The organism is Guyparkeria halopsychrophila (genome assembly GCF_044582135.1).
Classification (GTDB): domain Bacteria; phylum Pseudomonadota; class Gammaproteobacteria; order Halothiobacillales; family Halothiobacillaceae; genus Guyparkeria.
The window spans coordinates 1-57,671 of record NZ_JBDODP010000008.1 but is presented as its reverse complement, the minus strand read 5'-3'; the positions used below and the strand labels follow the sequence as shown (position 1 = coordinate 57,671).

Sequence of the window (57,671 nt, the reverse complement as noted above, 5' to 3'; positions counted from 1 at the left end):
GGCCAGCATCGCCACCGAGAGCGCGGCCGCGGTTGCCGGCGGCATCACCACCGTGGTGATGCCGCCCGACACCGTTCCGGTACTCGATACCGTCGCGGTGGCGCGCTACATCAAGCGCCGCGCCCAGCTGGCCGGCCGCGCCCGGGTGGTCGCCATCGGCGCGATGACCCAGCACCTCGATGGCGAGTTGCTCGCCGAAATGGCGGCACTCGACGCCGGCGGTTGTGTCGCCATCTCGAATGCGCACTACCCGTTCCACGACCTGCGCCTGATGCGGCGGGCACTGGAGTACGCCGCGACCTTCGATCTACAGGTGCTGCTCCAGCCACTCGACCCGTCATTGTCCGAACGGGGCTGCGCCCACGATGGCGCCGTGGCCACCCGCCTCGGCCTGCCGGGGCTGCCGGTTTCCGCCGAGACCGCACCACTCGCGCAACTGATCGCCATGATCAGCGAGACCGGCGCCCGTGTGCACGTGCCGCAGCTCTCCTCGGCCGCGGCACTCAAGCTGATCGAGCGGGCCAAGGCCGATGGGCTGCCGATCACCGCGGGTGTGTCCGCGCATCACCTCTGGCTCACCGAGATGGACACCGACGCGCTTGACCCCAATGCCCACGTCATCCCGCCGCTGCGGTCCATTCGGGATCGCGACGCGCTGCGCCGCGGGCTCGCCGAGGGCCTGATCGACACGGTCGTCTCCGATCACCAGCCACACGAACCCGATGCCAAGCTCGCCCCCTTCCCGGAGACCGAGCCCGGCATCTCCGGCCTCGAGACCCTGCTGCCACTGGTACTCAAGCTGGTCGAGGAAGACGTGCTCGACTTCGAACGCGCCATCGATGCACTGACCACGCGCCCCGCCGCCCTGTTCGGCCTGTCCGATGCCGGCTCGATCGCCGTGGGCCAGCGCGCCGATCTGGCGCTGATCGACCCGGATGCCATGTGGAGCCTCGGCTCGATCGGCATGGCGAGCGCCGGCGAGAACACCCCGTTTGTCGGCTGGGACTTTGCCCACCGGGTCGAGACCACCTGGGTCAACGGTCGGCGGGTATTCCTGCGCGAGCCGTGATCGCCCGGGAGGCGCTCAGCCTTCTCCTTCCAGCAGCCGACGGATGATCTCGCCGGCCACCATGTGGCCGAACAGGTTGGGCAGGTAGCTGATGGTGCCGTTGACCGCACGCGGCTGGCTGCCGTCGTCGGTGGGTTCGTGGGGCGCGGGCTTGCGCGGGGTTTCGGTCGAATAGACCACCGGGAAATCCACCGGCGCGCCCGCCTTTCTCAGTTTGCGACGCAGCACCGACCCCAATCCACAGCCATGTACCTGATCGAGTCGCCCAACCTGCATCTGGCGCGGATCGAGGCGGTTGCCGGCCCCCAGAGCGGTGAACGTGCCCCGCCCCTGCTCTCGACAAACGGCCAACAGGCGTGCCTTGACCGCGATCGAGTCGATACAGTCCGCGACGAAATCCGGTTGATGCGTCTCGAGGAATGCTTCCACCCCCGAGACGTCGAGAAAATCCGGACTGGGGACGAGTTCGATATCGTCCCGAATCGAGGCCAGCCGCTCGACCGCCACCGCGGCCTTGCCCCGCCCGATCACCTCGCCGGTGGCCAACAATTGGCGGTTGAGATTGGAGGCGGCGAACTGGTCGTGGTCCAACAGGATCAACCGCCCCACCCCGGCGCGCGCCAGGGACTCGGCGGCGGCTCCACCTACGCCGCCCAATCCGGCGACCAGCACGGTCGCGGCACGCAAGCGTTGGAGACCCTCCTCTCCGATGAGCAGTTCGGTACGTTCGTCGACGGGATTAATGGCAGTCACCTTGGCTCGGTCGAATTGTTTGAGGCGGCATTGTAGCCAAGCCGGCCCTTGAACAATTGCCGGGTGTTGCGATTGATGGATTCGAGCAATTGATCCGGCTCCATCCCGCGCAAGTGGGCCAGGCTCGCCAAGTTCTCGGGCAGATACCCGGGCAGATTGCGCTCGCCACGATGATCGTGCCCGGGCTGGTTGGGGGCATCCGTTTCCAGCACCAGCGCATCGAGCGGCAACTCGCTTATCATCCGGTGCATGCGATGGGCACCAGGATGCGTGATCGCCCCGCCCACGCCGATGTGAAATCCCTGCTCGATGAAAACTTCCGCCTGCTGAGTCGAGCCGGTGAACCCGTGAACCACGCCACCGGCATGGCGATGACGTCGCAGCCAATAGAGCAATCGATCGGCGGACTTGCGCTCATGCAGGATCACCGGCAGGTCCCGCTCGGCGGCCCAGTCGAGCTGCGCGGTGAACAGCGCGTTCTGCACGTCGGACTCAAGGCCCGACTGCGCGAAGTCCAGACCGATCTCGCCCACCGCGATGGGCCGCTCGTCCGATTGCCACTGACGATCCAGGCCCGCCAGGGCCTCATCGACACCCACCCGATCACTCCACCACGGGTGCGTGCCAAACGCCCCCCACGCAGACAGCCCGACGGCGCGGGCCTTGGCCATGGCCTGACACTGATCGGCAAAGTCGGCGGGAGACACCCCCACTGCCACCATCCCGGCGACCCCGTTGGCAAGCGCGTGACTGAGCACCTCGTCGAGATCATCGACGAACGCGGCCGCCTCCAAATGGCAATGGGTATCAATCAGCTCCACATTGGATCTCCTTTGTGCCATTGACGTGACGTCAGGGCTCAAGAATATGCCCCATCGGTCGATGATAAAGATAACCGCCCCATACGAGTGAACCAGACCGCCGTCGGCATCAGGCAATCGCCCCGGCCGATCATCCGGCCGATCATCCGGGCGATTACCTGACGATCACCTGACGATCACCTGGCCCGCGCAAGCCGGCTCGGAGACCCCCGACGAGAATGCTATCGTTCGGCCTGACGCCGTTGCTCGTGGCCTTTGTCGTTTCCGTCTGTTTGCCTCCGACGACCTGGTTTCCGGCATCATCAATCCTCGAGGATCGAGACTTTTGAATCCCAGCACGCTACTCGGCATGTTCTCCGGCCTGGCCATCGTGGTTGCCGCCATTGGCCTCTCCGCCGAGGATCCCTCCAACTTCCTCAACCTGCCGGGCCTGTTGCTGGTGGTCGGCGGCACGGTGGCGGCCACCCTGGTGAGCTATCCGCTGCACGAAGTGCTGCGCGTCTTCCGCGTATTCGCCATCGTGCTCAAGAACGAGCGTCTCTACGCCGAGCGCGACATCAACGAACTGGTCGAGGTTTCCAAGCTCAAGCTTCAGGGCCAGATCACCCGGGCCGACGAAAAGCTCGACCACATCAAAAATCCCTTCCTGCGTTCGGGCATGCAGATGGTGCTCGACGGGGCGTCCTCCGAGGATCTGATCACCCTGATGCAGTGGCGCATCTCCCGCATGCGGGCCCGCGAACGGGCTGAGGCCCAGATCTTCCGCACCATGGCAACCTTTGCGCCGGCCTTCGGCATGCTCGGCACCCTGCTCGGGCTGATCAACATGCTGTCGGCCATGGATGCCGACCAGTTTGCCGCCATCGGTACCAACATGGCGCTGGCGCTGATCACGACGCTCTACGGCATCCTCTTGTCGAACATGCTGTTCAAGCCGATCGCACTCAAGCTCGAGCGGCGTACCGAGCAACGCGTGATGCTGATGAACATGATGGTCGAAGGCGTGCTGCTGATGCAGGAACAACGCTCGCCGGCCTTCATCCGCGAGACGCTGGGCTCGTTCCTCGCGCAGAGCGAGGACGAACTGCGCGACGGCGATCGCCAAAAACGTGCCCAAAGCAATCGTGCCAAGGGTCGAACCAGTGGCCGGAGCGAGAGTCCGCGCCGCCGACCGAGGCAAGCAAGCGAGTGAACAGCGTGAGCGCCGACCCCAGCGCCCAGGAACTCGAGCTTCAGGAAGCGCGCGTGGCCGCGGCCGCCCGTGACGGGGGCCGGCCATGGAGCGAGGGCTGGGAGCCGGACGTTAGCCAAGTCGAGGACGATCAGAACTACTGGCTGCTGACAATGGTCGACCTGATGACCCTGCTACTGACCCTGTTCGTCTTGCTCGCCGCGTATGCCTACCAGCACAAGGCACAGAACCCGATCGAGCCGGGCAGCGGCGCGCAGGCCGACCAGCCGGCGAACACCGATCGGCCGGCAGCCAGTGACGCCACCGGCGACACCGACCCGCCCGAGATAATCCTCGGCGGTGACAGGCCGAACCCGGACGCCCGCACCGCCAGCGGCGATGCCCTGATCGGTCAACGTCACGAGAAATTGTTCGCCGAACCCGGTGATGCCGAGTCCCACCGGGACGTACCTGATACAACGGCCGGCGCGACCATGGTTTCGGATGTTAGCGACCCGGCTGCCCAGCCGGGTGACCAAGCGGATGACTGGGCCGGCGACCAGGCCCGGGCCTTGGCCGGACAATTCGAGGACATGGGCGACGACGTCGAGGTTTCGACGATCGCCGACCGGGTGCAATTGCGGGTCAAGGACAACATCCTCTTTCCCACCGGCGAGGCCGGCCTCTCGGGGGCGGGCGGCGACCTGCTGTCGCGGCTGGCCGAACGCCTTGCCGACAGTGACTACCAAATCACCGTCGAAGGCCATACCGACAACCGGCCCATCCAGACCTGGCGCTACCCCTCGAACTGGGAATTGTCCGCGGCCCGGGCCGCGGCCGTGGTCCGCGAATTGATCGAGGCGGGCATCCGCCCGCGCCGTCTACACGCCGTGGGCCTGGCCGACACCCAGCCGATCGCCACCAATGACACCGACACCGGCCGCGCCGAGAACCGCCGCGTCGATCTGGTGTTGGAACTGCCGGCCAACCCGGGAGACACGCGATGACCGACTCCCCCCGGACCGACTCGGACTGGCACCTGCACCCACGCCTCATGGCCGACAGTGTCCCGCTGCTCAATCACGGCCGGCTGCAGTACCGACTGATCAACGACCGGCGATTCATCTGGACCCTGATCGTGCCGATGTGTCCTAACGCCGAGCAACTGCATCACCTCCCGCCCGACTGGCGCGAGGAGGCGCTTCGCGGTCTCCAGGCATTGAGCGAGACCCTCGAGCGCCTCTATCACCCGGATCGGCTCAACGTCGGTGCGATCGGCAACCTGGTCGATCAGCTCCACCTGCATTGCGTGGTCCGATTCGCCGACGACCCGGCCTGGCCGGGGGTGGTCTGGGGCGCTGGTGAACGCGAACCGATGACACCGATCGAACTGCTGGCCCGGGTTCAGCCGATCGCCGCTGGACTCGGCGAGGGCCTTGGGCGAAACTTTGCGCACGCCGTTTGACTGGAACCTAGACGGTAAATCCACTCGGAATCAGGACGACCCGAATGCGACTGCTCCCCCTGCCGCTACAATTTCTGCTGTTCATCCTCGCCCAGCTCGCCCTGAGTGTCGGCCTGGTCTTCTACCTCGGCAGTCTGGCCCAATCGAACGTCGAGACCTTCGCCGATGCCAGCCACGGCTTTGTCGAGACGCACAAGTCGATCGAGCAGATCCGTAACGAGTACGCGAGCATCGCGGCCAAGGTCGAACGCGAGGTCTCCGGATTCGCGCCGGGGGCTCGCCGCGATGTCTCGGATCTGCGCACCGAACTTACCCAGATCGCCTCCGCCATACGCGGCAGCGTGGCACTCGCTCCACTGCGGGAAAACCATCCCGGGGCGATTAACCGGCTCGCCGATTCGATCGAAGCCCAGGCGCGCAGCCTGGTCGAAGCGAACGAGACCGTCGCCTCGGCCCAGCGCGACGAGGTAGCACGCATCCAGACGCGGCTGGCCGAACAACGGGCCGCCATCATGACCACCGGGTTCGGCGGGCTGATCGACGGGGCCAATGATGAACTCGAAGAGACCATGCGCGCCATCCGGGGCGCCAACGCCGCGGTCACCGAGAATTACCAGCTGGTACTGATCGTCTTCGTTGCGCTGCAGGCCCTGCTCCTGGTGCTGGTGCTCTGGCTGACCAACCGCCAAATCCGCCAATTGGCCGAGATCACCGAGCGCATCGTCGCCGGCCAGCAGGCCAGCGCCGGGCCCCACCAAAAACGCCGCGATCAGCTGGGGCGGATCGCCCGCGCCGTCCAGCAGTTCCGAAGCTCGCTGGTCAGCCTGTCGAATTCCCGCGAGCAACTCCAGGCGATGCTCAAGAAACACGACAAGGAATCGCTGAGTCGCCGGCGTGCCGAGGAGTCGCTCACCCTGACCGCCTCGGTCTTCGACGAGGTACAGGAGGCGGTACTCGTCACCGACATTCAGGGATTCGTCCGCCGCGCCAACCCGGCGGCCGAGTCGTTGCTGTCCTTGACCACCACGCAACTGGCCGAACGACCGCTGCTCGAGATCCTGCTCGACCAGCCCAGCCACGTGATTGCACCGATCTGGAAACACGTCCTCGAACAAGGCGAATGGCGCAGCGAGGTCGATTTCACCCGTCCGGAAGACGGCAAAACGCTGATCGCGCTGGTTTCCATCCGTCTGGTCGGCGAGCCACGGGAGAAACGCGGTCATGTGATCGTGGTGATCAATGATCACACCGAAATCCGTGCCCGAGAGAACGAGGTCCTCGCACTGGCCCGCCAGGATGCGGTCACCGACCGGCTCAACCGAGGCTACTTCGTACAGCAGGTCGATACCCAGATCCAGACCGACCCGGATCAGCCCTTCGCCCTGGTTGCCCTCGGCCTGGACGGCTTCACGGCATTCAACGAGGCGCTGGGACGGCGGTTCGGTGACCGCATCCTGCGGGTCATGGGCGATCGCCTGGCCGAGATCACCGAGCCTCGGTCCTTGCTCGCGCGCATCGACGGTGACGAGTTCGCCTTCCTGGTGTTCGCGGACAATGTCGCCGAGCTCGAAACGGCAGTCGAGGAGATCATGCGCCAGGCCCATGCCCACATCACCCGGCGCGTGGAACTGGCCGGTTACCGCCTGGACATCCGCGCCAGCGTCACCTCCGCCCAGTTCCCGGCCGAGGGCCAGACCGCCGAGGAATTACTGCGCATTACCGACAACGGGCTCTCCCAGGCCAAGGCCGAGGGCGGCAATCGCATCATCGGCCACGCCGAAGGCCATACGCACGCGGCACAACGGCGCTTCGAACTGACCCAGGCGCTGGGCAAGGCACTCGGCAATCGCGAAATGCGGGTGCATTACCAGCCGCAGGTTTCGCTTTCCAGCGGCACGCTGATGGGCTTCGAGGCGCTGATGCGCTGGCGCTATCGCGGCGACTGGATCTCTCCAGCCGAGTTCATCCCGCTGGCCGAGGAACACAACCTGATCGGCGAGTTCACTGAATGGGCGCTCAACAACGCCTGTCGGCGCGTGGCGGACTGGCAGCGTCAGGCAGGCCAGGAGCTCACTATCTCCATCAACGTGCCACCGCAGCTGTTGCTGCTCGACAAGGTCGAGGAACGACTGATCCATCTGGCCAAGGTCGCCAGTCTGCCCACCTCATCGATCGTGCTCGAGATCACCGAGAGCGACTTCGGTTCCGATCCGACCCTGCTGGCCGAACGGCTGCACCAGCTGGCGATGCATGGCTTTGCCATCGCCATCGACGACTTCGGCACCGGGCATTCCTCGCTGGCCTATCTCAACAACCTGCCGATCTCGAAACTCAAGATCGACAAGCAGTTCGTCGACGAAATCGAACACAGCGAGGATGCCCGCAAGCTGCTCGGATCCATCCTTGCCATGGCCGAGAAGCTCGAGTTCGAGGTGGTCGTCGAAGGGGTCGAAACCCAGCAACAACTGATCGAACTGCGCAAGTTCGGCAGTCGCCTGCAGATCCAGGGCTTCGTCTTCTCCCGTCCCTTCGACGAGGACTACTGGGACGGCGAATTCATGCACGGGAAGATCCCCCCCTACCCGATTCCCGAACTCAAGCCCGACCGCCAGGGCGACTGACGTTTCAGGACACAGGCGAGAACGAGAAAGCCCGCTGGCGCGCAATGCGACAGCGGGCTTTTTGCATTGATCCCCAACTCCCGGGCAAGTCGGACAGCGCCTCTCTAAACCACCGGCCCGGTGTTGCCAACGAGAAGGGACTTAGGCCTCGACATCAATGCGCCTCGTCCCAACTCTCACCGATGCCGATGCCCACTTCCAGCGGCACCCGCAGCTCACCCGCGGCGATCATGGTTTGCTCGATCTCGTCGGCCACTGACTGGGCCACATCGGTCGGCGCCTCGAAGATCAGTTCGTCGTGCACCTGGATGATCATCCGGGCGCGGCCGGGCACCACGACGCTCTCGTACAGGGCCAGCATGGCCCGCTTGATGATGTCGGCGGCCGTGCCCTGCATCGGGGCGTTGATCGCCGTGCGCTCGGCGTACTGCCGGCGCTGGCCGTTGCGGCTCTTGAGTTCGGGCAGATACAACCGCCGACCGAAGACCGTCTCGACAAAACCGCGTTCGTGGGCCTGCCGGCGGGTCTCGTCCATGTAGCGCGCCACGCCGGGATAACGGGCGAAGTAGCGATCGATGTAAGCCTGCGCCTCGGTCCGCCCCACCCCAATCTGGCGCGCCAGCCCGAAGGCCGACATGCCGTAGATCAGGCCGAAGTTGATCGCCTTGGCCGCGCGGCGCTGGTCGTCGTTTACCTCGCCACCGTCGGCGAACACCTCACGGGCGGTGGCCCGGTGGATGTCCTCGCCATGCTCGAAGGCCGACAGCAATCCCTCGTCACCCGACAGGTGCGCCATGATGCGCAGCTCGATCTGCGAGTAGTCCGCCGAAATCAGCTTGTGACCGGGCGTGGCGACAAACGCCTTGCGGATGCGCCGCCCCTCCTCGGTACGCACCGGGATGTTCTGCAGGTTGGGATTCGATGACGATAGGCGCCCGGTGGCGGTTACCGCCTGGTGGAACATGCTGTGAACCCGACCCGTCGTGGGGTCGATGCGCTCGGGCAGCCGGTCAATGTAGGTGCTCTTGAGCTTGGTCAGGCCACGATAGTCGAGGATCAATTGCGCCAACGGATGCTCGTCGACCAGCGCAGACAAGGCCTCTTCGTTGGTGGACGGCTCGCCCTTGGGCGTCTTGACCTTCACCGGCAGGCCCATGCGCTCGTAGAGGATCGCCTTGAGCTGCTTGGTCGAGCCGAGGTTGAAGGCCTCGCCGGCGACCTCCTGGGCCTCACTCTCGATCGTGGCGATCCGTTCGGCGATGGCCTTCCCCTGGCGCGCCAGCTGCTCGCTGTCGATCGCCACGCCGGCACGCTCCATGGTGAACAGGACCGGCACCAGCGGGCGCTCGATCTCCTCGTAGACCATCATCAGGCTGGGCACCTCGGCCAACTGCGCCCGTAGGCGGTCGGCCAGTTGCAGCGTGATGTCGGCGTCCTCGGCGGCGTACGGGCCGGCCACGTCAATCGCGACCTGATCGAAGGTCAGTTGCTTGGCGCCCTTGCCCGCCACCTGCTCGAAGGTGGTCGTCTGGTGCGCCAACTCCCGGGAGGCCAGCGTGTCCATGTCGTGGCGCGAGGCGGTCGGATCGAGCACATAGGACTCGAGCATGCTGTCGTCCACCAGCCCGCGCAGGGCGATGCCGTGATTGGCGAGCGCGTGCATGTCGAACTTGGCGTTCTGCAGGATCTTGGTGGGACGCTCGTCTTCCAGCCAGTGTTTGAGTCGGGCGAGCACCGTGTCGCGATCCAACTGCGGCTCGATCCGTTCCCCGTGGGCATCCACATGCACCAATGGCACGTAGATCGCCTCGTGGGGATCGATCGCGAACGACAGCCCGACCACCGCCATCTGCATCGGCTCGAGCGAATTGGTCTCGGTATCGAAGGCCACGCGCGGGGACGCCTCAATCCGCGTGATCCAGGCGTCCAGCGTGTCGAGATCGGTCACCGTGTGGTACCTGGCTTCGGGACGTTCGGCCGTCTCGGTGACCGACTCGCCTTCCTCGAGTCCCTGTTCGCCGAACCAACGGCGCAACGAGTTGAGCCCGTAGCGGTCGGCCAGCGCCAACCCGATCTGCACATCGGCCGGCTCGATCACCAGCTCGTTTAGCGTGACCGAAAGTTCGCAATCGGTGCGGATGGTCACCAGTTCGCGGCTGGTCGGCAGGAACTCGAGTGAGTCACGCAGCGACTGACCCACCTTGCCTTTGAGCTCCTCGGCATGGGCGATGATCTCGTCGAGCGAGCCGTACTGGTTGATCCACTTGGTGGCCGTCTTGGGGCCGCACCCCGGTACGCCGGGGATGTTGTCGACCTTGTCCCCCACCAGTGCGAGAAAGTCGATGAATTGTGCCGGGGTGATGCCGTACTTCTCCTCGACGGCCGCGACGTCGGTGGTCTTGTTGCTCATCGTGTTGACCAGCGTCACGCTGGGCGCCACCAACTGGGCGAAATCCTTGTCGGCCGTGGCGACGATCACCTCCTCGTCGTTCTCGCGCGCCTCGTGCATCAGCGTGCCGATAACGTCATCCGCCTCCACCCCCTCGATGCACAGGAGCGGAAAACCCAACGCCCGGACGAGGGTGTGCACCGGCTCGATCTGCACCCGCAGGTCGTCGGGTAGCGGTGGCCGGTGGGCCTTGTAGTCGGGATAGATATCGTCGCGAAAGGTCTTGCCCGGCGCGTCGAACACCACCGCCATGTGGCTGGGATCGGCCTCGCGACGCATCTTGAGGAGCATGTTGACCACGCCGTGAATCGCCCCGGTGGGCGTGCCGTCGGGCGCGGTGAGCGGCGGGAGGGCGTGGAAGGCGCGAAAGAGAAAGGAACTGCCGTCGACGAGAATCACGGGTCCGTTGCGGTCGGACATGGTAGGATTTGCCCCTTTGAATTCCGTGGATATCAGGCCGGTACTATGCCACAGGCAGCCCCGTCACCGACGGGTCCAAAGCCACTGACCACCCACTGAATACCTTAGGGGACCACCCCGGGGACACCTCGTCTTGCGCGGTTTTGCATGAGCAGAAAACTACCCAACCATCCGACCCGGCTAGATCAGAACCAACGGCTCTCGCAGGAGTCGTGGAAGGTCTTCCAGATCATGGCCGAGTTCGTCCACGGCTACGAGACGCTCGCCAGCATCGAGCCGGCGGTGAGCATCTTCGGCTCGGCGCGCTACGACGAGGACAATCCTTGGTACCAGTTGACCGTCGAGGTCGCGGAGAAGCTCTCCAACGCCGGTTTCTCGGTGATCTCCGGCGGCGGGCCGGGCCTCATGGAGGCGGCCAACAAGGGCGCGCAGGCTGGGGGCGCCCCTAGTGTGGGTCTGAACATCGCCCTGCCCCACGAGCAGAACGACAACGCCTTCCAGGACGTGTCGCTGCATTTCCAGCACTTCTTCGCCCGCAAGGTGATGTTCGTCAAACATGCGTCGGCCTACGTGGTGATGCCGGGCGGCTTCGGCACTCTCGACGAGCTCGCCGAGATCCTCACCCTGGTGCAGACGGGCAAGTCGCGCCGTATTCCGATCGTCATGCTGGGCACAACCTTCTGGCAGGGACTGATTGACTGGTTCGGCGACCAGCTTCTGGGCGAAAAGACCATCGGGGCGGACGACATGCACCTGTTCAGCTTGTGCGACACGGCCGACGAGGCGGTGGACGCCATCTTCGATTTCTACCGCAACCGCGGTGTCACGGCGACCGAGGAAGAGCAGCAAAAGCTGCTCGACCTCTGAGCCACGCCACACTTCAGCAACGAACGAGACCGTCATGTCGGTTTTTACCAAGGTCGATACCCAACAGCTCGACACCTTCCTGACCCAATTCGATTGCGGTGAGTTGGTCGAGCACCGTGGCATTGCCGCCGGGATCGAGAACACCAACTACTTCGTCACCACGAGCCAAGGGCGCTTTGTGCTGACCCTGTTCGAGAATCACAGCCCCGACGAGCTGCCGTTCTTTCTCGACCTGATGGCCTATCTTGCCGAGCACGACATCCCCACGGCCCACCCGGTGCCCACCCGTGAAGGGGCCTACCTGACCGAACTCAACGGCAAGCCGGCCGCCCTGGTCCAGCGACTGACCGGGGCCTCGCTTGACCACCCGGACACGGCCGCCTGCGCGGAGATCGGGCGGACGCTGGCGCGCTTTCACCGCGTTTCCGCCCATTTCCCGGAGTACCGTGCCCCAGATCGCGATCTCGCCTGGGCCGAGGGCGTTGTCCAGCAACTACACAGCAAGGCCAGCGACGACGAGCTCGCACTACTCGACGACGAGATCGTCTTTCAACAGGGCCAATCGCGCGCCGGGCTGCCCAGCGGGGCGATCCACGCCGATCTGTTTCGTGACAATGCCCTGTTCGATAGCGGCGAACTGACCGGCATCATCGATCTCTACTACGCCTGCACCGACGTCTTCGCCTACGACCTGGCGGTAACGCTGAACGACTGGTGCGTGGACGAGCGCGGCCAATCACGGGCCGCCGAGCGTGACGCGCTGTTGGCCGGGTATCTCGCCGAACGTCCATTCACTGCAGCCGAGCGGGCGGCCTGGCCGGGCCTGCTGCGCGCCGCGGCCCTGCGGTTCTGGGTCTCGCGCATGCAGGATCAATACTTCCCGCGCGACGCCGAGATGACCTACATCAAGGACCCGACACCGTTTCGTCGCATCCTTGAGGCGCACCGCGCCGCCGGCAGCGACACCCGCGAATGGATCGCGTCGTACCAGCCCGCGGAGACGCGCTGATGAGTCAACCAGCATCACCCTGCCGGCTGAGCCGACTGGTTGACCGGCTGGACCAGCTCAATGAATGGATCGGGCGACTGGTTGCCTGGCTGGGCCTGGTCCTGACGCTGACCGTCTTCGGCGTGGTGGCGCTGCGCTACGGCTTGTCCGAAAGCGACCAGTGGCTTTCCGAATCGATCACCTACTGGTTCGCGCTGATGTTCATGCTCGGCATGGGCTACACCTACCGCCACGACGGTCACGTCCGCGTCGACGTGCTCTCGCGCAGCGCCTCGCTGAAGACCCGCGCCTGGATCGAGATCATCGGTGTCGTGCTGCTGCTCTGGCCGGTCTGCCTGTTTATCGCGTTCTCCAGTTTCGAGTACGTCGGCAATAGCTGGGCCCTGCGCGAGGGCTCACCCGAGCCCGGCGGCATCCCACTGCTGTATCTGTTGAAGACCCTGCTGATCGCGATGCCTGCCCTGCTGTTCTGGCAGGGGCTGGTCGAACTGTTGCGCCACGTGGCCGTGTTGCGCAACCAGCGGCCCACCGAACCGGAACACGGCTCGATCAAGGAAGGCATGTAAGGCATGGAATGGCTGCTGCTCCTGATGGTGTTGACCATCTTCGCCGCGCTGATGAGCGGCTTTCCGGTCGCCTTCGTGCTCGCCGGAGTGTCATTGCTGTTCGCCGGACTCGGCACCCTGCTCGGGCTGTTCGATCACGGCCTGATGGGCGCTATGCCCAACCGCCTGTTCGGCATCATGCTCAACCAGACGCTGGTGGCCGTACCGCTGTTCGTGCTGATGGGCGTGCTCTTGGAAAAGGCGCGCGTCGCCGATGACCTGCTCGAGAACATGAGCGCCCTGTTCGGCCGCCGTCCGGGCGGGCTGGGACTATCCATGATGCTGGTCGGCGCCATCCTTGCCGCCAGCACCGGCATCGTCGGTGCGACGGTGGTAACCCTGGGGTTGATCGCCCTGCCGGTCATGCTACGGCGCGGTTACGACCCGCGCCTGGCCAGCGGATCGGTCGCCGCCGCCGGCACCCTGGGGCAGATCATCCCACCCTCGATCATTCTCGTGCTGCTGGGCGACCAGCTTTCCAACGCCTACACCCAGGCGCAACTCGAGCAGGGTATCTTCGCGCCCGAGACGGTGGCGGTAAGCGATCTTTTCAGTGGGGCGCTGATCCCCGGGCTGATCCTGGTGGGTGCCTACGCGGCCTACATCCTGTTCGTCGCCTGGCGACAGCCCGAGCGGGTGCCGGGCTTGTCCGAGGCGGAGTTGGCCGATCGCGCGCCGATCAGCCGGTTGCTGCTCGCCCTGGCCCCACCGATCGCACTCATCGTGCTGGTACTCGGCTCGATCATGAGCGGGATCGCCACGCCGACCGAAGCGGCTGGCGTCGGTGCCGTCGGCGCCCTGCTGCTGGCCCTGGTCAAGCGACGCCTGACCTTCCCGGTGCTCCACGACAGCCTGACCGCCACCCTGCGCGTGACGGCGATGGTGTTCATGATCTTTATCGGCGCCTCGATCTTCTCGCTGGTCTTCCGCGGCTTTGGCGGTGACGAGATGGTCCACGACCTGCTCTCGGACCTACCGGGCGGCGCGATGACCGCCCTGCTGATCGTCATGGTGATCGTGTTCCTGCTCGGCTTCATGCTCGATTTCATCGAGATCACCTTCGTGGTGGTGCCGATCGTCGCGCCCGTGCTGCTCATGATGGGCATCGACCCGATCTGGCTGGGCATCCTGCTCGCGGTCAACCTGCAGACGAGTTTCCTGACCCCGCCGTTCGGCTTTTCGCTGTTCTATCTGCGCGGCGCGGCCCCGGCGAGCATTCGCACCGCCCAGATCTATCGTGGGGTTCTGCCGTTCATCGCGATCCAGATCGCCGTGCTGGCCCTGCTGGTGATCTTCCCGGACATCGTCACCTGGTTGCCCGAACGCCTTGACGTCCGCACACCCTGACAAGCGATCGGCGTTCACGCCCGGACAGCGGCTCGCGCCGATCGAGCTGGTCGGCCGTGACGAGCGCCTGCGGATCGACTTTCCCCTGGCGCTCGCGCCCATGGCCGGCATCTCCGACCGACCCTTTCGCCAACTCTGCTTCGATCAGGGCGCCGGACTGGTCATCAACGAAATGGTCAGCAGCAAGCCGGCGCTGCGGCACACCCGCAAGAGCGAGCAACGCCGCATCCGCCCGGACGATCCCGAGCCACGCGCGGTCCAGCTACTGGGCAACGAGCCCGAGGATCTCGCCCAGGCCGCGCAACAGGCCTACCGCGACGGGGCGCAACTGATCGACCTCAACCTCGGCTGCCCGGCAAAAAAGGTCTGCCGCAAGGCGGCTGGCTCGGCGCTGATGGCCGAGCCCGACACGGTCGCCCGGCTGCTGGAGGCGACGGTCAATGCCGTGCCCTGCCCGGTCACGCTAAAGATGCGCACCGGGCCGGACGACACCTGGCGCAATGCCCCCGAGATCGCGCGGATTGCCGAGGAGAGCGGCATCGCGATGCTCTCGATTCACGGTCGCACCCGGACGCAGAAATACCTCGGCGAGGCGGAATACGACACCATCGCGCAGGTGGTCGCCGATCGGCATATCCCGGTGCTGGCCAACGGCGATATCGACTCGGTGGCCAGGGCCTTCGAGGTGCTGGCGACGACCGGTGCCGCCGGCCTGATGATCGGTCGCGCCGCTTTCGGTCGTCCCTGGCTGTTTGCTCAGCTTCGCGCCGCGCTGGAAAGCCGTACCGTACCGCCCGACCCTGAACCGCTCGAGGTCATGGGCCTTGTGCGCGAGCAATTCGAGAATATTTATCGCCATTACGGAAATGTGATGGGCGTGCGCATCGCGAGGAAGCACTGGGGGTGGTATTCTTCGCAGCTACCGATTGACGAAGGGACGCGCAAGGAGTTCAACCGACTGGAGACCCTCGAGTCCCAGCGCCGGTGGCTTGACCAGCGGGAGGCCGAGCTTCGCAGCGTAACGAGTCCGTCCGCCAACGTAAGCACCTGACCGGCCGGCGGAACGCTCGATCTAGAGAACACGGGACGACCACGGAGTGATCCGTTCGTCCCGGTGTCTCGTGGTCCCGTCCGCCCCCCCATGCCGCGTTGTTGAAAAGACTAATGACCGACTCATCCAGCACCGCCACCTCTCATCCCGCCGAGTCCTCTCTGAACGGCAGCGCTCGTCGTGCGGCCGATTGCCACCACGACATGCACAAGACCGTCATCGACGCCTTGGACATCCTCTGGGATGCCTTCGAGGAGGATCAGCCCAGCAACCTCTATCAGCTGGTCATGGGGCAGGTGGAGAGCCCCCTGCTCGCCCGCGTGCTGGAGCGCTGTGATCACAACCAGAGCCGGGCCGCCGCCTGCCTGGGCATCAACCGCAGCACGCTGCGCAAAAAACTGCGCGACCACGACCTGATCTGACGCCCCGCTTCGCCCGCCCCCTTTCCCACCATCCTCCGAACGCCCTCGCCAAACCCGTTTTCGGGTCTTTCCGAGAGCGACTGTTGTGTCCCTGCAAAGCCTGCCCCAGGCGCGCCTCGACGCGATGAACAATTTGCTTTGACCGACCGAAAAAACGCGGTATAACGCGCCGGAAATCGGCTGGTCATCCCCGCGGACGGGGGCGCCGGCTCGGGAACGCACCCGGGACCCATGATGGCCTGCAGGACTTGGCCATGACCGTCGATCGATACCAACGCGACCTCGCTCGCAGGTTGCCTTGAACGTGTTGATCAGGCAGGTACATCATGAGCAAAGAAAACGACTACCAGGATATCGACGATTGGGACGATAGCGACGCCGAAGACGACGAGCAGAACACTCACACCCTGCTCGACCGCATCAAGGGCACCAAGGATGCCCGGCGCCGACTCGACGACCTCCTCGAGGAACGCCGACTCCGTGCGCAGATGATCGACGAGTTCTGACCCCCGCCATACCCGGAGCCAACGCATGCCAGAGCCCGCCAGCCAACAAGCCACCCTCGCGGACACGCGAATACTGGCGGTCGGCCTGGTCAGTGGACTGGCCGCGGTCGTGCTGGCCGCCCTCGCCGCGCACGGCCCGATGGCACCCACCGAATGGGACGCCCAACGCCAGGTGGACACCGCCATCCTGCTGCACTTCGTGCACACCCTGGCGTTGATGCTGCTGGCCTGCTGGCCCGCCCCCGTCCGCTGGCGACTGACCATCGCGGCATTTTGGGTGACGGGCATCATCCTGTTCAGTGGCAGCCTTTATGCCCTGACCTTGTTCGCCGACGCCTGGCCCGGGCCGGTCACGCCCCTCGGCGGGCTCTTTCTGATGCTCGGATGGATCGGTTGGCTGATCGCCCTGTTCGTGGCCAAAAGGCGCGTGTAGGCAACCAAAAAGGTCACCCGTCTCCACCGCGCTCGCGGGGAGACCAGACGACCTTTTGCATCCACAGGGGTCAGGCAAGGCCGCGCCGGACGCCCGGTGCCGTAACCCTCTCCCACGCACTCCCTGTCGTGCGTGGGATGGAACCGACTTTTCCCTACTTGCCCACGTAGAAATGCTGGCGGAAGTCGTCACGGAAACTCGCGTGACAATCGAGGCAGCTGGCCTGCATGTCCGCGAACGCCCGAATGACCTCGCGACCGTCTTCGGTATCCGCCACCTCGGCGAGTGTCGCGGCCGACTCGTGAACCGCGTGATCGACTTCCTGGAACTCGGCACGACGATCCCCGGCAAATGCCATGATGCGCTTGCGCTCCTCGGCCGGCGGGCTCGGGTGCTCCGCGATGGCACGCGCTTCCTTGGCCACCCACTGCCAGTCTTCATGGTTAATCGCCTTGACGATCTGCTCGGTGTGCTCGCCGAGTTTCTCCATGGTTTCGTGGAATTCGTGCACGCCGCTGTGATCGCGTTCGTCCTCACTGGCCTGCGCCGTACCCCATACCAGCCCGGGGGCCAGCAACAAGGCCATCACGCCCGCGGCCGCTTTCTCGACACACCCTTTCAACATGTGCACCTCCATTCTTTGTCTTCAACCAGGACACCGATGATCATAGGCCAAACCCGGTTACCTGCGCGCCATGTGACTTGCCACAGGCTGCGTACCAAAGCGGATTGCGGTACCATTCGCGTTTTTGCGCCAGGAATACCATGTCCCAATCGACCTTCGAATACGACGACCTGATTCGCTGCGCCAAGGGCGAGATGTTCGGACCCGGCAACGCGCAACTGCCGCTGCCGCCGATGCTGATGTTCGATCGGATCGACCTGATCACCGACGAGGGTGGCGAATACGGCAAGGGCGAAATGCGGGCCGAACTGAAGATCCATCCGGATCTGTGGTTCTTCGCCTGCCATTTCGAGGGCGACCCGGTGATGCCGGGCTGCCTGGGCCTGGATGCCATGTGGCAACTGGTCGGCTTCTTCCTCGGCTGGAGTGGCGGCAAGGGCCACGGGCGCGCTTTGGGCGTTGGTGATGTAAAATTTTCGGGACAGGTCTTGCCGAGAAACAAGAAAGTTGAATATCGTGTGCAGATGAAGCGCGTCATTATGCGCCGGCTCACGATGGGCATCGCCGATGCGCAAATGCTTTGCGACGGCGTCGTCATCTATGAAGCCAAAGATCTGCGGGTAGGACTGTTCACCAGCACAGAAGCACTTTCGGAGTAACCACTCAATGCGCCGAGTCGTCATCACCGGCATGGGCATCGTGTCCAGCCTGGGTAATAACTGCAAAGAGGTGCTCGCCTCGCTTCAAGAGGGCCGTTCGGGCATCGAACGCAACCCCGAGCAGGTCGAGCACGGTTTCCGGTCCCACGTGGCCGGCACACTCAAGATCGACCCCGCCGAGCACATCGATCGCAAGCTCTTGCGTTTCATGGGTTCAGCGGCCGCCTACAACTACCTGGCGATGAAAGAGGCGATCGAGCAGGCCGGGCTGAGCGAGGAGCAGGTCTCCAACCCGCGCGCCGGCCTGATCACCGGTTCCGGCGGCTCATCCTGCGAGAACATCGTCGCCACCGCCGACATTGCCCGCGAGCGCGGCATCAAGCGCGTGGGTCCCTACATGGTCACCCGCACCATGGGCTCGACCACCTCGGCCTGCCTGGCCACGCCGTTCAAGATCAAGGGCATCAACTACTCGATCAGCTCCGCCTGTTCGACCTCCGCGCACTGCATCGGTGCCGGCGTCGAGCAGATCCAGTTCGGCAAGCAGGACGTGATCTTTGCCGGCGGCGGCGAGGAGCTCCACTGGTCGCTCTCGGCGATGTTCGACGCCATGGGCGCCCTGTCGTCGAACTTCAACGACACGCCGGACAAGGCCTCGCGGCCCTACGACGTCGATCGCGATGGGTTCGTGATTGCCGGCGGTGGCGGCATGGTGGTACTCGAGTCGCTGGAACACGCCCAGGCTCGCGGCGCGAACATCATTGCCGAGGTCACCGGTTACGGTGCCACCTCCGACGGCTACGACATGGTCCAGCCGTCCGGCGAAGGGGCGGTACGCTGCATGCAGCAAGCCCTGGCAACCGTCGATGCCCCCATCGACTACGTCAACGCCCACGGCACCTCCACCAAGGTCGGTGACCTGCGCGAGCTGCAAGCGATGACCGAGGTGTTCGGCGACCACCAGCCGATCGTCACCTCGACCAAGTCGCTTTCCGGCCACGCGCTGGGCGCCGCTGGCGTACACGAGGCGATCTACTCGCTGTTGATGATGCAGAACGACTTCATCGCGGCCTCGGCCAACGTCGAGCAGCTCGAGCCGGAGGCCGAAAACGCCAATATCGCCACGCAGAAGCTCGAGGATCAGCGGATCAACACGGTCCTCTCCAACAGCTTCGGCTTCGGCGGCACCAACGCCTCGTTGGTGATGCAGCGCTTCAACGACTGATCCACGCTCGGCCCTGGACCTCGGCCCTGGACGTCGTGGACGGCCCCGATTCCGACGGAGGCCCATGCGCAGCCAGCAATACCGGCCAACGAAGGCGAACGACTGGAAGCCCTGGCCGGGAACTGCGCGTTCGAGCCGACACCGACAAGCTCTCGAGACTGGGGAATCGATCAGCCTTTGACGCGCGTCTGGAGGAAGACCTGGCGCTGGTCTCACGGCCCACCGACTTTATCGCCTGCTATGGCGGCGACGAATTTGCGATCATCCTGCCGTTGGCGGATCGCCGAGCAGCCGCGAACGTGGCAGGCTGGGTACTCGACACGGTCGAACGGGCCAACTTCGCGCCCTGCGATACGCGGGCCAGCATCGGGGTCGCGAGCCTCGAGCCGCCCCGCGGGGATGACAATGGCGAAGAGCTCTTACGGCTGGCCGACCAGGCGCCCTATGCCGCCAAGGCAGCCGGCCGGGGCCGCATCGCCGTCAACGGGGTAGACGACGCAATCGCGGTCATCGAACCATCGAAAACCCGACCCTCCTGACGACCGATCGCAACCGGCCACGCCCGGGTGGTATGCATTCAGGCCATTAGCGCACTGTCGATCAACTGACGGGTGTACTCATGGCTGGGAGAATCAAGCACTTCCCCGGTGGCGCCCGACTCGATCACCTCCCCCTCAAGCATCACGATCACCCGGTGGGCCAAGGCCCGCACCACCGCCAGGTCATGGGTGATCAACAGATAGGTGAGACCGTGCTCGGCCTGCAGATCCCGCAACAGGCTCAATACCTGCAATTGCACAGCCGCATCGAGCGCGCTGGTCGGCTCATCGAGGATCAGCACCTTCGGCTTGAGAATCAGGGCCCTAGCGATGGCAATCCGCTGTCGCTGCCCGCCGGAGAACTCGTGCGGGTAACGCGACATCACCGCTGGGTCGAGACCCACTTCCTCGAGCACCCGCTCGATGCGCCGATGCCGCTCGCCGCGTTTGAGACTGGCCTCGTGGACATCCAGCCCCTCACCGACGATCTGGGCGATGTTCATGCGCGGTGACAGCGCCCCGTAGGGATCCTGGAACACCACCTGCAAATCACGCCGGAACGGACGGAACTGCTTTTCCCGCAGGCCGTCCACCCGGCGGCCGGCCAGCCACACGGCCCCGTCGGCGCCATCCATCAACTGCAGTAGTGACAGCGCCAACGTCGTCTTGCCGGAACCGGACTCGCCCACCACGCCCAGCGTCTGACCGGCATGCAGGGCAAGATCGACCCCCTTGAGTATCTCGCTGCGCGTATCAGCGCCGAACCAGCCTCGCTTGCCGACCGTCACGCCCAGTCCCTCGCAGCGCAACCGCTCCACGGCGCCCTCCTCGACCGGTCCGATCATCGGGGCGACCTGGCGTGCCTCCAGCAGGGTCTGGGTGTAACCGTCCTTCGGCCGGGTAAAGATCGCGTCGGTGGGACCGGCCTCGACGATGCGCCCGTGGCGCATCACCATCACCCGGTCGGCGTAGCGTCGCACCACCGGCAGGTCGTGGGTAATCAGCAACAAGCTCATGCCCAGTCGCTGCTGCAACTCGACCAGCAGGTCCATGATGGTCTTGCGCAGGCCGGCATCCAGTGCCGTGGTCGGCTCGTCGGCGATCACGAGACTGGGATTGCAGGCGATGGCCATGGCGATCATGGCACGTTGGCGCTGCCCGCCGGAGAGCTGGTGCGGCAAGGCCCGCATCACCCGCTCCGGTTCAGGCAACCGCACCTGATCGAGCAATTCGCGCACCCGCCGACGCAACGCCTCCCCGCCCAGGCCCAAATGGCGCACCAGCACCTCGGCGATCTGCGCGCCGATCGTCTTGAGCGGATTCAACGCGGTCATCGGCTCCTGAAAGATCATCCCGACTCGCCCCCCTCGCAGACGCCGCACTTGCGGCATGCTCATGGTCAGGACATCCTCGTCCTCGAAGCGGATCTCTCCCTGCGTGGTGGCATCGGCGGCGTCGAAAAGCCGCAGGATCGAGAGCGCGGTGACCGTCTTCCCCGAACCCGACTCACCCACCAGGGCCAGGCGTTCGCCACGATCGAGATGCAGGGAGACGTCTCGCACGATCGCTGCCTGCCCCACGCTGATGTTGAGATCTCGAATCTCCAGCAGGGCCGACTCAGCGGCGCGACGTGCTCTGGACCCGTGGGCGCGGTCGGCGTGGTCGCTCGTTGCCGGTGGTTCGTTGGCGATCGGTGCAGCGGGCATGCGCTCTCCATGGTTGGTTTGCCGGTTAAACACGCCTCGGCATCAAGACCAAGCGTGCAGCGGCAACAATAATCCATCTCGGGTGGTGACGGCGAGCCGGTTGCCGGGATGCCCCGAAATGGCCGGATCCATTCCGGAGATCGTAGCGCTTCGAAACGAAAAACCCCGGCAGGTCATCCTGTCGGGGCGGTCGATTGGCCGAAGAACATGTCGGCCCAAATAGAGAAGGATCCCGCTCAACGAGTGGATCACAGACGGATCACGCGCCCAATGGCCAACTCAGTTCCGTCCGCCCAGGACAATGGTCACAATCCCGTGCTTTGTCACGTGCACCGCCACGATGTTTGTGGTCTATTTTTGTGGCCGAGGCGAGGCAAAACGCGACCCAAGGCGCGCCCCAGGAGAGCACCCATGTCGCTCACACCCAGTTTGATCCAAACATTCAAACAACGTCGTCCGTCTGGATTTCGACTGCCGCGGTTGTTGGCGATCCAGGTCATGACGTTCGCGGCCGTCACCAGCCTCGCCCTTGCCAACCTAACCCTGGGCGCCACGCCCACGATCGCCGCCGACTCGGGAGCGTCGGATGAAGAAGCCGAATGGGAGGCTGCCTGGGAAGCCGCCGAGGAACGCGAGCGCCAAATGGAACGTGCCCGCGAGGTCAACGAGGGGGAACTCGTCTTCCTGCCACAAGCGCCCGCCGTCGACTCCGCACGCATGGAAAAACGGATTGAGCTGGACTGGGAAAGCCTTGCCACTGGCTGGGCCCGAATGCACCAGTGCCACCACCACCTCGACCCGGCCGCAGCCGTACAGATCGTCTACAACGGTGAGCGCACGCGCGACATCCGCATCACCCGTCGCGACGGCGTCGGCCAGGCCGAGGTCGATGGACCCAGTGTTCAAATGTCGGGCATCGAGCGTGGCGCGAGCCTCTGCGTCGCGGCCGAGGTGCTCGCGATCCTGCCGCACCCCGACAAGGCGGGTTACGTGGTCGACAACGGACCCTTCATGCGGCGTTTTCTCGACGGCTACTACCCCATGCAGGTGCGCCTGGAGGTGCGCTGGCCCGAGGGGATGCTGGCCCTGCGGGAAAGCGAGCCGCCCGCACAACCCGGCTTGACGATCAAGGAAAACCCGCAGGGTGTGACGCTCGAGGCCCACTTCGAGGGTCGACTCGAATCCCGCCTGCACCTGGTTCGCGGTCCGGCCACCCCGTGACGACCGGCGCCGAAAACGATCGGAATGCATCGGCCATTCCGGTAGACTCACTTGTTTTGCCATGACTGATTCCGACGCGCCTACCCCAATCTCGTCCGCCCCCGGCAGCGACCCGTCCCCTGAACGGGACCAGGCCGCGCTCTGGTCGGTAGAGGTCATCGCCCCGCCCGGTCTGGAGACCGCGCTGGCCGAAGAACTGCGCCACCTGACCGGCGAGCCGTTCAGCGATCGGCCGTTCGGGGCGAGCGCCGACCTACCCGTCGAGGCGGTCTATCGCGTACTCGCCGACAGCCTGATCGCCGGGCGCGTCTATCTGCCGATCGCACGGGGGGCCGCTACCCAGGCCGACGAACTCTACGACTTGGCCAACTCGGTCGACTGGTCGGTTCATCTCGCCGCCACCGACAGCCTCTCCATCACGGCCACCGGCGGCAACGACGCCCTTCGGCATACCGGTTTCATCGCCACCCGGGTCAAGGATGCGATCGTCGACCAGTTCCGCGACGCCACCGGCCAACGTCCCGACATCGACAGTGAGACCCCCGGTCTGCGTCTGCATTGCCATGTCTCCGGCAACGGTCAGGCCAGTCTCGCCATCGAGTTATCCAACGGCTCGCTGCATCGTCGCGGCTATCGCGTCGACGGCGGCGACGCCCCCCTGCGCGAGAACCTCGCTGCGGGACTGTTGTGGCGGGCGCGCTGGCCGCAGGTCGCGAGCCTCGGCGGCGGCCTGTTCGACCCGATGTGCGGCTCGGGCACCTTCCTGGTCGAGGCCGCCCTGTCGCTCTGGGGCATGCCGGCCGCCCTGCGTCGTCGACGGCTGGGCTCGCCCGCCTGGAAAGGTCATGTACCGAACACCCGCGACGCGATCCTCGATGACGCCGCCCGGGGCTGGCTCGACAACCCGCCGGCGCGCGGCACACTCACCATCGTCGGTCAGGACCGCGACCCACTGCAGCTTGCCGCCGCCCACGCCAATATCGAGTCTGCCGGCCTCGGCGAGGCGATCGAGTTGATGCACGCCGACAGTTTCCGCGCCCCCTGCCCCACCGAGCTTCAATCCGCCGAGACCGGCCTGCTGATCAGCAACGTGCCGTTCGGCCAGCGCATCGATGCCTCGCTGGACCAGTCCGAGTGGACCGCCTTGTGCTCGCGCTGGGTGGAGGGCCTGCCCGGTTGGTACTGGGGCATCCTGCGCGCCGCGGAAAGCGAGCTGACCTGGCCATTGCGTTTCGAAAAGCGCCTCATGGTGCTCCACGGTGGCGTCGAGGTGGAATTCCTGCGCGGGCAGTTCTCGGAGAAAAGCGTGCGCCGCGCCGCCGGACCGCATGCATTGGCCGGTCGGTTGATCGAGCAGGGCCGGCGCGGCGAGTACGATGCCGCCGACTTCGCCAATCGCCTGGGCAAGAACTGGAAACAGCGCAAGTCGTTGATCAAGCAGGGCGACAATGCCCTGCGGATCTACGACGCCGACCTGCCCGACTTCAAGCTGGCCGTCGACTGGTACCGCACCGAGGATGACCAGACCTGGCTGGACATCCAGGAATACCAGGCGCCCAAGCAGATCGATCCGCAGAAGGCGCGAGGACGCCTGGCGGCCGCCACGGCCGCGGCGGTCGACACGCTGGGCATCGACCCCGACTGTGTTGTGGTGCGCCAACGCGCCCGCCAGTCCGGTCGGCAGCAGTACGGTCGGTTGGGCGGGGAGCATATCGAGCGCGTCCTGCGCGAACGCGACAGCCGGCTGCTGATCAACTTCACCGACTACCTCGATGTCGGCCTGTTCATCGATCACCGGCTGGTACGTGACCGCATCGCCGAGCTGGCGCGCGGCAAGCGCCTGCTCAACCTGTTTTGCTATACCGGCAGCGCGTCGGTGCGTGCCGCCATGGCCGGGGCCGCGGCCACCACCTCGGTGGATCTTTCCAATACCTATCTCGACTGGGCCGAGCGCAACTTCGAGCTCAACGGCATCGCCGTGGATGGGCGTCACCAATTGCTCCGGGCAGATGTACTGCGCTGGCTCGATCACCAGCCGCGGGCCGCGGAACGCTTCGACGTGATCTTTCTCGACCCGCCTTCGTTCTCCAATTCCAAGTCGATGGACGACACGCTCGACGTCCAGCGAGATCACCCCGATCTGATCGAGGCCTGCATGCCCCATCTCGCCCCCGGTGGCGTACTTGTCTTTTCAAACAACCGCAAAGGGTTTACATTGCAACCTTCTATCGTGAAGCGGTTCCAAATCGATGATATGTCGAGAAAAACATTGCCCAAGGATTTCGCACGCACACCGGAGCGACGTTTTGTCTGTGAAATCCGACGGCCCTGAACGCCTTGGAACCGCCACCGGGCGGGGCCTCCGGGCCGCTGGCCCGGGTAAAACTGCGGGTAAAAACGCGGTGGAGACCCCGGGGCGAAAACCGGCTCGGCGATGGTTTCCGTCCACCCTGTTGATGTGGGCCAGCCTGGGGCTGGTCGTCTCGCTGGGCAGTGGTTGCGCCACCAGTCAGCTCGATCACGGGCCGAACGGCGGCAGCGATCAGGCCAGCAAGGCCCAGACAGGGGCCGAACTGCTCGACCAGGCACATCGACGCAGGAACGCATTGCCCTACGATCCACTCGAAACCATCGACACCCTTTCCGGCACGCACCCCCGTAGCATCGAGGCGGTCGTCCAGGCAGTCGCCCAACTGGGCACGCCCTACCGTTGGGGCGGCGAATCGGCCGAACAGGGCTTCGATTGCAGCGGCTTGACCCAACATGCCTTCAAGGCCGCCAGCATCGATTTGCCGCGCACCTCCTCCCAGCAATACCGCGCGACCAAACGCATCGAGCGCCAGGCGCTGCGTCCGGGTGATCTGGTGTTCTTCCGGCTGAGCGGCAAGCGAATCGATCATGTCGGCATCTATGTCGGCGGTGACCGCTTCATCCACGCCCCCTCCAGCGGCAAGACGGTCTCGTTCGCCAGCCTCGACAACGTCTTTTGGGGGCGCAAGTATGTCGGCGGTGGACGTGCCGCGGCGGCCAATGAACTACAGTTGGCAGAAAACCGGCGCTAGAATTTCCGATCCGGGATTCTTGATCCGGGATTTCTGAGCTAGCCTGGCAACCTGGTCTGGCAACGTGGCGGAGTCCATCGTCACCCGGCAACCAGAAACGAATGACCACGGGACGTCTGGCCAACGCCCAAGCCCGACTCGGAAGGATAACGACGCCCCACAGGGAGGGCTTCTTCTGCCATGGAACGAAGGCAGTTTCTCGTCACCGGCGCACTGGCGCCGCTCATCTCCCTGCTCGGCTGTGAGGCACGGGAACCGCTATTGCGTGTTTCCGGCATCACCTGGATCGGCTACGAACCCCTGTTCCTCGCCCGCGAACTCGGTCTTCTGCCCCCCGAGCGGATCCGCCTGATCGAATCTCCCTCCAATACCAACAGCCTGATGCAGCTGGCCTCGGGTGAAGTCGAGGCGGCCACACTCACCCTCGATGAATTCATCCTCGCCCGGGATGGCGGCATCCCCGTACGCATCGCGCTGGTCTTCGACACGTCCCAGGGGGCCGACGTGGTCATGGCTCGCCCGGGCATCGAGCGACTCGAGGATCTGGTCGGCCGACGCATCGGGGTGGAAGAGACCGCTGCCGGTGCCCTGATGCTGCGAAAGTCGCTCGAGGCCGCCAATCTCACATCCGCTGACGTGACTCATGTGCCGGTGATCGGTGGGGAACAGTTGGCCGCCTATCAAGCCAACGAAATCGACGCGGTCATCAGTTACGAGCCCTTCGCCACCCGCCTTGCCGCCCTGGGCGCGACCCGCCTTTACGACAGCAGCGCCTTTCCCGGCCTGATCGTCGACGTGCTCGCCGTCAGTGAAACGGCCATCTCCCGCCAGCCCAGGGCGCTTGCCGATCTGTTGACCGCCTATTTCCAAGCCCTGGCCGTGGTGAAATCCAGCCCGGGTCGTGCCCACCGCCTGATGGCACCACGGCTGGGGCTCTCCGTCGAGGAGACGGCAAGCGCCTACAAGGGCCTTGCCCTGTTCGGCTTGGGCGACAATCGCGAATGGCTTGGATCACCGACAAGTCCCCTGCACGAGTCCGCCACGACGGTCGCCGAAATCCTGCGGGCGAATGCACTGATCGAACAGACTCCCGATCTGTCAGCCATCGTCACAGCGCGCTTTTTGCCGGAGGGTCCATGACTCTGCCGCGCCTGTCGCTGCGACTGATGGCCCCGCTGGGACTGGCCCTGCTGTTCCTGCTGATTATCGGCGCCTCGCTGATCAGCGCCATCCATAACCGTTCCGCTGCCCTCCTCACTGACGCCCGCCAGCAACTGCTCGGCTACACCACCGAGATCGCTCGCACCATCGAACAGGGCGGCCTGGAAAACATCGGCATACTCGAAGCACGCGTAAGCAGCATTCTGACCGATCCGCGCGTCGACATGCTGGTCGCCATCGGTCCCGACCGCACGGTGCTGGTCTCCCCCAATCGAACCTGGCGGGGAGAGCCGATCGGCGATCGGCTCGTGGACTTCGATCCCGATTTCTTTGCCGCGCGACAGAAAGCGCGCCTGCCCCACTTCGAGCGCGTGGATGGCGATCACACGCTTCGGGCCCAGAAATCCTTCGCGCTCCCCAGCCTGTCCGACCGCCCAGGCTCGACGAGCCGGGGCGTGGTCTACATCGGCATGGACCTCACCGCCTCGATGACCCGCATTCACAACGAGGCGATCCTCGCGCGCCTGCCCGAAGCCGGCATGATGCTCCTGATCATCCTGCTCACCGCATGGGTACTCGATGCCCAGGTCACCCGCCCCTTGTCTCGGCTGAGTCACGCGGCAAGGCGCCTGCGCCAAGGAGATCACGACGTGCGCCTGCCCGTTCGGGGTAGCCGCGAGGTGGCCGAGGTCGCGCAAGGCTTCAACGCAATGACGCGCGCAATCGCCGAGGCACGCGACCGATTACTCGAAAGCGAACAGCGCCTCGCCGTCACCCTGGACTCAATCGGCGATGGCCTGATCGCAACCGATCTCGATGGCCACATCACGCTGATGAACCCGGTGGCCGAACGTCTGACCGGGTGGTCACGCGAGGAGGCCACAGGCAAACCCATCGAGGCGGTATTCGTGATCTGTCATGCCGGTGACGACCGCCCGGTCGCGATCCCGATCCGGCAGGTACTGGCCGAAGGCACCCTGGTCGGACTGGCAAACCACACCGTACTCACCGATCGTGATGGCAATCGACACCACATCGCCGACAGCGCCGCGCCGATCCAGCATGACGACGGCTCGCTGGTCGGCGTCGTGCTCATCTTCCATGACGTGAGCCAGGAATATCGGTTGCGCGAGGCGCTTGCCGAGAGCGAACAACACTTCCGCACGCTGGCCGACAACGGCCAGGCGTTGATCTGGACCACTAACCTCAAGGGCGACTGCGACTACGTCAACCGTCCTTGGCTGACCTTTACCGGACTGTCGAAGGACGACTCCCTGAACGATGGTTGGCAACGCGCCGTACACCCTGACGACCTGTCCGGCTTACTCGACTCACTCACCTCGGCCTACGAGCGGCGCACCCCCTTCACTCGGGAATACCGGGTGCGCCACCACAGTGGTGAGTACCGCTGGTTGCTCGTCAAGAGCACGCCGCGCATCAACAGCCGCGGGGAGTTCGTGGGGCTTATGGGGCAATGCATCGACATCACGGCCGACAAGGAGACCGCCGCGCAGCTCGAGCGGGTTGCCTACTATGACGGACTGACCGACCTGCCCAATCGAGCCCTCATGCTCGATCGAGTCGATCAGGCCATCCGCCATCGAAAGCGACACGGCGGCATCGGAGCGCTGTTCTTCGTCGATCTGGACGAGTTCAAACAAATCAACGACCTGTATGGCCATTCGCTGGGTGACGAGGTCTTGCGGGAAGTCGCGCAGCGCTTGTGCGTCCTGGTCCGCGATACCGATACGGTGGCCCGGCTGGGGGGAGACGAATTCCTCGTCCTGGTCCCCGAGATTGCCACTGATGTTGATAACGCCCGCCGCGGGGCGTTGGCGCTGGCAGACAAGTTGCGCCATGCCATGGAACAACCCTTCGAATTCGAGGACTTCCGCCACTTGGCGACGGCGAGCGTCGGCCTGACCCTGTTCGCGGGCAAGGTGAGCAACGCGGAGGAGTTGGTTCGCGAGGCCGACATCGCGATGTATCAGGCCAAGCGAGCGGGACGAAACAACCTGGTCAACTTCGAATCCGGCATGGTCGAGTCGGTGACCCGACGTTACCGCCTGGAACAGGAGCTCAAGCAGGCCCTGGAGCGCGGCGAGTTCGAACTGCACCTGCAATCCCAGGTCGATCGCGACGAGCAGGTCATCGGCGCCGAAGTGTTGCTGCGCTGGCGCCATCCGGTGCGCGGACTGGTCTCGCCGGCGGAGTTCATTCCCCTGGCCGAGGAATCCGGTCAGATTATCGCCATCGGCGAATGGGTGCTGCGCGAGGCCTGCCAACTGCTTCATGGCCTGGAGCAATCCACGCCGCCCGGGCAACGCTGCCTCAACATCTCGGTGAACGTCAGCCCACGCCAGTTCCGCACCCCCGATTTCGTCGACCAGGTCCGGCGGACCATCAAGCAGACCGACATCGATCCATCGCACCTGATGATCGAGATCACCGAAAACATGCTGGTCAGCCGTGCCTCGGAGGCCATCGACCGCATTCGCGAGTTGGCCGCACTGGGGCTGGCCTTTTCCATCGACGACTTCGGTACCGGCTATTCCTCGTTCGCCTACCTCAAGCGCCTACCCTTGAGCGAGATCAAGCTCGACAAGAGCTTTGTCGATGACGTCCCCGGCAGTCCGGGCGACACCGCGATGGTGGAGGCGATCCTCGCCATGGCCACGCACCTGGGTATCGATGTGGTCGCCGAAGGTGTGGAGACCCGCGAGCAGTTTGACTACCTCAAGGCAAACGACTGCACGCGCTTCCAGGGCTTCTGTTTTGCCCACCCCGTGCCGGCGCGCGAATGGATCGAACAACAGCTCGAGGCCATGGAGAGCGGCTCACCGCCCTGATCGATCCGCTCGCTTGTTCCTGTGATGTCTCCTCACGATCTCACGATGACGGCGACAAGGGCTCGCCCGTTGTCGCTGCCGTCCACTCGACGGCCACGTCGCCATCAACGAAGCGAAGCGTCAATCCCAATCGCCCGGTCTCGTCAGCGAGCCGCCCGATCTGCGCCGCCCGCTTGATCAGCACCCCGGGGCTCTCATCCCGGGTCTCGACCAGCGCATAGCCCCGCTTCTGGACCTGACGAGGCCCGAGCGCCTCGAGTTGACGGCCAAGGCCGGCAAGCCGAGCACGTTCTTCACGCAGATGCTGCTCGACGGCCCGGCGATCGGGTCGAGCCGCATCCAGGCGGGCGCGCCAACGTGGCACCAGTCGCTCTCGGCTCACCAGCAGGTGCCGGGAAAGGGTCGCGACACGCTCGCGCTCCACGACGGTGATCGCGTTAATGCCCCGCCGCAAGCGGCTGGCCGGTTCGACCAGTTGCTCCCGGAGCGCCTCGAGTCGCCGGCGGGGATGCGCGCCCTCCAGGCGGCGGCGTAACCCATGGGCACGCTCACGCCCCTGGGCGACGCGTCGTTCTATACCGTGTCGCAGCGGCGCGCTCAGGCCGGCCAGTCGATAACGGCCGAACCGAAGTTGCTCGACCGGTCCGGCCCGCTCGAGTCGCCGCGTCAGCCCGTCCAGGCGCTGCGAGTCGGTCTGTTGCCGCCCCTCCCAACGCATCCGGGCTAGATCGGCCAACCGACCGATGCGTTGGCGCATGTCACTGGCCGTGATCGGCGTGGCCAATTCTGCGGCCCCGGTGGGGGTCGCCGCCCGCCGATCGGCAACCAGATCACAGAGCGTGGTATCGGTCTCATGGCCGACACCACTGATCACGGGCACGGGGCAGTCGTACAGGGCACGGACCAGCGTCTCGTCGTTGAAGGACCACAGATCCGACAGCGACCCACCTCCGCGCACGATCAACGCGACATCGAAGCCATCACTCGTGAGCTGGGACACGGCCTGACGCAATTCACCGGCCGACTCGCTGCCCTGCACGCGCACCGGGAACAACGTGACCCGGGCCAGCGGCAGGCGACGGGCCAAGGTCACACGCACGTCGTGGATGGCCGCGCCGGTGTCCGAGGAGATCACGGCAATGTGACGCGGCAACACGGGCGTCTCCTGCTTGTGCTCAGCGGCAAACAGCCCCTCGACCAGCAGACGTTGCTTGAGCCGCTCGAATTCGGCGGCCAACCGCCCTTCTCCCGCCGGCGCAATCGACTGGACGATCAGTTGATAGGCACCACGCTCGGTGTAGATACCCAACCGCCCCGTGACGACCACCTCCTCGCCCTCGCGCAATGGGTGAGTATTGCGCATGGCATTGCCGCGAAAGAAGGCGCAGCGCAACTGGGAACGCTCGTCTTTAAGCGCGAAATAATGGTGGCCAGACGCCGCCCGCTTGTGCTCGCTGATCTCGCCGATCACCTCGACCAGCCCGAACACCTCGCCGAGCAGATTGCCGGCCTGCTTGTTGATCTGGGTGACCGACAACGCGGTCGATCCGGTGGGAGATGACATGGGCACGATCCGTGAAGGGGAAAACGACGGCTACCAGGGTTGCCCGGCGGTACGGCACGAAAAAGGCCGCGAACAACGCTCGCGGCCCGGGGTATCTTGCTGTTTCTAGCGGTCGGCCAGCCCGTCAGGGCTGGACCGGAACCTTCAAGCCCTTACCAGGCCTGGTACGGACCGGCGTCCTGCTCGGTCCACTGCTTCTCGGCCTTGGCCTGCAGTTCCTCGATCCACTCGGCCTTTTCGACGGCCTTCTCGTAGTCGCCTTTCTCGGCCGCCTTGTCGGCATCGCCGAACAGGGCGCTCTTCGGATGCGGGCTCCACGGGGCGATGCCCTGTTCCTGGAGCTTATCGACGGCGGCCTGTGCTTCTTGCTTGGCCTTTTCGTAGTCTGCTTCGCTGGCGGCGTTGGCCATGCCAACCGAACCGATCAGGGCAAAGCCCGCTGCTGCGGCAACAACGCGTGCTGTTTTAATCATTATTTACTGCCTCCTAGGTGGATTGCTCTTGTAGCACATCCGACTTTAGCGCAATCAAAGTCGGGATGCCAACAACCCCCTCTTATCCAGCCAAAACCGCATCCGGATAGCGCCTGAACGGTGGATCGGGTCATCCGGACGTTTACCCGCCGCGCGCAGGCCATTATAATTGCGCCGATACTTTCTATCATCCGCAAGAGTCCCCCAACCATGCGAATCCTCGAGGAAGGTCTCACCTTCGACGACGTGTTGCTCATCCCGGCCCGCTCCTCGGTGCTGCCCCGGGACGTGTCACTCGTCACGCGCCTGACCCGCAATATCGAAATCAATATCCCGCTGATCTCCTCGGCGATGGACACGGTCACCGAGGCGCGCCTCGCGATTGCGCTTGCCCAGGAAGGGGGCATGGGGATCATCCACAAGAACATGACGGTCGCACAACAAGCCGAGCATGTCCGTCGGGTGAAGAAACACGAATCCGGTGTGATCAAGGACCCGATCACGGTCACCCCGGAGACCAGCATCCGCGACGTGCTCAAGGTCACGCGCGATCATTCGATCAGTGGCGTGCCGGTGGTCAGCGGGGGACTCCTCGTGGGCATCGTCACCAGCCGCGACCTGCGCTTCGAGCAGAATCTCGACCAGACGGTGGCCAACATCATGACCGCCAAAGAGCAGTTGGTCACCGTGAAGGAAGGCGCCAACCGCAAGGAAGTCGAGGCCCTCCTGCACAAGCACCGCATCGAGAAGGTGCTGGTGATCAACGACGACTTCGAACTGCGCGGCATGATCACCGTCAAGGACATCCAGAAGTCCACCGATTACCCCAACGCCTGCAAGGATGCCTCCGGGCAACTACGCGTCGGCGCGGCCGTCGGCACCGGCGGTGACACCGAAGAGCGGATCGAGTCACTCGCCGCCGCGGGCGTCGACGTCATCGTGGTCGATACCGCACACGGTCATAGCAAGGGCGTGATCGACCGGGTCGCGTGGATCAAGGGCCGCTATCCGCAGGTCGACGTGATCGGCGGCAACATCGCCACGGGTCAGGCCGCGCTCGACCTGGTCGAGGCGGGTGCGGATGCCGTCAAGGTCGGCATCGGCCCGGGCTCGATCTGCACCACCCGCATCGTCGCCGGCGTCGGCGTACCGCAGGTTACCGCCATTTCCAATGTCGCCGAAGCGCTCAAGGGCTCGGACGTGCCGCTGATCGCCGACGGCGGCGTGCGCTTCTCGGGTGACTTCGCCAAGGCCATGGCCGCCGGCGCCCACTCGGTGATGGTCGGCTCGATGCTGGCCGGTACGGAAGAATCCCCCGGCGAGGTTGAACTGTTCCAGGGTCGTTCCTACAAGTCCTATCGCGGCATGGGCTCGCTGGGTGCGATGCAGCAGGGTTCTTCCGACCGGTACTTCCAGGCCGAGACATCCGCCGAGAAGCTGGTGCCGGAAGGCATCGAGGGCCGGGTGCCCTACAAGGGCTCACTGGTTGCCATCGTGCACCAGATGATCGGCGGCCTGCGTGCCTCGATGGGCTACGTCGGCGCCAAGGACATCGACACCATGCGCAAGCTGCCGCAGTTCGTGCGCATCACGAACGCCGGGATGCTCGAATCGCACGTTCACAACGTGTCGATCACCAAGGAAAGCCCGAACTACCGGACCTGATCCACGACCCCGCCCGCCGCGGGGTGCCGAACACCCATCGACCCGGCCTTGCCTGCCGGGTCGACTTGTTACAGGGCCAAGTCGCCCTTGCCTGCACAACACGGACCTCACGATGACCGCTTCCTCGACCATCCCGCATCCCGACATCCACGCCGAGCGCATCCTGATCCTGGATTTCGGCTCGCAGTACACGCAACTGATCGCTCGGCGGGTGCGCGAGTCGCGGGTCTACTGTGAAATCCACTCCTGGGATGTCGACAACGCCTTCGTCCGGGATTTCGCCCCCACCGGGGTCATCCTCTCCGGCGGCCCCGAGTCGGTCATCGATCCGCAGAACGCCCCTTGCGCCCCCGAGATGGTCTTCACCCTGGGCGTGCCGGTACTGGGCATCTGTTACGGCATGCAGACCATGGCCGCCCAGCTCGGTGGCAAGGTCGAGAACGCCAGCCACCAGGAGTTCGGCTTTGCCAAGGTGCGCGCCCGCGGCCACACGGCACTGCTCAAGGACATCGAGGACGAGGTCACCGAGGAAGGCTTCGGGCTTTTGGACGTCTGGATGAGCCACGGCGATCACGTGGTCGGCCTGCCCGAGGGCTTCAAGCTGATGGCCTCCTCGGACAACGCGCCGATCGCGGGCATGGCCGACGAGTCGCGGGATTTCTACGGGGTGCAGTTCCATCCCGAGGTCACGCATACCCGTCAGGGCGCGCGCATCATCCATCGCTTCATCCGCGAGATCTGTGCGACCCGGGGGCTGTGGCGCTCGGAGGCCATCATCGACTCGATGATCGAGAAGGTCCGCGAACAGGTGGGTGACGAAGAGGTGATCCTGGGGCTTTCCGGCGGCGTCGACTCCTCGGTAGTCGCCGCCCTGCTCCATCGTGCCATCGGCGACCAGCTCACCTGCATCTTCGTCGACAACGGTCTGCTCCGTGAAGGCGAAGGCGACCAGGTGATGCGCACCTTCGGCGAGCATCTGGGCGTGCGCGTAATCCGCGTCGATGCCGAGGACCAGTTCCTGTCCCGGCTGGCCGGCGAGGCCGACCCGGAGAAAAAGCGCAAGATCATCGGCAACACCTTCATCGACATCTTCGACGAACAGGCCGGCCGGCGCGAGAACGCCCAGTGGCTCGCCCAGGGCACCATCTACCCCGACGTGATCGAGTCGGCCGGCTCGAAGACCGGCAAGGCCCACGTGATCAAGTCGCACCACAACGTCGGCGGCCTGCCCGAGCACATGAAACTCGGCCTGGTCGAGCCACTGCGTGAGCTGTTCAAGGACGAGGTCCGCCAGATCGGCCTGGAACTGGGCCTGCCCAGCGAGATGATCATGCGCCACCCCTTCCCCGGCCCGGGCCTGGGCGTGCGCATCCTCGGCGAGGTCAAGCACGAATACGCCGAACTGCTGCGTCGCGCCGACGCGATCTTCATCCACGAACTGCGCGAGGCGGGCCTCTACGACCAGGTGTCCCAGGCCTTCGCCGTGTTCCTGCCGGTCCGCTCGGTGGGCGTGATGGGCGACGGCCGACGCTACGACTACGTCGTCGCCCTGCGCGCGGTGGAGACCATCGACTTCATGACCGCCCGCTGGGCCCGCCTGCCCTACGAATTCCTGGAAAAGGTCTCGCTACGCATCGTCAACGAAGTCCGCGGCATCTCGCGGGTCGTCTACGACGTCACCGGCAAGCCTCCCGGGACTATCGAGTGGGAATGACGCCCGCTTGCCGGCTCTGAATCCATGAGCGGCCACGACCGCGAGCACATGCAGGCTTGCCTTGCCCTGGCTCGACACTCGATCGAGTTGGGCGAGGTGCCAGTCGGCGCCGTCGTAGTCGATCCCGAGGGCACGATCGTCGGCCGCGGCCACAACCGCCCGGTCGCCCTGCACGACCCCAGCGCCCACGCCGAAATACTGGCCATGCGCGAGGCCGGCCGGCACCTGGCCAACTACCGCCTCGACGACTGCACCCTCTACGTCACCCTTGAGCCCTGCCCGATGTGCCTGGCCGCCGCCTCGCACGCCCGCATCGCCCGGATCGTCTACGCCGCCCCCGACCCGCGCGCCGGCGCCTGCGGCTCTGCCATCGACCTCAACCGAGCCGACTGGCACCATTTCCGTCCCGTGATCGACACCGGCCCCTGTGAAACCGAGGCGGCCGAACTCCTCACGCGGTTCTTCCGCGAACGGCGCTGAGGACGAGAATCCGCCCGCCCTGACGCGAAGCAACCGCGTACAATGCCCACCCCTTTCAGCCTTCAGCTACAAGCACCGATCTTATGCCCCTTCTGACCGTCGAAAACCTGCAATTCGCCATTGGCGACCGCAAACTCCTGGATCACGCCAACCTGACCATCGAGCGCGGCGACAAGCTGGCCCTGATCGGTCGTAACGGCGAAGGCAAGTCCACCTTCCTCAAGATGCTGGCCGGGATTCAGCGGCCCGACGACGGCCAGATCCGCCTCGAACCCGGCTCGCAGGTCGCCTACCTGCCGCAGGATCCGCACCTCGATACCGACGAGACGGTCTATTCCGTGGTCGCCTCGGGCCTGGGTGACCTGCACGACGTGCTCACCGAGTACCACGAGTTGGCGCAGAACGCGGACAGCGATGCCGCACTCGATCGCCTGTCGGTGCTCCAGCACGAACTGGAAACCCGCGACGGCTGGATGGCCGGCCAGAAGGTCGACGAGGTCATGACGCGCCTGGGGCTGGATGCCGACGCCTCGGTGCGCGGCCTGTCCGGGGGTGAGCGGCGCCGCGTCCTGCTCGGCCAGGCACTGGTGCTCGATCCCGAGCTGTTGCTGCTCGACGAACCCACCAACCACCTCGACATCGCGGGGATCGAATGGCTGGAGGATCTGGTGCGCAATTTCACCGGCGCCGTGGTCTTCATCACCCACGATCGCGCCTTCCTCAAGCGGTTGGCCAACGGCATCATCGAGCTCGACCGGGGTAACCTGACCAGCTGGCCGGGGGACTACGACAACTACCTGCGCCGGGTCGAGGAACGCGCCAATGCCGAGGCGCAGGAGAACGCGCGCTTCGACAAGACGCTCGCCCAGGAAGAAGTCTGGATCCGCCAGGGGGTCAAGGCACGCCGCACCCGCAACGAGGGGCGTGTCCGCAACCTGGAAAAACTGCGGGCCGAGCGCGCCGCCCGACGCGACAAGGCCGGACGCGTGGCCCTGTCGACCGACTCCGGCCGCACCTCCGGCAAGATCATCGCCGAGATAAAGGACGCCAGCGTGTCCTTCGGCGACAAGACCGTCATCCGCGATCTGTCCACCACGATCCTGCGGGGCGACCGGGTGGGGCTGGTCGGCCCCAACGGCGCCGGCAAATCCACCCTGATCAAGCTGATCCTCGGCCAGATCGAGCCGACCTCGGGCAGCATCAAGCGCGGCACGCAGTTGGAGATTGCCTACTTCGACCAGCACCGTGCCCAGTTGCGCGACAACTGGACTGCCATCGAGAACCTCTGCGACGGGGGCGACCGCCTTGACGTGGGGGGCAGCAACGTCCACGGCATCGGCTATCTGCAACAGTTCCTGTTCACGCCGGAACGGGCCCGCACCCGGGTGGAACTGCTTTCCGGCGGTGAGCGCAACCGCCTGCTGCTGGCCAAGCTGTTCGCCAAGCCGGCCAACCTGCTGGTGCTCGACGAACCCACCAACGATCTCGACCTCGAGACCCTCGAGGTGCTCGAGCAGGCACTGGCCGACTACGAGGGCACCCTGCTGCTGGTCAGCCACGACCGGGCGTTCCTCGACAACGTCGTCACCGGCCTGCTGGTCTTCAAGGGTGATGGCGAGATCGAGGACGTCATCGGCGGCTACGAGGACTACCTCGATCAGGTCGCGCAAGACTCGGCACGATCAAACGCTGCCGCCACGACGGCCCAGAAAGGCACACCGAAGGCCGGAGCGAACGGGAAACCGGGCGCAGACAAGCCGAAAAAGGCGAAAAAGCGCTCCTACAAGGTCCAGCGCGAGCTCGACGCCCTGCCCGCCCGCATCGAGGCGCTCGAGTCCGAACAGGCCGAGCTGCAGACCACCATCAACGACCCCGGCTTCTACCAGCGCGATCCGACCGAGATCGAGCGCACGCTCGCCCGTGTCACCGAGCTCGAATCCGAACTGGAAACCGTCCTCAATCGCTGGATGGAGCTGGAAGGCGACTGATCCGCCGGGAAACCCGGCACGCCTCACCTGCACCGCTGTTCCCGCCGCTTGCTGCCGACACGCCGGCACGTTCCGGCGGGACAGGCTCGCGCCAACGACCACCGCAAGCGCGCGAGCTCGACTGGACGCCATACCCGCCTTCCGATAGCCTCCCCGACCTTTTGGGATACTCCAGCCATGCCGGTCGCCCCATGCATGGGTACCGCCCTGTCTTGTGGCCGGCCCATTACCCCGTAAATCGGTAAGGCTAAAGATTCCGGTCGGCCGGCCGATGTCATGAATCCCGATTCATTTGCCTTCCCAGAACCAGCACACGCGGAGCCAACGCATGCCAGCCCTGTTCAAGAACCTGACCATCGGTGCCCGACTCGCCCTCGGATTTGCCCTGGTCATTGTTTTCATCGCGGCCCTGATCATTCCCCTGGTGATCACCGAGTTCTCTGCCACGATCAAGCAGGCGCAGCAACGCGAACTTAGAGAGCTGTTCGAGAGCGCGCAGGCGGAAATCGGTGCCGAGGGCCGACTGGCCGAGGCGCTGAGCGTGGCCATTTCCCGCATCCCGGACGTCGGGCAGGCCATGGCCGAGCGCGATCGCGAGCGACTCGCCGCAATGACCCAGCCGATCTTCCCGCCGCTCAAGGAAAACTTTGGCGCACGCCAGTTTCACTTCCACCTGGCACCCGCCGTGTCGTTCTTCCGCGCCCACAAGCCGGCAAAGTTCGGAGACGACCTCTCCGGCTTTCGCAAGACCGTCCTGGCGACCAACAATGAACGCAAACGCGTCCACGGGCTGGAGCGCGGCGTAGCGGGTCTCGGCATGCGCGGCATCTCGCCGATCAGCTACCAGGGCGAGCACCAGGGGAGTGTCGAGTTCGGCATGAGTTTCGGTCAGCCCTTCTTCGACAAGTTCAAGAATGGCTACGGCGTCGACATCGGCCTGTACCTTGAGACCGACGGCGGCAACTTCGAGGCGTTCGGCTCGACCCTCCGCTCACCCGGCTCGCTCGATGCCGAGCAATTGCGTGCCGCTCAGCGCGACACCACGATCTGGGAGCACATGCTCGGGGAGACACCGATGGTGACCTACGCGCACACCATCGCGGATTTCTCCGGTGAGCCGGTGGGCGTGCTTGCGGTGAGCATGGATCGCAGCGAGTACGTAACGCTCCAGGCCGCGGCACGCAACAAGGTCATCTCGGTGATGGCCGTGGCGATCGCGATTGCCGCCATTATTGGCTTTCTGATCACCCGCAGCATCACTCGCCCGCTGCGCCGCACCGTTCGTGCGATGGACGACATCGCCGCCGGTGACGGCGATCTCACCCAGACGCTCGACGAGAGCGGCCGCGATGAGATTGCCGACCTGTCGGCCGCCTTCAATCGCTTTGCCGGCAAGATGCGCGATTCAATTCACGAGGTCGCCAATTCCACCGGCCAGCTCTCCGCCTCGGCCGAGGAGCTCTCGCAGATCACTGCCGACACCAACGAGGGTGTGCAGCGTCAGCGCGAGGAAACCGAGATGGTGGCCACGGCGATGAACGAGATGACCACCACGGTCCAGGACATCGCCCAGAACGCCTCGGGCGCGGCCGACGCCGCCCAGAACGCGGACGAGGAAGCCAAGGACGGTCAGCGCGTGGTCAACGAGACGATCGACCACGTCGCCGCCCTGGCCGACGAGATCGAAGCAGCCGGCACCATCATCGGCGACCTGGAAACGGCCAGCGAGAAAATCAGCACGGTGGTCGACGTCATCCGCGAGATCGCCGAGCAGACCAACCTGCTGGCGCTGAACGCCGCGATCGAGGCGGCCCGCGCCGGCGAGCACGGCCGCGGTTTCGCGGTGGTCGCCGAAGAGGTCCGTTCGCTGGCGAGCAAGACCCAGGCCTCCACCCTCGAGATCCGCGAGATGGTCGAGAGTATCCAGGGCGGCTCCAAGCAGGCGGTCGGCGCCATGCAGACCAGCCAGGTGCATGCCCGCAAGACCGCCGACCAGGCCCGCGAGGCCGGCCAGTCGCTGGTGACCATCACGCGGGCGATCGAGACGATCACCGACATGAACCACCAGATCGCCTCGGCGGCCGAGGAGCAGGGTCAGGTGGCCGAGGAGATCAACCGCAACGTCACCAATATCAACGAGGCCGCTTCACAATCGGCCGAGGGCGGCGCGCAGACCTCCACGGCGAGTCACGAGCTGGCAGAACTGGCGTCCCAGTTGCAGAAGCTGGTCAACCAGTTCCGCACCTAACGGCCCAAAAACGCCCACGAACCAGCCCCGCCACCGATCGGTTGCGGGGCTTTTTTTTGCTCGTCAATCCCGGTGGATGTCAGTCGGTCGCGCCGGCTTCTTCGGCCCGCACCCGGGCCCGAACGAACTCGCTGTGCGGTACATACAAGAGCTCGGCGATCTGGCGGATGATCGACTCCTCCAGGTGATGCTTGCCTGCATCGGCATAGGCCACCTCCCAGAGCATCTCGATCACCCGGGATCGCTCGGCCGGACCCAGGCGATCGTTGAGCACGCGCACGAACGGGAAGAAGCCGGTGGAATCGTCCACCTCTCTCGCCGCGTGGTCGACCAGGTCGTCCGCCTCCGTGGCCGTCATGCCGAAATCGTCCACCATGGCCTGGCGGATGATCGCCAGTTCGTCGTCGGCCACGTCGAAATCGGCGCGCGCCACCTCCATCAACAGGATCGCCACGGCGGCATTCACCGACCGGGGCGACTCCTCGGGCGACGCGGCATCACCGGGGAAAAACAGGTCTCGCAGGGTCTTGAGCATCGTTTTCTGCCAATGGGCTAAAGGGTGTCGGTGTGACCACCGACCATAGCCCAGGTTCGCCCCGATTTCGGGCTCGGCTCGCCCCACCTGCGCCCGGGATTTCTCCGAAAATGGCGAGGCGGGCTCGGGTACACTGCACACCCCATGACGAGCTACCTGCGCTTTTCCCTCGCCAACGCCCGGTTTCTGGCCTTCGGCACGCTGGCCGCCACCCTGTCCGGGTTCGGTCAGACCTTCTATATCGCCATCTTCGGCGGGGAACTGCGCGCGGCCTTCGACCTGACCCACGGCGAGTACGGGCTGCTCTATTCGCTGGCCACCCTGGGTAGTGGCCTGCTGATCATCTGGGCCGGCCGACAACTCGACCGGATGCCGCTGCCCCGTTTCGTCACCTTCGTCGGCCTCGGTGTGGCGCTCGGCTGCCTGCTGCTCGCCTCGGCGCAGACCGCAGTCATGTTGGGACTGGCGCTTTTCCTGCTGCGGTTCTGCGGCCAGGGCCTGTTCACGCATGTCTCGGCGACCAGCATGGGGCGGTATTTCGATGCCAATCGCGGCAAGGCGGTGAGTATTGCCGCCAAAGGCCTGCCGCTGGGCGAGGCGATCATGCCCGCCATTGCCGTGGCCCTGATCGCGGCCATCGGCTGGCGACAGACCTGGTACCTGTCCGCGGCATTCATGCTGCTGCTCGCCATTCCCCTGTTGCTGTGGCTGCTTCGGGGGCAAGGGCGACGTGAAGAGGCGCACATGGCCCACCGCCGATCGCAGGCCGAGGAACCCGGCGTTAACACCGCCGCCCGGCAATGGACCCGCGCCGAGGTCCTGCGCGATCCGCGCTTCTACCGGGTCTTGCCCGTGATGATGGCCGCCCCGCTGACCGTCACCGGCATGCTGTTCCACCTGGCTGCTCTCGCCGACGGCAAGGGCTGGAGCATGGGCTGGCTCGCCGGCAGCTTTACCGGCTTTGCCCTGGCCCATGTGGCCGGGCTGCTGGTCGCCGGCCCCCTGCTCGACCGCCATGGCGCCCGTCCTTTGCTGCGAGGCTTCCTGTGGCCCATGGCCGCCGGCCTGGCCATCGTCGCCACCGTCGACCAGCCGGCGGCGGCCTGGTTGTTCATGGCCCTGATGGGACTGTCGCTGGGCGGCGCCGCCACACTGCTCGGCGCACTGTGGCCACAACTCTACGGCGTGGCGCATCTCGGGGCGATCCGTGCCCTGGTTCACGCCACCCTGATCCTCTCGACGGCGATCACCCCCGTCGCGATCGGGGTGGCCCTGGACGGCGGATTGTCCATGGAGGCGATCGCCCTGATGCTCGCCGGCTACCTGGTGGGAGCGACCGTGCTGGCCTGGACCGCCGTGGCCCCGCGCCCGCAAGCGGAGAAGACCGCGTGATCCGCCAACTGGCCCATCCACTGGGCGAGGTACAGGTCACGCGCAAGGCCATCCGCCACCTCTATCTGCGACTGGATGCCGAGTCCGGCGCCCTGCGGGTGAGCGCACCTCGGCGACTCAGCGACGCCGAGGTGCTGGCGTTCATCGACGACCGGGCGCATTGGATCGAGCGCCAGCGGGCGCGGCAGGCCGAACGGCCGCCCATCGTCGGCGCCACCACCTTGCCCGACACCATCCATCTGCTGGGCCGGGCCCATGCCCTCGAACGGGTCACCTGCCCCGACCTGCCCGCCGGGCGGGCGCGCGTCACGCTCGATGACGACCGCGTGCGCATTCATTGCGGCTCGGACGACCCGCAGGCGGCCCGGCAAACCGCCCGTCTGGCCCTGCGCGAGCATTGCCGCGACCTGCTCCGCACGCAGCTCGAGCGGCGCGTCGAGCCCTGGGCCCGAGCGATGGGACTGGCGCCACCGATCCATCGTATCCGGCGCATGCGCACCCGCTGGGGCACCTGCAACATCCGCGACCGACGCATCTGGCTGAACCTTGAACTCGCGCGCATGCCGGTGGAGGTCATCGACCTGGTGGTGGTCCACGAATTGGCCCACCTGATCGAGCGCGGCCATAATCGTCGCTTCTACGCCGTGATGGATGACGCCTACCCCGACTGGCGCCGCTGGGAACCCACCCTTTCCGAGTACGGCATCATCGGACTATGAGGTAGGCGGGTGCGCTAGACTCCTTGGCCTTGATTAAACCCAAACCGACGACAGGCGAGCGAATCGATGTGTGGCATTTGCGGATGGCTGGAAACCGGCAGGCGTGACGGCAACCTGACCGCGGTACGGCGGATGATGAGCCGGCTGGAACGACGTGGGCCGGACCACGAGGGCAGTTTCTCCGATGGGCCGCTCGCCTTCGGCCACCGCCGGCTGTCGATCCTCGATCTCACGTTCCACGGTCACCAGCCAATGGTCGACCGCGAGCGCGGGCTGGCGATCGTCTTCAACGGCACCATCTACAACCACCCGCAACTGCGCGAGGAGTTGCAGTCCCTCGGGCATCGCTTCGCCTCCACCGGCGACACCGAGGTCATCCTCACCGCCTTTCGCGAGTGGGGACCGGACGGCGTGGCCCGTCTGGATGGCATGTTCGCCTTCGCCATCTGGGACATGCGCGAGAACGCGCTGTTCCTGTTCCGTGACCGCCAGGGCATCAAGCCGCTGTATCACACCGTCGGTGACGGCCCGCTGCGCTTTGCCTCCAGCATCCCGGCGCTGCTGGCCGCCGGCAATGTCGACACCGACTTCGACCCCACCGCCCTGCACCACCAGTTCACCTTGCACGGCGTGGTGCCGGCGCCGCGCACCATCTTCCGTGGCGTGAACAAGCTGCCGCCGGGCCACTGGATGCGGGTGGATCGCAACGGCAACCGCCAGTTGCAGCGCTACTGGGCCATCGACACCGCCGAGGACCACGACGTCCCGGCCGATGAATGGCCGGAGCTGATCCACGAGCGGCTGCTGGATGCCGTGCGCAAGCGTCTGGCCATCAGCGACGTGCCGGTGGGCGTGCTGCTCTCCGGCGGGCTGGATTCCTCGCTGATCGTCGCGCTCGCCCACGAGGCGGGCGTGACGCCGAAGACCTTCACCATCGGCTTCGAGGACCAGCCCGAGGAAAAGGGCAGCGAATTCGAATTCGCCGACCCGGTCGCCGAGCGCTACCAGACCGAGCACTTTCGCTTCCACGTGCCCAACGAGCAGGTTCTCAGCCGCCTGCCCGAGGCGGTGCGCGAGATGAACGAGCCGATGTTCGGCCAGGACGCGGTGGCCTTCTATCTGCTCTCCGAACAGGTCGCCCGCGAGGTCAAGGTGGTGCTCTCCGGCCAGGGCGCCGACGAGGTCTTCGGGGGCTACTTCTGGTATCCCAAAATGGCGGAGACCGAAGGCTCGGATCTCGAACGCTTTGCGCCGTACTACTTCGATCGCAGCCACGAGGAGCTGATGGCGATGGTCACCGAGCGCTTTCGCGGCCCCGATGTCACCAGCGAACTGGTAAAGAGGGGACTGGCAGGGGCCGGCGGCGGCTCGTTCGCCAACCGCGTGCTGGGTTTCGATGCCAGCACCTTGATCGTCGACGATCCCGTAAAGCGGGTCGACAACATGACCATGGCCTGGGGACTGGAGGCGCGGGTGCCGTTCCTCGACACGGGCCTAGTCGAGGCGGCCATGCGGGTGCCGGCGGAACACAAGCTCGCCCAGGGCGGCAAGGGCATCCTCAAGAGCATCGCCCGCGGGCGGGTTCCCGATGCGGTCATCGACCGGCCCAAGGGCTATTTCCCGGTCCCCGCGCTCAAGTTCGTGCGCGGCCCGTTCCTCGAGTTCATGCGCGAGATCCTTACCTCGGACACCGCCCGCGCCCGCGGCCTGTTCGAACCGGCCTACGTGGAAAAGCTGCTGGCCGAACCCGATCGCCACTTCACCCGCCTGCAAGGCGCCAAGATCTGGCACCTGGCGGTGTTCGAGCTGTGGCTGCAGGAACAGGGACTGTAGGCAACCTCGGCGCGATTCGATGGCACCACTATCTGACCTTATGGACAATCAAATCACGGTGGTACAGACGGCCGATGGATTGCGTTAGAGTCGATATCAGGATTTGCTGAAACGACTCAACGGACCGAGCGACCATGCCCGACGACGCCCTGACCGAGCCCGACCCCATCGACCTGCCCGACTGGGACGCGGGCCCCCACGACTGGCCCATGGCGGCCACCTCGCTGCGGGCGACCGTCGACGCCCCCACCGCGCGCCGATCGACGCGACTGGCCGACCTGCAGAACCAGGTGCGCTGCCTGATTCAACGCGCCCGTCACCAGAAGCTGCGGGTGCTGCTGGGCGTACTCAACCGCATCGACCAGGAAATCGCGCGTGAACACGCCCAGGGCTCGGCCGACCTCTCGCGGCTCAACCGACTGATCCGCTATTTCGATCGCCTGATCCAGCACCTGCAAAAGACACAGGACGAGACCCCGGAGGCCATCGCCCTCTACACCGGCAGCACCGACTTGCCGGAGTTGCTGGAAGACTCACTGCGCCGCAGCGGTTTCGGTGCCCATCCGATCAACCTGGAAAACCCGGACCCGGCCCTGCTGGAGCACACGGGCCTGTTGATCTATCTCGCGCAGGACGATGCCGACCACGAGCGCGAATTCAGCCAACTCGCCGAGCTGAAAAAACGCATGTCCGCCTGCGCCCAGTCACTGATGGTCAGTCAGCGCGACGACTTTGCCATCCGCGCGGCCGCCGTCCGCGCCGGCATCGACCACGTGATCACCCATCCGATCGACTCCGCGCGCCTGAACACCCTCCTGACGGGCGCACGCGCCTACGAATGCGACGACGAACAGATCACCGTGCTCCTGGTCGACGACATGGCCACCGCGGGCATGTACTGGCGCAAGCAGTTCGCCCGCGCCAATGTCCGATTGCTGTTCGAGACCCGCCCCCAGGCCGCCTTCGACGCAGCGCTTGCCGAACAACCCGATGTCATCCTGCTGGATCTCTACATGCCGGAGATGGACGGCGTCGATCTGGCGCGCATCTTCCGCGAGCACCCGCAACTCTCGGACGTGCCGATCCTGTTCATGTCTACCGAGGAACGCGATCAGCACCGACTCGAGGCCAAGCTCCAGGGCGGTGACGACTTTCTCAACAAGTCGATCGCCGGCGACGATTTGATCCGCATGGTGCGCTACCGTGCGCAACGCTACCGTCAGGCCCGTGCCGAACGGCGTACCGACTCGCTTACCGGGCTGCTCAACCACCGCGCGATCACTAGCCTGGTCGACAGCGAGCTCGACCGCGCCATCCGCCAGGAACAACCGCTGTCGGTGGTGATGATCGACATCGACAATTTTAAGAGCGTCAACGACACCCACGGCCACCCGGCCGGCGACCGCGTGATCCGTCGGCTCTCGACCCTGCTCAATACCCGCTTGCGCAAATACGACGGCGTCGGGCGCTACGGCGGCGAGGAATTCATGGTCGTCCTGCCGGCCACCGAACTCGATGCGGCCATGGAACTGATCGATCGGTTACGCCAGCAGTTCGCCGATATCGCCGTCACCACCGAGGCCGGCGACACCATTCACTGCCAGTTCAGTGCCGGCGTGGCGGGCTACCCCGAGCACATCACCCCGCAGGAAATCATCAGTGCCGCCGATGGCGCCCTCTACGCCGCCAAGCAGGCCGGGCGAAATCAGGTCAAGGCGCGCCATTACGAGGATTAGGGTGGCCGTATGACGGCCCGCCCCCTCCCAAGCCTTGCTAAATCGGTACGAATTTGGTCCCATATAAAGTCATTCGGGCCACCCGTTCATCGACGGGGACCACCAGACACCCCAGCAGTCACCAATTCAACGGGAGACCATCACGTGGAAGCTCTTGAGCGCATTGACCAGTTCGTCAAAGAAAACCCTATCCTGATCTTCATGAAGGGCACCCCGCAATTCCCGACCTGCGGCTTTTCCAGCCGTACCGCCGAGGCGATGAAGGGCTGCGGTGTGCCGTTCGGCTACGTCAACGTCATGGCCGACCCGGAGATCATGCAGGCCCTGCCCAGCTACCAGGACTGGCCGACCTTCCCGCAGGTCTACGTCAACGGCGAGCTGATCGGCGGCGCGGACATCACCATCGAGATGTACGAGCGGGGTGAACTCAAGCCGCTGTTCGAGAAAGCCGCGGCCGAGGCCGAAGGCGACAAGGAAGCCGACAAGGCCGAATAAGCGTCAATCGACAAGCCAATGAATCGACACAACCCGGCCCAACGGCCGGGTTTTTATTGGCCGGCGGCCGGGCGACGCGCCAGCTCTTTTCGACCCCGCATGCCCATCAGGCGTCCTCGCCGAGAACGTCGGGCCGCTTCCCGACGCCCTGACGCTCTTCCTGGGATTGGCTCGGCGGCTCGTCACCAGCCTCGCTACTCGACTCCCCGCCGGGCTCTCGGCTGGGCTCATCGTTTGGCTCCGCGCTTGATCGGTCATCGGTCGACTCTCGCTCGAGCACCACCCGCGAGCGCGGCAGGTAACGCCCACCATCAAGCTCCTGCAGGAAACGGATCAGCCCCTCACGCACCTTGCAACAGAGGTACCAGGCCGCCACTCCGTCGTTCGCGCTCACGAGCGCCCGAACCTCCACGGTCCAGTCGCGACATTCAGTGACCAGGACGCTGGCGACGGCGTCGTCGTGGTTCTCGTCATCCTGCACCAGCTCGATCAGCTTCTCCCGAATCGGATCGATCGGCACGGTGTAGTCGAGATACAGAAACACCTCGCCATAAATGTTGAGATCACCATCCTCACTGGCATACGAGTAGTTGTAGATCGGCTCGTCGATCAACATCGTCGACGGCACCGTGAGCCGACGCAGATCCCAGATGCGGATGACCGCGTAGGTGTAGGTGATGTTCTCGATGTATCCCCATTCGCCCTTGAAGATCACCAGGTCACCAATGCGCATCGGCTGGGTGAGTGCCACCTGCAGTCCAGCGAACAGGCTGGCGATGCTGCGCTGGGCCCCGATGCCGATCATCAGACTGATCACGCCGGCCGAGGCCAGCAATGACAGCCCCAGCGAGGCAAACCAGTCGAAGGTCGATAACGCGACGATCAGCCCCACGAAGAAGATCACGCCGGTCAGCGTCCGGCTGAGTACCGTCATCTTAGTGTTGTATGTGCGGGCCTGAAAGATGCTGATCTCCTCCAGTCGCCGCAATTTGCTCTTGCCGTAGGTGGAGAAGTACATGCGCACCACGTTGATGAGCAGCCAGGTCAACGAACCCACCACCCCGATAAAGACGACTGAATCGTAAAGCTCGCGCCCAAGGTCCGGCAGCACGACCAGCGGACGGGACAACGATCCGAGCAGCAGGAAGAAGACCAACGACACGAACCCGAAGCCGATATAACGCTGCAGGTAAGGCACCCAGTCGGCCACGACATCCTGGGGAAGAAACCGCCTGGCCAGCCGAAACGCCGCCCAGCGAATAAACAGCGCCAGGATCGCGCTGAGCACCACGCCGAAGACCGCCACCCCCAGCCGAAACGCATCGCTGCGCAACACCTCGTACCGGATCCGGTAGAACGGCAACGCGGAGACGATCTTCCCCATGCCCGTGTTGTCATAGAGCATGTCGGTTGCCGCCACGGTCTCGGCATCGAACCACCAGCGCACGTCCTCACCGGAAACGGTGCGTACGAGCCGCACCGGCACAAGCTTTCCCTCGACCTCGAATTCCGCCAACAGGATCGACTCTCGGGGAGAGCGTTCCTGCTCACGCTCCTCCTTACGCAACCCGTCGCCATCGTTCGGCAACACGTCCTCCTGCAATTTAAGACGCTGGCGCAGCACGTAGGTCAACTTGCCGGCGACATCCTGGATTTGCGCCTGGGTCATGCCGTCCGGCACTTGCAGCGATTCGGCCGCTTGCTGATAGTTACCACTGCCGGCCGCCGACAGCAGGTTCGTCAGTGCCCCACGCGGATGACCAAGGTCACCGATCGTGGGGGACCGAAGCCCGCCGTCTGAATTGTAGAGGCGCGAATCGAGACTGGGTTCCGGCGGCTTGTCGTCACTCGCCTTTTCGACACTAGTCGATCCGGCCCCTGGCGCCAGCGCATCGGTCGGAGCTGCCGCCAGCGAATTGGCCAGTAGCAGAAGGCCGACGACCGCCAGGACGCGGAAAAACGACACGTGGCGCCAAAGCGGGGAATGGGCTAACCGAGGCCACCGGTGATTGGAAAGGGACGACTCGAACCCGAGGACCATGGCAAGCTCCATTGCAATTCGCGAGGGACGCGAGGCGCGCGCACCCCCTCAACATAGCAGCGAACCGGCCTTCGCGTCGGCCGCTCACCCGAACAACGCACGATAATGCGGGACAAAGATTGCTCGGAACGGTAGAATGGCTGGTTCCTTGGGAATCGCCAGCTTGAATCGCCCCGCGATCCATCGCGACCCCCGGGTTTTCGCCGAGCCAAGAGCCCGCCAAAGAGCCCCGGATCATTTCCGGAGCGCTCCGATGTGAGGGCCCCGCGCCCGCCAGTCCCCGCGGCCCCTGCCGCCAGTTGTTGAGATATCCATGTCCGATACCCCCGCTACCGAGCAACCCTCGGTTCGCTTTGCCGATCTCGATTTGAACCCTGCCATCCAGCAGGCGATCGAAGACGTCGGTTACGAAACCCCCTCGCCGATCCAGGCGCAGAGCATCCCGCCATTGCTGGAAGGCCGCGACCTGATCGGCATGGCCCAGACCGGCACCGGCAAGACCGCCGCGTTTGCGCTGCCGCTGCTCAGCCGCATCGACCTCAAGGTGCGCGCACCCCAGATGCTGGTGCTTGCCCCGACCCGCGAACTGGCCATCCAGGTCGCCGAGGCGATGGCGAACTACGCCCGCCACATGCCGGACTTCCACATTGCGCCGATCTACGGCGGACAGGCCATGTTCCAGCAGCGCAAGCTGCTGCAGCGCGGCGTGCACGTAGTCGTCGGCACCCCGGGCCGCATCCAGGATCACCTGCGTCGCGGCACGCTCGCCTTCGACCAGATCCGCATGGTCGTCCTCGACGAGGCCGACGAGATGCTGCGCATGGGCTTTATCGACGACGTCGACGCGATCCTTGCGGAAGTGCCGGCCGAGCGCCAGGTCGCCCTGTTCTCGGCGACCATGCCCGACCCGATCCGTCGCATCGCCCAGCGTCACCTGCGCAACCCGCAGGAAATCAAGATCAAGAACAGCACCAGCACCGTCTCGGCGATTCGCCAGCGGTTCTGGCCGGTCTCGGGCATGCACAAGCCCGACGCACTGACCCGCATCCTCGAGGTCGAGGACTTCGACGCGGCGATCATCTTCGTGCGCACCCGTCAGGCCACCAATGACCTGGCCGAGCGCCTGAAGGCACGGGGTCATTCGGCCGCGGCGCTGTCCGGTGAAATGGGCCAGGCCGAGCGCGAAAAGACGGTCGAGAAGCTCAAGAACGGGCAACTCGACATGATCGTCGCCACCGACGTCGCCGCCCGCGGCCTCGACGTCCCGCGCATCAGCCATGTCATCAACTACGACATTCCCTACGACACCGAGGCCTACGTCCACCGCATCGGCCGTACCGGCCGCGCCGGACGCTCGGGCGAGGCGATCCTGTTCGTCACCCCGCGTGAAAAGCGCATGCTCAAGGCCATCGAGCGGGCCACGCGCCAGCCGATCGAGCAGATGCGTCTGCCGAGTGCGACCGACATCGCCAGCAAGCGCAGCTCACAGCTCAAGGACCAGATCACCGAGGTCCGCGAGGCAGAGGAACTGACGCCGTTCGTCGACATGTTGAACGACTATCAGAACGAGCACGACATCGAGATGGCCGAGGTGGCCGCCGCGCTGGCTTTCCTGCTGCAGAAGGACCGCCCGGTGATCGCCGAGCAGATCAAGGACATGGCCCCGCCGCCGGCAATGCAGGAACGCGACAGCGGCCCGCGCGACGACAGCGACAAGATCCGCTACCGCATCAACGTCGGCCGCGAGCACGGCGTCACGCCGGGCAACATCGTCGGCGCGCTGACCAACGAGGGCGGCATCAACGGCAAGCAGATCGGCGCGATCGAGATCGAGCAGGATCACAGCTTCGTCGACCTGCCCTCCGGCATGCCCGACCGCCTGGTCCAGCAGATGAGCAACATCCATCTGTTCGGCATCAAGCTCGGGCTGCAGGCAATCGGCCCAGCTCCGGCCGGCCGGCCGCGTCGCAAACCCGGCGGCCCCGGTGGCCCCGGTGGCCATCCCGGCAAGGGACGTCCGCCGCGTCGTAATTTCGACCGACGCTGAACAGAAAAACGGCTGCCTTCGGGCAGCCGTTTTTGCATCCAGGCCTTCACGATTGATCCCGCTCAACCGTTTGCCGTAGGAGCGGCTTTAGCCGCGAAAGCATGGACACGGCATCGCGCCTGAAGGCGCTCCTACGGTAAGAGAACCCCCGGGATTACCCAAAAAAACAGGCGTTAGGATCCTCGTCAATCTCCTGCAGCAGCACATCCAGGCGTGTTGCCTCCGGAAACGGCGTGTACCGATGCCATCTCAAGTCGGCACGCTTCCAGTAGAGCTTCCAGACATCACGTGATTTCACGTACACCAGCCGGGCAAACTCCTCCTCGATACGATGCCCCCGCATCGACCGACGCCGCTCGAACAGCTCGACGGCCTGGTTATCCAGCCGATAGCCAATGTCGAGCTGCGGGCGAATGTCCGGCGGCGGGCGACGCGTCTCGACGAACACGCTCACCTGTTTCTCGATGCGCCGCTGATCCAGTTCACTCAAGGCCATAGGCGCCTCGAAAAAGCGTCGTGAGCCGCCCGAATGCAAGGAGCCGCTGGCTTACGCCTGCTTCGCATCCAACGAGCGACGAGACATATCAACAGGATAGGCAGGCACAGGCCATCCATGGCCTGCCTGCTACGCACGCGCTCGGCGCGCTCCGATTTGCTCCATGCAAATCGGTAGGAGCGAGTGACGGCATGGCCGGGATGCCATGCCGGACGCAAGCTTAGCTTGCGCTCGCGAGGCGCATGGACGCGCCGAGTCCGCACGCGACGCCGCAGTTGGGTGGCGCAACAGGTTTTTCGAGGCGCCTGCATGTCAGTTCTTTTCGTGCCGCCAATGGGGATCGCCCAGATCCAGTTCGACCTCGCTGAGCTGCTGGCCGCGAAAATCGACGTGGCCCCGGTAACGATCAAACCCGCTCCGGGAAAAATCGAAGCCGAACCGACGCGTGATCAGCGGCCAGCCCCGATCGTCCCGACCCAGTCCGACCCGGCGCAGGCTGACACTCTGGTCAAGCAACTGCACGTCCGCTTTTTCGGTCGCCTGCCGCGCCAGCGACAGTGCACGCCGCCGATACCGATCGTGCTGTACCCAGAGGCCGACCGCAGCCAGCACCAGGATCAATATGATTACGTCCCCAAGGGTCCACATCAGGTCAGTCGTCCTTTATCGGTTCAGCACTTGCTCAACGTGGGTACTCGCGGCGCGCCAACGGCGTTGCAACCCGCTCAGCGGCTTGCCTTTGTACCACAGTTGCGCTACCTTTCGCTGCCCTGCCGGGGTGGCGGAATTGGTAGACGCAGCGGATTCAAAATCCGCCGGTAGAGATACCGTGTCGGTTCGAGTCCGACCCTCGGCACCAGAACAGAATAACGATTTGGGCGACATCCGCGGATGTCGCCTTTTTCGTTTCCGGCGCTTGTCGATTTACCCGCTCATTTACGAGGTCCCCGCGCACTCGGGCCCAGTCCGTGCTTGAATAACGTAAAGGTCATTCACGGCGGCAAGGGAGAATCATCATGATGCGGCTGTCTTTTCACGGTGCAAACCGGGGCGTGACGGGCTCCTGTCATATGCTGGAGCTCGACGGACTCAAGGTCCTGATCGACTGCGGGCTTTTCCAGGGCGGGCGCGAAATCGACGAGGAGAATGTCGCTGAATTCGGCTTCGACCCGGGCGAGATCGACATCCTCCTGCTGACCCACGCCCACCTCGATCACTGCGGACGCATCCCGCTGCTCACCAAGCGTGGCTTCACCGGCGAGATTATCGCCACGCCGGCCACGCGGGAGCTTGCGCGGGTGGTCCTGCTCGACTCGGCCCATCTGCAGGAAGAGGAAGCCGAACGCCACGCCCGCAAGGCCAATCGACACGGCAAGAAGGCACCCGAGCCACTATACGGCGAGCTCGACGCGCTTAATGCCATGGACCTGTTCGGGCGCAAGGTGCAGTACGAGCAGGCGCTGGAACTCGCCCCCGGGGTCACCGCGACTTTCTACGATGCCGGCCACCTCCTCGGCTCGGCCAGTATTCGCCTGAGCTATCGGGACGGCGAGAAAGACAAGGCGATCATCTTCTCCGGCGACATCGGCAGCAGCGACCGCCCGATACTGCGCGACCCGGTGGTGCCGCCTCACGCCGAGACCGTGGTGATGGAGACCACCTACGGCAATCGCGACCACAAGCCCCTCGCCCCCTCGATCCAGGAGTTCTACGACGCCATCAACGAGACGATGGACCGGGGCGGCAACGTCATCATTCCCACCTTCGCCCTGGAGCGTGCCCAGGAACTGCTCTACCACCTGCGAGAAGGCGTGGAGTCCGGGGCACTGCCAAAGAACCTGCCGGTCTTTCTCGACTCGCCGATGGCTATTTCCGCCACCGAGATCTTTCGCCATCACCCGGAATGCTATGACGAGGACGCGCAGGCACTGTTCGACCGCAAGGTCGACCCATTCTGGCTGCCCGGCGCACGGTTCACCCGCGAGACGGCCGACTCGATGGCCCTCAACCGGCTGGCCGGTGGCGCGGTGATCATGGCGGGCTCCGGCATGTGTACCGGCGGGCGCGTGCGCCACCACTTGCGGCACAACCTCTGGAAGCGCGAATCGAGCGTGATCTTCGTCGGCTTCGCCGCGCCCGGCACCCTCGCCCGCCGCATCATCGACACCAGCAAGCAGGAAGACAAAAAACCCCAGGTGCGCCTATTCGGCGACGACATCCCCATCAACGCCCGTATCTACACCATCAACGGCTTCTCCGCCCACGCCGACCGCAACGAACTGCTCGCCTGGCACGGCGCGATCAAGCCCGAGCGCACCATCCTGGTCCACGGCGAGGAAAAGGCCATGGCGGCCTTCGCCGAGGCGCTGCATGGCACGAAGGTACTCATGCCGGAACAGGGGGAATCAATCGATCTTTGAGCCATCCATCGGCGCGCGACCGCTTACCGCCGGTTTGGGAGAATTTCGCGCCTAAAGGCGCTCCTACAGTGATGTCAGATGTAGGAGCGCCTTCAGGCGTGAAAATAAGAATCGACCAACGAATTCCGACCCCAAATGGTCTCAGTGGGGCCTTGGAACCAGGCCAGTGGCCTCGGTTCGGACATGCTCCCCTACACCCACCAATCCTCATTCCCGCGAAAGCGGGAATCCATACGACGCCTCAATTTGGCAAATGGTCGACACAGACTCACCCAAGGTCGAATCAGACAAACCGCGAGCGCAACTCCCCGATCGCGTCGCAACTCACCACCACCTCATCACCAGCCTGCAGATAGACCGGCGGCTCATGGCCCGCCCCCACGCCTGACGGCGTACCGGTGGCGATGATGTCACCCGGCATCAGGGTGACGTAACGGGAGATGGTGGCGATGACCTCGGGCACCGAGAAGATCATCTGGCTGATGCTCGCGTCCTGGCGCAACTCGCCGTTCACCTGCGTCTGCAAACGCCAATCGCGGATATTGCCGGCCGCCCCTTCCGTCAAGATAACCGGCCCCATCGGGGCATAGCCGTCGATGCTCTTGCCCAGAAACCATTGCACGTGCCGCCCTTGAAGGTCACGCGACGAGACATCATTGATCAGCGTGTAGCCAAAGACGTGATCGCGCGCATCCCGTTCATCGATATACCGGCCGCCACGACCGATGATCACCGCCAGCTCACCTTCGTAATCGGTCGTCTCGGTCGGATCGGCCGAAATATCCACCAATCCCTCGGGCCGGTTGATGGTGGTCGTCGCCTTGGAAAACACGATCGGGTGGCTCGGAATCGAGCCGTACCCCAACGCCTTCACCTCATTGACGTGATCGGCGTAGTTCTTCCCCACACACAGAATGTCGCGCGGCGGAGTCGGTATGGGTGCCTCGAGACGCACCTCGGATAGTGAGCGTCGCGGCCCTTGTTCAATCAACGCCGGCAAACGCTCCCGCCACGCATCCCACTCCTGGATCAACCCCAGCATCGAATCGGGAAACTCAGCGGTGGCGGACAACTCCACGATCGATGCCCGATCCAACCACGCCCCGATCCGGGACTCACCCTCCAACGAATACGTCACCAGCTTCATCATCTCTCCTGCGAATGCCTACAACCGTTACCTCCAACCGTAGCGGAACGACGCCCCGAATGCTGCTGGCTACCGGGTTCTTCGGTGATTGCCCCATCCCGCCGCCAAACACGCCGAGAGCGCATAAGTGAAAAAGTCGGCCACATTCCCTTCCCGATCACCGTGAACACCGTTCCCTTATGAGCCGATAGCGCGACGATTCATGTCGGGTCCGAACAACCGGAGCACCGACGGAACGCCTGGGCCAATGGTCGAGGCTTGAAACCATACGGCTCCCGGCCAAGGCAACAACCCGTTCTAAAGCAGAGCCTTGCCCTGCCCCCCGCCAAGGCCTGATCGAAAACGATTAACGGCCCCGGACGGTCATACGAACATCGTTGCTCCGTCCTTTCGTCCCAAAAACAACACTCGCCCCTCCCGGCAGAATCATCTATGAAGTTCACAACCCCGCTCGACGACCCGCACCAGAAGCACGAGAAGTTCGTTTTTTATAACCTTTTATCAGCAACTTACCCAACTCGGCACGCCTTCTTAAATACACTGTTTCGCATATACGAAGATCACTGAATGAGGAACAGTAGGTATTTTTAATCAAGCCTTAATGTTTTTGAATGGGCAAATTACCGATTTCTGATACGTTGTCGTCCGTCACTGATCCGGGCAGGTCGCTGCAGACGACCGCAAGGACAACGTCGGCAAGGACACGCCGAACCCGATCAACGTGCTCTGCATGCCGACAATGATGTCGGCGAGATGGATTTGATAACAACGATTTCAGGCAATGGACTTGACGACAGGAGAGGAAAGAAAAATGACTTTCAAAAGGACCCTGCTAGCAGCAGCAATCACTGGCGCGACCTTCGCCGCCGGTTCCGCTCACGCCACCAACGGCTACTTCTCGCACGGATACGGCGTGAAGAGCATGGGGATGGGTGGCGGCGGTGTCGCCTTTGCCAACGACAATGTCATGGCGATCGCGACCAACCCTGCGGCCCTCGCTGACGTGAGCGACCAGGTGCACTTCGATGTCTCTTGGTTCAAGCCGGTCCGCGGCTACGAGTACACCAATTACATGAATGGCACGCCGACCGGTAGCGGCGAAGGTGACAGTGACAAAGAAGCCTTCTACATCCCGAGCCTCGGCATGAGCTACCGCCTGACCGACAATGACAGTATCGGCATTGCGGTATACGGCAACGGCGGCATGAACACGGACTACCCGGCCATTTCTGGCAACTACCTTGGCTTTCCGGGCGTCCCGGCGGATGGTCCCTACGGTGACGGCTCCGCTGGCGTGAACCTGGAACAACTGTTCATCACTCCGACCTACTCTCGCCAGTTCATGGACGACAAGCTGACCGTAGGCGTCAGTGCCGTCATCGCACGTCAGAAGTTTAAGGCCAAGGGTCTCGGCAACTTCAATGGGACCGGCGGTGTTGCCCAGGCAACCAGTCTGCCGCCGTTCACTGTTGATCCGCAAAACATGACAGGCAACGGCCACGACAAGGTTTGGGGCTATGGTGGCAAGGTCGGCGTAACCTTCAAGCCGACCGATATGATCACGCTAGCGGCGAGCTACCAATCGGAGATTGATACCGAGGAGTTCGACAAGTATTCGGGCTTGTTCGCAGAAGGCGGTGATTTCGACATTCCGGCCACCTGGACCGTCGGCATGGCCGCCGATGTCCACGAGGACGTAACGGTCACCTTCGACTACCAGCGCATCAACTACGGCGACATAAAAGCCATCTCAAATCCGTCGACCGAATACCTGAACATGTGTCTCGGCGGCTGGATGAGCACCGGCGCGGCGGGCGCGAACTGCCTTGGCGGATCCGATGGTGCCGGCTTTGGCTGGGACGACATCAATGTCTACAAGCTGGGTGTCCAGTGGCAAGCCACGCCGAAGCTGCAAGTTCGCGCCGGCTGGAACCGCGGTGACAACCCGATCAGCTCGGAAGACGCGCTGTTCAACACCATCGCACCGGGCGTAGTCGAAAACCACTACACCGCCGGCTTCAGCTACACGTTCAACAAGAACCACGAGATGCATGGTGCGTTCATGTACGCGCCGGAAGTCTCAGTTAACGGTAGCAACCAATTCCTGAGCGACCTTGCTGCTCAGAATGGCATGCCGGGTGTCACCCAGGACTTAACTATCCGCATGAAGCAGTACGAAGCAACCGTAGGCTACACCTACAAGTTCTAAGCTTTCCTCGCTTCGAATCAAAACCGCCTTCGGGCGGTTTTTTTGTGTCTGCTTTTCATCCAACACAAAAAAACCGGGCGATTGCCCGGTTTTCGTCGTTCTGGCTGTGAAACCTTGCTTACTTGGCGGCGGAGTAACGCTTGACCACTTCGTCCCAGTTAACCACGTCCCAGAACGCATTGACGTAATCCGGGCGACGGTTCTGGTAGCGCAGGTAGTAGGCGTGCTCCCACACGTCCAGCCCCAGTACCGGGGTGCCCTTGACCTCGGCGATGTCCATGGCCGGGTTGTCCTGGTTCGGGGTGGAGGTGACCTGCAGCTTGCCGCTGCCATCAACCACCAGCCACGCCCAACCGGAACCGAAACGGGTCAGCGCCGCGTTGTTGAACTTCTCGACGAAGTCATCGAACGAA

At 64.6% G+C, this 57,671-nt stretch carries 47 protein-coding genes and 1 tRNA gene (1 of these 48 running past the window's edge); 35 read left to right on the top strand and 13 right to left on the bottom strand.

Going from position 1 to position 57,671, the window contains the following annotated elements; all coding sequences use genetic code 11:
* On the top strand, positions 1 to 1,069 hold the 3' portion of the coding sequence (locus ABGV18_RS05025) for a dihydroorotase (RefSeq protein ID WP_396585088.1). It extends 302 nt beyond the left edge of the window; 1,069 of the gene's 1,371 nt are visible here — the last part of the coding sequence; its start codon lies off the left edge, out of view; its stop codon occupies positions 1,067 to 1,069.
* A 15-nt stretch (positions 1,070 to 1,084) separates the two neighbouring features.
* Here ABGV18_RS05025 and ABGV18_RS05020 read toward each other — a convergent pair whose 3' ends face one another.
* The gene (locus ABGV18_RS05020; RefSeq protein WP_396585087.1) at positions 1,085 to 1,822 is read right to left on the bottom strand and encodes a tRNA threonylcarbamoyladenosine dehydratase; all 738 of its coding nucleotides are present in this window, start codon (positions 1,820 to 1,822) and stop codon (positions 1,085 to 1,087) included.
* Positions 1,819 to 2,643: a TatD family hydrolase gene (locus ABGV18_RS05015; RefSeq protein ID WP_396585086.1), complete on the bottom strand. Its 825-nt coding sequence runs from the start codon at positions 2,641 to 2,643 to the stop codon at positions 1,819 to 1,821. The genes ABGV18_RS05020 and ABGV18_RS05015 overlap by 4 nt, the downstream gene beginning before the upstream one ends.
* A 325-nt stretch (positions 2,644 to 2,968) precedes the next feature.
* On the opposite strand from ABGV18_RS05015, the gene ABGV18_RS05010 reads away from it, so the two are divergent.
* The 4 genes from ABGV18_RS05010 to ABGV18_RS04995 are packed head-to-tail and all read left to right on the top strand — an operon-like array spanning position 2,969 to position 7,900.
* Positions 2,969 to 3,835: a MotA/TolQ/ExbB proton channel family protein gene (locus ABGV18_RS05010; protein WP_396585085.1), complete on the top strand. Its 867-nt coding sequence runs from the start codon at positions 2,969 to 2,971 to the stop codon at positions 3,833 to 3,835.
* A gap of 5 nt (positions 3,836 to 3,840) precedes the next feature.
* Positions 3,841 to 4,821, top strand: coding sequence for a flagellar motor protein MotB (locus tag ABGV18_RS05005; RefSeq protein ID WP_396585084.1), 981 nt, complete (start codon positions 3,841 to 3,843; stop codon positions 4,819 to 4,821).
* Positions 4,818 to 5,279, top strand: a complete 462-nt coding sequence (locus tag ABGV18_RS05000) for an HIT domain-containing protein (RefSeq protein WP_396585083.1) — start codon at positions 4,818 to 4,820, stop codon at positions 5,277 to 5,279. The genes ABGV18_RS05005 and ABGV18_RS05000 overlap by 4 nt, the downstream gene beginning before the upstream one ends.
* A 44-nt stretch (positions 5,280 to 5,323) precedes the next feature.
* A complete protein-coding gene (locus ABGV18_RS04995) occupies positions 5,324 to 7,900 on the top strand; it encodes an EAL domain-containing protein (protein ID WP_396585082.1) in 2,577 nt (858 codons plus the stop codon).
* A 154-nt stretch (positions 7,901 to 8,054) separates the two neighbouring features.
* On the opposite strand, the gene polA is transcribed toward ABGV18_RS04995, so the two are convergent.
* The gene (polA, locus tag ABGV18_RS04990) at positions 8,055 to 10,769 is read right to left on the bottom strand and encodes a DNA polymerase I (RefSeq protein ID WP_396585081.1); all 2,715 of its coding nucleotides are present in this window, start codon (positions 10,767 to 10,769) and stop codon (positions 8,055 to 8,057) included.
* A gap of 147 nt (positions 10,770 to 10,916) precedes the next feature.
* Between polA and ABGV18_RS04985 the strand changes: the two genes are divergently transcribed.
* From ABGV18_RS04985 to ABGV18_RS04950, 8 genes are all read left to right on the top strand, one after another.
* Entirely contained in the window at positions 10,917 to 11,636 is a 720-nt protein-coding gene (locus ABGV18_RS04985) for a TIGR00730 family Rossman fold protein (RefSeq protein WP_396585080.1), read from the top strand.
* Between the two features lie 34 nt (positions 11,637 to 11,670).
* Positions 11,671 to 12,645 (top strand): homoserine kinase, encoded by a 975-nt coding sequence (locus ABGV18_RS04980; RefSeq protein WP_396585079.1) that lies wholly within the window; start codon positions 11,671 to 11,673, stop codon positions 12,643 to 12,645.
* Positions 12,645 to 13,211 (top strand): TRAP transporter small permease subunit, encoded by a 567-nt coding sequence (locus tag ABGV18_RS04975; RefSeq protein ID WP_396585078.1) that lies wholly within the window; start codon positions 12,645 to 12,647, stop codon positions 13,209 to 13,211. The genes ABGV18_RS04980 and ABGV18_RS04975 overlap by 1 nt, the downstream gene beginning before the upstream one ends.
* 3 nt (positions 13,212 to 13,214) lie before the next feature.
* Positions 13,215 to 14,597 carry a TRAP transporter large permease subunit gene (locus ABGV18_RS04970; RefSeq protein WP_396585077.1) on the top strand — a complete coding sequence of 461 codons (1,383 nt, stop codon included), beginning with the start codon at positions 13,215 to 13,217 and terminating at the stop codon, positions 14,595 to 14,597.
* 67 nt (positions 14,598 to 14,664) lie between these two features.
* The gene (dusB, locus tag ABGV18_RS04965; RefSeq protein WP_396585112.1) at positions 14,665 to 15,648 is read left to right on the top strand and encodes a tRNA dihydrouridine synthase DusB; all 984 of its coding nucleotides are present in this window, start codon (positions 14,665 to 14,667) and stop codon (positions 15,646 to 15,648) included.
* A 113-nt stretch (positions 15,649 to 15,761) separates the two neighbouring features.
* Entirely contained in the window at positions 15,762 to 16,070 is a 309-nt protein-coding gene (locus ABGV18_RS04960; protein WP_396585076.1) for a helix-turn-helix domain-containing protein, read from the top strand.
* A gap of 326 nt (positions 16,071 to 16,396) precedes the next feature.
* Positions 16,397 to 16,576, top strand: a complete 180-nt coding sequence (locus ABGV18_RS04955) for a hypothetical protein (protein WP_396585075.1) — start codon at positions 16,397 to 16,399, stop codon at positions 16,574 to 16,576.
* 25 nt (positions 16,577 to 16,601) lie between these two features.
* Positions 16,602 to 17,009: a DUF423 domain-containing protein gene (locus tag ABGV18_RS04950; protein WP_396585074.1), complete on the top strand. Its 408-nt coding sequence runs from the start codon at positions 16,602 to 16,604 to the stop codon at positions 17,007 to 17,009.
* A gap of 154 nt (positions 17,010 to 17,163) precedes the next feature.
* On the opposite strand, the gene ABGV18_RS04945 is transcribed toward ABGV18_RS04950, so the two are convergent.
* Positions 17,164 to 17,634, bottom strand: a complete 471-nt coding sequence (locus tag ABGV18_RS04945; RefSeq protein ID WP_396585073.1) for a cytochrome c — start codon at positions 17,632 to 17,634, stop codon at positions 17,164 to 17,166.
* A 140-nt stretch (positions 17,635 to 17,774) separates the two neighbouring features.
* Between ABGV18_RS04945 and fabA the strand changes: the two genes are divergently transcribed.
* From fabA to ABGV18_RS04930, 3 genes are read left to right on the top strand one after another with little or no spacing between them, the layout of a single operon-like run.
* Positions 17,775 to 18,293 (top strand): 3-hydroxyacyl-[acyl-carrier-protein] dehydratase FabA, encoded by a 519-nt coding sequence (gene fabA / locus ABGV18_RS04940; RefSeq protein ID WP_396582574.1) that lies wholly within the window; start codon positions 17,775 to 17,777, stop codon positions 18,291 to 18,293.
* A gap of 7 nt (positions 18,294 to 18,300) precedes the next feature.
* Positions 18,301 to 19,518: a beta-ketoacyl-ACP synthase I gene (gene fabB, locus ABGV18_RS04935; RefSeq protein WP_396585072.1), complete on the top strand. Its 1,218-nt coding sequence runs from the start codon at positions 18,301 to 18,303 to the stop codon at positions 19,516 to 19,518.
* A gap of 35 nt (positions 19,519 to 19,553) precedes the next feature.
* On the top strand, positions 19,554 to 20,057 hold the full coding sequence (locus ABGV18_RS04930; protein WP_396585071.1) for a diguanylate cyclase: 504 nt from the start codon (positions 19,554 to 19,556) through the stop codon (positions 20,055 to 20,057).
* A 38-nt stretch (positions 20,058 to 20,095) separates the two neighbouring features.
* Here the strand turns inward: ABGV18_RS04930 and ABGV18_RS04925 are convergent, their stop codons facing one another.
* Positions 20,096 to 21,763, bottom strand: a complete 1,668-nt coding sequence (locus ABGV18_RS04925) for a dipeptide ABC transporter ATP-binding protein (protein WP_396585070.1) — start codon at positions 21,761 to 21,763, stop codon at positions 20,096 to 20,098.
* 498 nt (positions 21,764 to 22,261) lie between these two features.
* On the opposite strand from ABGV18_RS04925, the gene ABGV18_RS04920 reads away from it, so the two are divergent.
* From ABGV18_RS04920 to ABGV18_RS04900, 5 genes are all read left to right on the top strand, one after another.
* Positions 22,262 to 22,984, top strand: coding sequence for a hypothetical protein (locus ABGV18_RS04920; protein WP_396585069.1), 723 nt, complete (start codon positions 22,262 to 22,264; stop codon positions 22,982 to 22,984).
* A 61-nt stretch (positions 22,985 to 23,045) separates the two neighbouring features.
* Positions 23,046 to 25,316 carry a bifunctional 23S rRNA (guanine(2069)-N(7))-methyltransferase RlmK/23S rRNA (guanine(2445)-N(2))-methyltransferase RlmL gene (rlmKL, locus tag ABGV18_RS04915; protein ID WP_396585068.1) on the top strand — a complete coding sequence of 757 codons (2,271 nt, stop codon included), beginning with the start codon at positions 23,046 to 23,048 and terminating at the stop codon, positions 25,314 to 25,316.
* Positions 25,317 to 25,440: 124 nt separating this feature from the next.
* Entirely contained in the window at positions 25,441 to 26,046 is a 606-nt protein-coding gene (locus tag ABGV18_RS04910) for an NlpC/P60 family protein (protein WP_396585111.1), read from the top strand.
* 180 nt (positions 26,047 to 26,226) lie between these two features.
* The gene (locus tag ABGV18_RS04905; protein ID WP_396585067.1) at positions 26,227 to 27,186 is read left to right on the top strand and encodes an ABC transporter substrate-binding protein; all 960 of its coding nucleotides are present in this window, start codon (positions 26,227 to 26,229) and stop codon (positions 27,184 to 27,186) included.
* Positions 27,183 to 30,056, top strand: coding sequence for an EAL domain-containing protein (locus tag ABGV18_RS04900; protein ID WP_396585066.1), 2,874 nt, complete (start codon positions 27,183 to 27,185; stop codon positions 30,054 to 30,056). The genes ABGV18_RS04905 and ABGV18_RS04900 overlap by 4 nt, the downstream gene beginning before the upstream one ends.
* 40 nt (positions 30,057 to 30,096) lie before the next feature.
* Here the strand turns inward: ABGV18_RS04900 and xseA are convergent, their stop codons facing one another.
* Both xseA and ABGV18_RS04890 read right to left on the bottom strand, forming a co-directional pair.
* Positions 30,097 to 31,620, bottom strand: a complete 1,524-nt coding sequence (gene xseA, locus ABGV18_RS04895; protein WP_396585065.1) for an exodeoxyribonuclease VII large subunit — start codon at positions 31,618 to 31,620, stop codon at positions 30,097 to 30,099.
* 152 nt (positions 31,621 to 31,772) lie between these two features.
* A complete protein-coding gene (locus ABGV18_RS04890; protein ID WP_396585064.1) occupies positions 31,773 to 32,093 on the bottom strand; it encodes a hypothetical protein in 321 nt (106 codons plus the stop codon).
* A 210-nt stretch (positions 32,094 to 32,303) separates the two neighbouring features.
* Between ABGV18_RS04890 and guaB the strand changes: the two genes are divergently transcribed.
* From guaB to ABGV18_RS04865, 5 genes are all read left to right on the top strand, one after another.
* Complete coding sequence (gene guaB / locus ABGV18_RS04885) at positions 32,304 to 33,758, top strand: IMP dehydrogenase (RefSeq protein WP_396585063.1); 1,455 nt, start codon at positions 32,304 to 32,306, stop codon at positions 33,756 to 33,758.
* A 112-nt stretch (positions 33,759 to 33,870) separates the two neighbouring features.
* Complete coding sequence (gene guaA / locus ABGV18_RS04880; RefSeq protein ID WP_396585062.1) at positions 33,871 to 35,472, top strand: glutamine-hydrolyzing GMP synthase; 1,602 nt, start codon at positions 33,871 to 33,873, stop codon at positions 35,470 to 35,472.
* Between the two features lie 48 nt (positions 35,473 to 35,520).
* Complete coding sequence (locus ABGV18_RS04875) at positions 35,521 to 35,952, top strand: deaminase (protein ID WP_396585110.1); 432 nt, start codon at positions 35,521 to 35,523, stop codon at positions 35,950 to 35,952.
* Positions 35,953 to 36,035: 83 nt separating this feature from the next.
* On the top strand, positions 36,036 to 37,940 hold the full coding sequence (locus ABGV18_RS04870; protein WP_396585061.1) for an ATP-binding cassette domain-containing protein: 1,905 nt from the start codon (positions 36,036 to 36,038) through the stop codon (positions 37,938 to 37,940).
* Between the two features lie 328 nt (positions 37,941 to 38,268).
* On the top strand, positions 38,269 to 40,188 hold the full coding sequence (locus ABGV18_RS04865; protein WP_396585060.1) for a methyl-accepting chemotaxis protein: 1,920 nt from the start codon (positions 38,269 to 38,271) through the stop codon (positions 40,186 to 40,188).
* A gap of 79 nt (positions 40,189 to 40,267) precedes the next feature.
* On the opposite strand, the gene ABGV18_RS04860 is transcribed toward ABGV18_RS04865, so the two are convergent.
* Positions 40,268 to 40,723, bottom strand: coding sequence for a tellurite resistance TerB family protein (locus ABGV18_RS04860; protein WP_396585059.1), 456 nt, complete (start codon positions 40,721 to 40,723; stop codon positions 40,268 to 40,270).
* 144 nt (positions 40,724 to 40,867) lie between these two features.
* On the opposite strand from ABGV18_RS04860, the gene ABGV18_RS04855 reads away from it, so the two are divergent.
* The 5 genes from ABGV18_RS04855 (at position 40,868) to grxD (ending at position 46,898) form a co-directional block, all read left to right on the top strand.
* On the top strand, positions 40,868 to 42,115 hold the full coding sequence (locus tag ABGV18_RS04855; protein ID WP_396585058.1) for an MFS transporter: 1,248 nt from the start codon (positions 40,868 to 40,870) through the stop codon (positions 42,113 to 42,115).
* A complete protein-coding gene (locus tag ABGV18_RS04850; RefSeq protein WP_396585057.1) occupies positions 42,112 to 42,834 on the top strand; it encodes a YgjP-like metallopeptidase domain-containing protein in 723 nt (240 codons plus the stop codon). The genes ABGV18_RS04855 and ABGV18_RS04850 overlap by 4 nt, the downstream gene beginning before the upstream one ends.
* Positions 42,835 to 42,900: 66 nt before the next feature.
* Complete coding sequence (locus ABGV18_RS04845; protein ID WP_396585056.1) at positions 42,901 to 44,667, top strand: N-acetylglutaminylglutamine amidotransferase; 1,767 nt, start codon at positions 42,901 to 42,903, stop codon at positions 44,665 to 44,667.
* A 134-nt stretch (positions 44,668 to 44,801) separates the two neighbouring features.
* Positions 44,802 to 46,403 (top strand): diguanylate cyclase, encoded by a 1,602-nt coding sequence (locus tag ABGV18_RS04840; protein ID WP_396585055.1) that lies wholly within the window; start codon positions 44,802 to 44,804, stop codon positions 46,401 to 46,403.
* A 144-nt stretch (positions 46,404 to 46,547) separates the two neighbouring features.
* Positions 46,548 to 46,898, top strand: a complete 351-nt coding sequence (gene grxD / locus ABGV18_RS04835) for a Grx4 family monothiol glutaredoxin (RefSeq protein ID WP_396585054.1) — start codon at positions 46,548 to 46,550, stop codon at positions 46,896 to 46,898.
* A gap of 106 nt (positions 46,899 to 47,004) precedes the next feature.
* On the opposite strand, the gene ABGV18_RS04830 is transcribed toward grxD, so the two are convergent.
* On the bottom strand, positions 47,005 to 48,864 hold the full coding sequence (locus tag ABGV18_RS04830) for a mechanosensitive ion channel domain-containing protein (RefSeq protein ID WP_396585053.1): 1,860 nt from the start codon (positions 48,862 to 48,864) through the stop codon (positions 47,005 to 47,007).
* A 388-nt stretch (positions 48,865 to 49,252) separates the two neighbouring features.
* Between ABGV18_RS04830 and ABGV18_RS04825 the strand changes: the two genes are divergently transcribed.
* Positions 49,253 to 50,986, top strand: coding sequence for a DEAD/DEAH box helicase (locus ABGV18_RS04825; protein ID WP_396585052.1), 1,734 nt, complete (start codon positions 49,253 to 49,255; stop codon positions 50,984 to 50,986).
* Positions 50,987 to 51,140: 154 nt separating this feature from the next.
* On the opposite strand, the gene ABGV18_RS04820 is transcribed toward ABGV18_RS04825, so the two are convergent.
* Both ABGV18_RS04820 and ABGV18_RS04815 read right to left on the bottom strand, forming a co-directional pair.
* A complete protein-coding gene (locus ABGV18_RS04820) occupies positions 51,141 to 51,482 on the bottom strand; it encodes a DUF3024 domain-containing protein (RefSeq protein ID WP_396585051.1) in 342 nt (113 codons plus the stop codon).
* 312 nt (positions 51,483 to 51,794) lie between these two features.
* Complete coding sequence (locus ABGV18_RS04815; protein WP_396585050.1) at positions 51,795 to 52,130, bottom strand: DUF3301 domain-containing protein; 336 nt, start codon at positions 52,128 to 52,130, stop codon at positions 51,795 to 51,797.
* Positions 52,131 to 52,254: 124 nt separating this feature from the next.
* Here ABGV18_RS04815 and ABGV18_RS04810 point away from each other — a divergent pair.
* A tRNA-Leu gene (locus ABGV18_RS04810) sits at positions 52,255 to 52,341 on the top strand.
* Between the two features lie 157 nt (positions 52,342 to 52,498).
* Positions 52,499 to 53,902, top strand: coding sequence for an MBL fold metallo-hydrolase RNA specificity domain-containing protein (locus ABGV18_RS04805; protein ID WP_396585049.1), 1,404 nt, complete (start codon positions 52,499 to 52,501; stop codon positions 53,900 to 53,902).
* A 283-nt stretch (positions 53,903 to 54,185) separates the two neighbouring features.
* Here ABGV18_RS04805 and ABGV18_RS04800 read toward each other — a convergent pair whose 3' ends face one another.
* Positions 54,186 to 55,040 (bottom strand): fumarylacetoacetate hydrolase family protein, encoded by an 855-nt coding sequence (locus ABGV18_RS04800; RefSeq protein ID WP_396585048.1) that lies wholly within the window; start codon positions 55,038 to 55,040, stop codon positions 54,186 to 54,188.
* Between the two features lie 820 nt (positions 55,041 to 55,860).
* Between ABGV18_RS04800 and ABGV18_RS04795 the strand changes: the two genes are divergently transcribed.
* Positions 55,861 to 57,258, top strand: coding sequence for an OmpP1/FadL family transporter (locus tag ABGV18_RS04795; protein WP_396582746.1), 1,398 nt, complete (start codon positions 55,861 to 55,863; stop codon positions 57,256 to 57,258).
* Positions 57,259 to 57,376: 118 nt separating this feature from the next.
* On the opposite strand, the gene ABGV18_RS04790 is transcribed toward ABGV18_RS04795, so the two are convergent.
* Positions 57,377 to 57,671 (bottom strand): Fe-Mn family superoxide dismutase (locus ABGV18_RS04790; RefSeq protein WP_396585047.1); only part of this gene is annotated, 295 nt, incomplete at its 5' end.

Coding starts and splice junctions, on each gene's coding strand:
- ABGV18_RS04900 (WP_396585066.1), top strand. CDS start 27,183: ATGACTCTGCCGCGCCTGTCGCTGCGACTGATGGCCCCGCTGGGACTG.
- guaB (WP_396585063.1), top strand. CDS start 32,304: ATGCGAATCCTCGAGGAAGGTCTCACCTTCGACGACGTGTTGCTCATC.
- fabB (WP_396585072.1), top strand. CDS start 18,301: ATGCGCCGAGTCGTCATCACCGGCATGGGCATCGTGTCCAGCCTGGGT.
- ABGV18_RS04795 (WP_396582746.1), top strand. CDS start 55,861: ATGACTTTCAAAAGGACCCTGCTAGCAGCAGCAATCACTGGCGCGACC.
- ABGV18_RS04870 (WP_396585061.1), top strand. CDS start 36,036: ATGCCCCTTCTGACCGTCGAAAACCTGCAATTCGCCATTGGCGACCGC.
- ABGV18_RS04865 (WP_396585060.1), top strand. CDS start 38,269: ATGCCAGCCCTGTTCAAGAACCTGACCATCGGTGCCCGACTCGCCCTC.
- guaA (WP_396585062.1), top strand. CDS start 33,871: ATGACCGCTTCCTCGACCATCCCGCATCCCGACATCCACGCCGAGCGC.
- ABGV18_RS04925 (WP_396585070.1), bottom strand. CDS start 21,763: ATGCCCGCTGCACCGATCGCCAACGAACCACCGGCAACGAGCGACCAC.
- ABGV18_RS04815 (WP_396585050.1), bottom strand. CDS start 52,130: ATGTGGACCCTTGGGGACGTAATCATATTGATCCTGGTGCTGGCTGCG.
- ABGV18_RS04905 (WP_396585067.1), top strand. CDS start 26,227: ATGGAACGAAGGCAGTTTCTCGTCACCGGCGCACTGGCGCCGCTCATC.
- ABGV18_RS04825 (WP_396585052.1), top strand. CDS start 49,253: ATGTCCGATACCCCCGCTACCGAGCAACCCTCGGTTCGCTTTGCCGAT.
- ABGV18_RS04845 (WP_396585056.1), top strand. CDS start 42,901: ATGTGTGGCATTTGCGGATGGCTGGAAACCGGCAGGCGTGACGGCAAC.
- ABGV18_RS04955 (WP_396585075.1), top strand. CDS start 16,397: ATGAGCAAAGAAAACGACTACCAGGATATCGACGATTGGGACGATAGC.
- ABGV18_RS05000 (WP_396585083.1), top strand. CDS start 4,818: ATGACCGACTCCCCCCGGACCGACTCGGACTGGCACCTGCACCCACGC.
- ABGV18_RS04920 (WP_396585069.1), top strand. CDS start 22,262: ATGACGTTCGCGGCCGTCACCAGCCTCGCCCTTGCCAACCTAACCCTG.
- ABGV18_RS04985 (WP_396585080.1), top strand. CDS start 10,917: ATGAGCAGAAAACTACCCAACCATCCGACCCGGCTAGATCAGAACCAA.
- ABGV18_RS04945 (WP_396585073.1), bottom strand. CDS start 17,634: ATGTTGAAAGGGTGTGTCGAGAAAGCGGCCGCGGGCGTGATGGCCTTG.
- ABGV18_RS04860 (WP_396585059.1), bottom strand. CDS start 40,723: ATGCTCAAGACCCTGCGAGACCTGTTTTTCCCCGGTGATGCCGCGTCG.
- ABGV18_RS04975 (WP_396585078.1), top strand. CDS start 12,645: ATGAGTCAACCAGCATCACCCTGCCGGCTGAGCCGACTGGTTGACCGG.
- ABGV18_RS04970 (WP_396585077.1), top strand. CDS start 13,215: ATGGAATGGCTGCTGCTCCTGATGGTGTTGACCATCTTCGCCGCGCTG.
- rlmKL (WP_396585068.1), top strand. CDS start 23,046: ATGACTGATTCCGACGCGCCTACCCCAATCTCGTCCGCCCCCGGCAGC.
- ABGV18_RS04995 (WP_396585082.1), top strand. CDS start 5,324: ATGCGACTGCTCCCCCTGCCGCTACAATTTCTGCTGTTCATCCTCGCC.
- ABGV18_RS04950 (WP_396585074.1), top strand. CDS start 16,602: ATGCCAGAGCCCGCCAGCCAACAAGCCACCCTCGCGGACACGCGAATA.
- ABGV18_RS04820 (WP_396585051.1), bottom strand. CDS start 51,482: ATGGCCTTGAGTGAACTGGATCAGCGGCGCATCGAGAAACAGGTGAGC.
- ABGV18_RS04855 (WP_396585058.1), top strand. CDS start 40,868: ATGACGAGCTACCTGCGCTTTTCCCTCGCCAACGCCCGGTTTCTGGCC.
- fabA (WP_396582574.1), top strand. CDS start 17,775: ATGTCCCAATCGACCTTCGAATACGACGACCTGATTCGCTGCGCCAAG.
- ABGV18_RS04960 (WP_396585076.1), top strand. CDS start 15,762: ATGACCGACTCATCCAGCACCGCCACCTCTCATCCCGCCGAGTCCTCT.
- ABGV18_RS04890 (WP_396585064.1), bottom strand. CDS start 32,093: ATGATTAAAACAGCACGCGTTGTTGCCGCAGCAGCGGGCTTTGCCCTG.
- ABGV18_RS04980 (WP_396585079.1), top strand. CDS start 11,671: ATGTCGGTTTTTACCAAGGTCGATACCCAACAGCTCGACACCTTCCTG.
- ABGV18_RS04805 (WP_396585049.1), top strand. CDS start 52,499: ATGATGCGGCTGTCTTTTCACGGTGCAAACCGGGGCGTGACGGGCTCC.
- ABGV18_RS04910 (WP_396585111.1), top strand. CDS start 25,441: ATGTGGGCCAGCCTGGGGCTGGTCGTCTCGCTGGGCAGTGGTTGCGCC.
- ABGV18_RS04875 (WP_396585110.1), top strand. CDS start 35,521: ATGCAGGCTTGCCTTGCCCTGGCTCGACACTCGATCGAGTTGGGCGAG.
- xseA (WP_396585065.1), bottom strand. CDS start 31,620: ATGTCATCTCCCACCGGATCGACCGCGTTGTCGGTCACCCAGATCAAC.
- polA (WP_396585081.1), bottom strand. CDS start 10,769: ATGTCCGACCGCAACGGACCCGTGATTCTCGTCGACGGCAGTTCCTTT.
- ABGV18_RS04840 (WP_396585055.1), top strand. CDS start 44,802: ATGCCCGACGACGCCCTGACCGAGCCCGACCCCATCGACCTGCCCGAC.